This is a genomic window from Paractinoplanes rishiriensis (assembly GCF_016862375.1).
GTDB lineage: Bacteria > Actinomycetota > Actinomycetes > Mycobacteriales > Micromonosporaceae > Actinoplanes > Actinoplanes rishiriensis.
This window is the reverse complement of sequence record NZ_BOMV01000069.1, coordinates 1-55,378: the sequence shown is the minus strand read 5'-3', so window position 1 is coordinate 55,378 and position 55,378 is coordinate 1. Positions and strand designations below refer to the sequence as shown.

The following is a 55,378-nucleotide window of genomic DNA, read 5'->3' as shown; positions in this document are numbered from 1 at the left end:
TCGCCGGGGCGCGTCTGTCCGTGGACCCTGCCGGACCGGTGCGATGCGGCGCTGCCGGCCCGACAGGGAGCTAGATGGGTTTAGCTTCGACCCTGCTCCGCGGGGTGCGGGGCGTCAAGTGATGTCGATCAGTAATCGGGTAGTCACGTTTTGCGCATGCTGACTCGCTGCCGATCACGTGGAACACTTCGTTCATGGCGCCGCAACGCGCGACCCTGCTGCAGGTCGCCCAGCGGGCCGGCGTGTCCCGCAGCACGGCCTCCTTCGTCCTGGCAGGACGCCACCTGGACATGAGGATCTCCGAAGACGCCCGGCAACGGGTGCTCCGGGCGGCCCAGGAGCTGGACTACCGGCCCAACCTGATGGCCCGCAGCCTGCGCACCAAGGTCACCCGGACGATCGCGCTGCTCTCCGACACGATCGCCTCGGACCCGTACGCCGGCGGCGCCATCCACGGCAGCCTCGCCGCGGCCGTGGCCCGCGGGCACCTGCTGTTCATCGGCGAGACCGAGGGCGACCCGGTCGTCGAGGAGAAGCTGATCTCGGACTTCCTGGACCGGCAGGTCGACGCGTTCCTCTACGCGAGCATGTTCACCAGGTACGTGCGACTGCCCAAGCTGCTGCGCGGCCGCCCGGTGGTGCTGCTCAACTGCCTCACCCGTGCGGCCAAGCCGGCCCAGCACGCGGTGGTCCCGGACGAGTTGGCGGCCGGCTTCAGCGCGGCGCGCACGCTGCTCGAGGCCGGTCACCGCCAGGGCATCCACCTGGTCGGCAACACCGGCGGCGGGGTCTTCGCCAGCCGCGAGCGCCTGGCCGGCATCAGGGAGGGGCTGGGCGAGGCCGGGGTACGCCTGGCGGGTGTCATCGACTGCGACTGGTGGCCCGACTCGGCGTACGAGGCGGTCCGCCGCGCCCTGGCCGAGGGGCTCGTCCCCAAGGCCCTGATCTGCCTGAACGACCGGGTGGCGCTGGGCACCTATCAGGCCCTGCGCGAGGCCGGCCGGGTCATTCCCCGGGATGTCTCGGTGCTGTCCTTCGACGACTCCGAGCTGGCCGCCTGGCTGCGCCCGCCGCTGACCAGCATCTCGCTGCCGCACTACCAGCTCGGCTGGGAGGCGGTCGAGAAGCTGCTGGGCCCGCCCAGCGACCCTGTGGTCACCCGCCTGCCGATGCCGGTGCGGCTGCGCGCATCGATCGCCAAGCCTGCCGTCGAATAACGTCGTACCCCCGTGGTTACCTTGTTGCCTTGACTTCCTCCCCACGCCTAAAGGCGTGGGATTCCAACCTTCGCGGGTTGGGGTTCCTGTTTCACGGCCGACTGCGAAAGGGCGGGCCCTTGCCGTCTGACATCAGCTCCACAGGCATTGCCCGGTGTGCGGGCTACGGCTCGACCAGCCGCAATGATGTTCTTGGCGGCGTTGTGGTCCCGGTCGTGCCGAGTGCCGCATCCGGGACACGTCCAGTGAGATGTCCCGAGAGAGACCGCGGCGAGCAGGTGCCCGCACGCCGAGCAAGTTTTGGAGCTGGGCAGCCAGCGGTCCACGACGACCAGGGTGCGTCCGGCGTGCTCGGCCTTGTATTCGAGCTGGCGACGGAACTCGCCCCACCCGCAGTCCGAGCTGGCTTGGGCGAGTCGCCGCTGGTAGCGGGCGAGGTTGCGGGCCTGGCGTTCCAGGTGCCGTGGGTTGACGATCCGCTGTCCGGTGGACAGGACGGCGAAGTTCTCGACGGACGCGGACTGCCGGCCGGTGCGGGACTTGAACCGCGGGTACCGGGCGCGTCCGGCGAAGAAGGTCGCGAAAGAGGCGTGCTGGTGGCGCAGCGTCCGCTGCAACGGGACCGACGACACCTCGGACAAAAACGCCAGCTCGACGGTCTGCTTCCACGCGGTCAGCGCCGCGTCGGTCTGCTTGTACGACGTCGCGGCCTGCGCGGGGGTCGGGTAGGCCCGACACTTGTATGCCGTCCGCACACCCGAAAATCTTACCGAGGGCCACGCGATGTGTAAGCACGACATTCACGCTTGTCCGCCATCCCTCCCCACGGCTGAAGCCGGGGGCTTCCCGGCGGGCCTTCGGTGAGTACGCCGGCCCCTTCCCCAGCGGCGCGCCGCCCGGCGTATCGATTGGTGCGCAACCCCCCGGCGGCCCGCCCCGCGCTGCTCAACGACCCGTTGCAGGGTCACGTGGTCGCCCACACCGACGGCCCGCTGCTGGTGGTCGGCGGCCCCGGCACCGGCAAGACCACGGTCCTGGTCGAGTCCGTTGCCGCCCGGATAGCCGAGGGCGTCGACCCGGAACGCATCCTGGTGCTCACGTTCGGCCGCCGGGGCGCCCTGGCTCTGCGCGACCGCATCGAGGCCCGCGTCGCCGGCGACCCCGGCCGCATCGTCCACGAGCCCCTGGTGCGCACCTTCCACGCGTACGCCTTCGCCCTGCTCCGCCGGGCCGCCGCCGAACGCGGCGAGCCCTCACCCCGCCTGCTCACCGGCCCCGAGCAGGATCTGATCATCCGCGAGCTCCTCGAGGTGGTCGGCGACCCCGACGCCCCCGACGAGATCGGCTGGCCCGAGGGCCTGCGCCCCGCCCTGCCCACCAAGGCGTTCGCCCAGCAGCTCCGCGACCTCATGCAACGAGCCGCCGAACGCGGCGTGACCCCCGCCGAGCTGGCCCGCCTCGGCGAACGCCTGGGCCGCGACGACTGGCCCGCGGCGGCCCGCTTCCTGCGCCAATACGTCGCCGTCCTGGCCCTGCGCGACGTGACCACCAGGGGCTCGGCGGCCTACGACCCGGCCGAGTTGGTCCGCGCCGCCACCGGCCTGCTCTCCGACGACCCCGAGCTGCTGGCAGCCGAACGCAACCGTCTCGCCCACGTCTACGTCGACGAACTGGCCGACACCGACCCCGCCCAGATTGAGCTCCTGTCCCTGGTGGCAGGCGGTGGCAAACCGTTGGTGGCGTTCGCCGACCCCGACTCCTCCGTCTTCGGCTTCCGCGGCGCCGACCCGTCCGCGGTCCCCGACTTCCCGCTGAAGTTCCGCACCGCTTCGGGCGCCGTAGCCGAATCCATCACCCTCCACACCAACTACCGAGCGGCCCCACCCCTGCTCACCGCAACGTCCCGAGTGGCCCGCCGCATGCGGGGCCCCGTGACCCACCGCCCCATGCACCCACCCACCCCCACCACGCCCGACGACGCCCCACCCCCGCCCGCCGCATCCGCACCCCATTCCGCCGAGGGTGACGGGGCCGTCGTGCGGACATTTCGGTCGGGGACCGCGGAGACCGCATATGTGGCGCACGCTCTCCGGGAAGCGCACCTGCTGCACGGGGTGCCGTGGTCACGGATGGCGGTGGTGCTGCGTTCCACCTCCTTGCAGCTGCCATCCATGCAGCGCGCTCTGGCCGCCGCGGGCGTGCCGACCGTGACGCACGCCGAAGATCTGCCGCTGCACCTTCAGCCGGCGGTGGCGCCGTTCCTGCTTTTGCTGCGGTGTGCGCTCGACCCCGACGCGCTGGACGAGGAGGCGGCGGTCGCGCTGCTGCATTCGTCGCTCGGTGGGGCCGACCCGCTGGCCGAGCGGCGGTTGCGGCAGGGGCTTCGGGCTCTCGCGCTGGCGGCGGGTGACCGGCGGCCGTCGGGGGAGTTGCTGGTCGACGCGGTTCGTGATCCGGCGGGTCTCGACCTGGTGGAGCGGCGGTGGGCAGTTCCGGCGCAGACCGTGGCGCGGCTGCTGGCAACCGCGCGGGCGGCCGCGGCGGCGCCTGGTGCCACGGCCGAGCAGGTGTTGTGGACGGTCTGGCGGGAGAGCGGCCTGGCCGAACGGTGGTATGCGATGAGCACCCGGTCCGGGCCCACCGACGATCCCGACGTGGGGCGGGCGCGGCAGTGGCGGGCCGAGGCGGCCGATCGTGACCTGGATTCCATGGTGGTGCTGTTCGACGCGGCGGCGCGCTTCGTGGACCGGCTGCCGGGCGCGCGCACCGAGGTCTTCCTCGACCACGTCCTGGGCCAGGACCTGCCGGCCGACTCGATCGCGCCGAGCGCCGACCGGGGCGAGGCGGTACGGCTGCTCACCGCGCACGCCGCCAAGGGCCTCGAGTGGGACGTGGTGGTGCTGGCCGGGGTCCAGGAGGGCATCTGGCCCGACCTGCGCCTGCGCGGCAGCCTGCTCGGTTCCGAACGCCTGGTCGACGTGCTCGCCGGCCGCGCCGCCTCGGGCCCGGCCGCGGTGGTCGGCGAGACCTCCGCGCTGCTCGACGAGGAACGCCGCCTGTTCTACGTGGCCACCACCCGAGCCCGCCGCAAACTCGTGGTCACCGCCGTGGCCTCGGCCGGCGTCGGCGGCACTGACGGCGAGGAACAGCCCAGTCGCTTCCTCACCGAACTCGCCCACACCATCCCCGGCCCCTCCACCGGCCCCGACGCACCACCCCCCGACCCGGAAACCCCACCCGACCCTTGGGACACCGGCCCACCCGGCCCATCCGACGGCCCCACCGGTCCACCCGCCGACCCCGACAGCCCCACCGGTCCACCCGACGGCCCCACCGGGGCCAAGTCCGGAAAACCTGATGAATCGGAACCTGGGGAGGTTGTCGACGAGGCCGAGATCGACGAGCCCGGGGACGATCAGGCTGCGGCCGATCCGGGCGCGGGGGAGCCGGCCGGCCATGACGAGGAGCTGATCGTCGGGCGGGCGCCCCGGGCACTCACGCTCGCCGCGCTGGTGGCCGAGCTTCGTGCCGTCGTGGTGGGGGTCAACGAGACGCCCGGCCGGCGGCGCGCCGCGGCCGCTGAGCTCGCCCGGCTGGCGGTGGCCGGCGTGCCCGGCGCTCATCCGGACGAGTGGTGGGGGCTTCGGCCGCTCTCCGACGACCGGCCGCTGGTCGACGAGGGGGAGGCCGTCAAGGTCACACCCTCCTCGATGGAGAGTGCGTTGCGGTGCAGTCTTCGCTGGCTGCTGGAGCGGCACGGGGGCGCCGCACCGCCGGGGCCCGCGCAGGGGGTCGGCAACCTGGTGCACGCCGCCGCCATGCTCGCCGAGGATGCCAACGCCGATCGGGAGAAGCTGGTCGAGTATGTGTCCGCCCGTTTTGACGCCATCGAGCTGGCTGCTCGCTGGCTCGCCGGGCCGGAGCAGGAGCGGGCTCAGGGCATGGTGGACAAGCTGCTGCGCTGGCTGGCCGTCAACCCGCGGCGGCTGCTGGCCATCGAGCACGAGTTCACCGTGCGGCTCGAGGATGAGCGGCGGCCGATTCAGCTCACCGGGCGGGTGGACCGGCTCGAGATCGACGACGAGGGGCGGCTCGTGGTGATCGACCTCAAGACCGGCAAGACGACCGCGGTGGCGGCCGCCGATCTGGATGAGCATGCCCAGCTGGCCGGTTATCAGGCCGCGGTGGAGGCCGGCGCCTTCCGGGACTACGGTGCCGAGAGCGGCGGCGCGGCTCTGGTGCAGCTCGGGCCCGGCAAGGAGGCCCGGGAGCAGATGCAGGTGGCGCTCGCCGAGGCGACCGATCCGCAATGGGCGTACGCCATGGTGAAGCGCACCGCCGAGACGATGGCCGCCGCCACCTTTTCGGCCGTGGCCAACAGCCGGTGCCGGGTCTGCCCGGTGCGGACCAGCTGCCCGATCTCGGGCAAGGGGCGACAGGTAGTAGAAGTAACGCAGTGACACAGCCCAGCCTCTTCGCCGACGAACCGGCGGCGCCGCGCCGCCGTGCCGACTCGGGACCGCGCTTCACGCCGGCCGAGCTGGCCCGGTTGTTGCGCCTTCATCCGCCCACGCCGGAGCAGGTGGCGATCATCTCGGCGCCGGTGGAGCCGCTGCTGGTGGTGGCCGGCGCGGGATCGGGCAAGACCGAGACGATGGCGTCCCGGGTGGTCTGGCTGGTCGCGAACGGGTATGCGCACCCGGACGAGATCCTCGGCCTAACGTTCACCCGGAAGGCCGCGGGAGAGTTGGCGCACCGGGTGCGTACCCGGCTCGGGCAGTTGGTCCGGCGCCTCGGGCGGGACGACGCCTTCGCCGGCGAGGCCACCATCTCCACCTATCACTCGTACGCGGCCCGGGTCGTCACCGAGCACGGCCTGCGCGCCGGCTACGAACCGTCCGCCCGGCTGCTCACCGAGGCCGCCCGCTGGCAGATCGTCGACTCGCTGGTCCGCTCGTACACCGGCGAAATGACGGGTCTGAACCGGGCGCCCGGCACCGTCACCGACGACGTGCTGGCCCTCGCCGCCGAACTCGCCGAGCACCTGGTCACCCCGGACGCGCTGGCCGCCTGGACCGGACGGTTCTTCGCCGAGGTGCAGGAACTGCCGGGCCGGGTCTACAAGGACGTGGCCGACATGCTGCAGAGGCAGCGCCAGCGGCTCACCCTGCTGCCCCTGGTGCGGCTCTACGACCAGCGCAAACTCGACCTCGAGGCGATGGATTTCGGCGACCAGATGGCCCGCGCGGCGCGGGTGGCCCGGGACCACCCGGAGGTCGGCGAGATCGAGCGTGGCCGGTTCAAGATCGTCCTGCTGGACGAATACCAGGACACCAGCCACGCCCAGGTGACCATGCTGAACGCGCTGTTCGGCGGCGGGCACCCGGTCACCGCGGTGGGCGACCCCTGCCAGTCGATCTATGGCTGGCGCGGGGCTTCGGCCGGCACGCTCGACCGGTTCCCGGCCGAGTTCACCGGGCCGCGCGGCGCCGACGCCTGGGTGCTCAACCTGACCCGCAGCTGGCGCAACCGGCCCGAGATCCTCCAGGTGGCCAACGAATTGTCCGGTCCGCTGCGGGCCGCCGGCGCCCGGGTGGCCGAGTTGGTTCCGGCCCGCCGGGTGGCCGGCAGCGTGGGCGGCCGCACGGTGACCTGCGCCCTGCTGCCCACCTTCGCGGACGAGGCCGGGTGGATCGCCGACTCGATGCTGACCGCCTGGCGGATCGCGGCCGGCCTGCCCGACACTCCCGCCGAGCAGATCCCGCTCGAGAAACGGCCGACCAGCGCCGTTCTGGTGCGGGTGCGCAGCCAGATCCCGGCGATCGAGGAGGCGTTGCGGGCTCGCGGCCTGCCGGTCGAGGTGGTCGGCCTGGGCGGCCTCCTGGACACCCCGGAGGTACGCGACGTCGTCTGCACGCTGCGGGTGCTGGCCGACCCGACCGACGGCGCCTCGCTGCTGCGCCTGCTCACCGGTGCCCGCTGGCGGATCGGCCCGCGCGACCTGGTGGCCCTGCACCGCCGGGCCCGCGGACTGGCCGCGGCCCGGGCCGCGGTGTCTGGCGGCCGCGACCCCGAGGAGGTGGTGGGCGACCGCCTCGACGACGCCACCCTGGTCGAGGCGATGGCCGACCTGGGCGCACCGCAGCAGTACTCGGCCGAGGGCTATCTGCGCCTGCGCGCGTACAGCCGCGAATTGAGCGCCCTCCGGCAGCGCCTCGACCAGCCCCTGCCCGACCTGGTCGCGGACATCGAACGCACCACCGGCCTGGACGTCGAGGTGGCGGTGCGCGGCTGGCATGCCGGCGACGCCGGGCTGGCCCGCGGTCACCTGGACGCACTCGGCGACGTGGCGGCGCGCTATGCGGCCGAGACCGACGGCAGCACCCTGGCCGGCTTTCTCGCCTTCCTGGCCGCCGCCGAGGAGGAGGAACGCGGCCTCGAACCGGGCCAGGTCGACGTCGTCGAGGGCGCGGTGCAGATCCTGACCGCGCACGCCGCCAAGGGCCTGGAGTGGGACGTGGTCTCGGTGGCCGGTCTCTGCAAGGGCGTCTGGCCCGGTGTCATCCGCGGGTCCGACCACTACCTGATGGGCATCGGCGTGCTGCCGTTCCCGCTGCGCGGCGACGCCGACGGCCTGCCCCGGTTCGACCTGTCCGAGGCGGTGGACCAGAAGGACGCGGTGGCCGCGCTGTCCGCGTTCACCCGGGCCTGGCGGGAGCACGACGAACGCGAGGAACGCCGGCTCGCCTACGTGGCCGTGACCCGGCCCCGGCGGCTGCTGCTGGCCTCGGGTTACTGGTGGGGCGACGGCGTGAAGCGGCCGCGCGGCGCCTCGGTCTTCCTCGACGAGATCCGGGCCACCTGCGCGGAGGGCGCCGGCGTGGTCGACGTGTGGACGCCCGAGCCGGCGCCGGACGCCACCAACCCGTCGGCCGAGGCGGTGGTGACCGCCGAGTGGCCGTCCGACCCGCTGGGCCTGCGCCGCCCGGCGATGGCGGCGGCCGCCGACCTGATCCGGCGGATGATCGCCGACCCGGACGCGTCGGCCGCCGAGGCGTTCGCCGATCTCGCTGCCCGCAATCCCGAAGTGGCCGCCCGGGCGGGGCTGGCGGCCGACTTGATTGGCATACCGCAAGAAGAGGCGGATGTCGCAGATCCGGATATAGCGCGCTGGCGTCGCGAGGCCGGCCTGTTGCTCGCGGAACGGGACGAACGGTCCCGGCGGGACGGCCCGCTCGAGGTGGCACTGCCCGCCCATCTGTCGGTTTCTCAGCTGGTGGTACTCCGGCGCGACCCGCAGGCGCTGGCCCGCTCGCTGCGCCGCCCGCTGCCGCCGCGGCCGGCCCCGTACGCCCGCCGGGGCACCGCGTTCCACGCCTGGCTGGAGCAGCGGTTCGGCTCGGCCCGGCTGATCGACATCGACGAGCTGCCCGGTGCCGCGGACGACGACGCGGCCGTCGACGAGGAGCTGACCGCCCTGCAGGAGGCCTTCCTGACCGGGGAGTGGGCCGACCGTACTCCGATCGAGGTGGAGGTGCCGTTCGCGACCTCGGTGGGCGGCGTGGTGATCCGGGGGCGGATGGATGCCGTCTTCGCCGAGCCGGGCAACCGGTTCGACGTGATCGACTGGAAGACCGGCCGCCGTCCCACCGGTGCCGCCGCCGAGGCCGCCGCGGTGCAGCTGGCCGCCTACCGGGTCGCCTGGGCGTCGCTGGCCGGCGTTCCGGTGAACCGGGTCCGGGCCGGTTTTCACTACGTCAAAGACCAGGTCACCGTACGCCCGGCCGACCTGCTCGACGAGTCCGAACTGGCCGCCCTGGTGGAGGCGGTTCCGCTACTCGCCGGTCACCCCGGCGGCGGCCAGCAGGTGCAGTAACGCCGTCGCGTACGTCTCCTCGGCGGAGGCCGCGGCGAACACCCGTTCCTCGCCCAGCAGGTCGATCCGCACCTCGAACCCGGTCGTCCCGCGCCGCAGCTCGCGGAACGTGCCGCCGAGCAGTTCCCGCAGCTGGTCCTCGCGGGGCAGCCAGACGGTTTCGTCGATCTCCACGTCGTCCAGCGCCCACTCGGTGGTGCCGTTGAAACCGATCACCCGGCCCTCCGGCACCGTGTGCACCTCGACGGTCATGTTGCTGAGGACAAAGACCTCTTCGTCGAGGTCACGGTCGGGGATGGCGAACCGGTCACCGAGCGCCGGCTTCCACGCCAGCCCGGCCGTTTTCAACCGCTGCGCAAGTTGTACGTCGATCACCGGCAAGCCACCTTTCCCGTGCTACGCTCCGAGCGTTGTCAGTTTGGTTCCCAAGTACTTAGGAGCGCCTGTGGGGAAGTCTGCCCAGGCGCTCTTTGTCGTAACCCGGGTTGCTCCGGTACGGGCGATCAGTACGGCGACACGAGACCCGGGAAATTCGGGTCTTACCACCTCGCTCCCGTCCATAATGGTCGGGAGCGATCGACCGTCGAGGAGACGATGATGGTTACCGGCGTTGTGAAGTGGTTCAACGCGGACAAGGGCTTCGGGTTCATCACCCCCGACGACGGCGGCGCCGACGTCTTTGCCCACTTCTCCGCTATCCAGATGTCGGGCTACCGCAGCCTGGACGAGAATCAGCGAGTCGAGTTCGAGGTGACGCAGGGCCAGAAGGGCCCGCAGGCCGCGAACATCCGCGCGATCTGATCTCGGACCAACCCGCGGTCTGAACAACTCGGCGCCGCATCCCAGGCCGGGGTGCGGCGCCGACGTGCGCCAACGGTCAGACAGCTGCGGCCTCCGGTAGCGGCGCCGTGCCACCCAGGTGTGCGGGCAGCCACCAGCGGTCGTCCGGGCCGGCGGGCTGGTCCGGGTATGCCTGTTGCGCGGCGTCCAGCAGGCCGCTGAGCCGTTCCTTGAGGGTTGCCGAGATGGCGTCGGGGGAGACGCCCTTGGGGATCTCGATCGCCTCGCCGACCTTGATCAGCACCGGGACGTGCCGCTTGGTCAGCTCCTTGGGGCGGCCCTTGGTCCACAACCGGTGCGGACCCCACACCACCATCGGGATGAGCGGCACCTTGCCGGTGCGGGCCAGCCGGACGGCACCCGACTTGAGTTCCTTGACCGTGAACGACTCGCTGATCGTCGCCTCGGGGAAGACGCCGACCACCTCGCCGTCCTTGAGCGCCGTGGTGGCCTCGCGGAACGAGGCGGCACCGGCGTCCCGGTCGACCGGGATGTGCCGCATGCCGCGCATCAGCGGGCCGCTGATGCGATGGTCGAAGACCGCCTTCTTGGCCATGAAGCGCACCAGTCGCTTGGCCGGCTGGGCCGCCAGCCCGCAGAAGATGAAGTCCAGGTAGCTCACGTGGTTACTCGCCAGCACCGCGCCGCCCTCGCGCGGGATGTGCTCGGCGCCGTCGACCTCGATCTTGAGATCGAGCACGCGGAACATCGTCTTGGCTAAGGCGATGACCGGGGGATACACGAGTTCCATGGAGAGACGGTAGCCGAACTCACTGAAGATCGGCTGGGTTGGGGTGCAACCTGATCGCCGTGGGTGGCGTCTTATAGATGACCGCTGTCGCACGCCGACGCCTCGGCCCGGGAGGACTGCCATGAGCAACAAGCCCGCCCGCCGGGAGTTGGGGTTCGTGCTCGCGGTCGCCTGCGCCGGCTTGGTCGCCGTCCTGGTGGTCGCGTTCGCACCATGGTATCCGGCCGAGCACGCTCCGTCCGCCGGCAGCGGAATCGAGCAGCAGATCGTCCGACTTATCGGCGGCGGCGACGGGAGCACCACACTGACTCGGTGAACCTTCCAACCGCCCCGCCCGCCACCCTCGAGACGTCTGAAGGCGATCCCCACAGCTTCGTGGTGTTCACTGGGATTCATGGCCGAGCCGACCCCGGAGACCTTCGCCTGGCAGCAGCCGGGTCGGCGGTTCGCGTCCGGCATGGTCACGGCCCCGGGCGTACCCCCGCAGGATCCGCCACCCACCGACCTGCCGGAGCCGCCCCCGCCGGATGGACCACGACGGCGCCGGCGGCAGATGTTCGTCTTTGCCGGCGTCGCCGGCGCCATCCTCGCGATCGGTCTGACCATTGTGCTCGTCATGGTGCTCAGTGGCGAGGGCGACCCGTTCCGCCGGAAGGCCTCGGCACCCACCGACGTGCGCCCGCCGCTGGCACAGGCGTGCCCGGCGCCGACCGGCTCGCCGAGCGCCGGGCCCACCCAGGCACCCAGTGCGCCGCCGCCGGCAACCGGCGAGCGCACCACCGACCAGGACGCCGGTATCTCCTATAAGTCGTACGGGGCGCCATGGGTGCCTTGGAACGAGGTGTGGCGAGCCGGGACGCTCGAGGTGCCCTACCGGGTCGGCCAGCACTTCATCACCGAACGCTATGGCGGCGGCAACTACCACGCGTCAATCCTGTCGGCCGCGGTGCCGGCCGCGGACAACGACGCGGTGGTGCTCGATCTGGAGTGCGTGGGCCGGCAGGTGGCGGCCGACGTGCGCGCCGAGTATTACCCGCAGCCCAACACCCTGGAGCCGATCCGGGACGGGTTGACCAGGCTGGGCGGCCTGCCGGCCTACGTGAGTGAGTTCCGGCTGCGCTTCAACGAGCCGGGGCTGACCGCCACCGAGGAGTTGTCCGCGGTGGCGGTCATCGACGTCGGCAAACCGACCGCCGCCATCCTGTACGTGTCGATCCCCGGCACCCACAAGCAGTTCGACTACGTGGTGGACGACGTGCTCAAGTCGGTACGCCCGCTCTAGGAACCGAGCAGGCCCCAGCGGCGGCGCAGCGCGTTGTCGGCCGTGTTGAACAGCACATCGATCAGGATGCCGATGATCAGCACCACGATGATGTAGCAGATCACCAGGCTGGAGTCGCTCAGGTCGCGGGCCTGCTGCATGCGGACCCCGATGGACAATGCGCCCGGCACGATGACCAGCAGTTCGCCGGCCATCAGGCTGCGCCAGGAGAACGCCCAGCCCTGCTTGAGCCCGGAGATGAAGGACGGCAGCGAGGCCGGCAGGATCAGGTGCCGGTACTTCGCGATGCCCTTCATGCCCAGCACCTGGCCGACCCGCAGCCAGGTCCGCGGCACGTAGTCGATGCCGCTGATCAGACCGTTCGCCACCGACGGCGCGGCGCCGATGATGACCACGAACATGATCGCGCTCTCGCTGATCTGGAACAGCAGGATGGCCAGCGGGAACCACATGATCGACGGCATCGTCTGCAGGCCGGTGATCAGCGACCCGATCGCGGCCCGCAGCGGGGCGAACCGGGAGACCGCGGCGCCGACCACGGTGCCGATCGCGACCGCCAGCAGGAAGCCGGTGATCGCCCGGGTCAGGGTGAGCCAGACGCCGCTCCAGAAGTCGGCCGTGGTGAGCACGTCGCCCAGGTCGGCGAACACCGTCCCCGGACCGGGCAGCACGAACTCCGGCTTCCACTCCGCCCAGACCACGGCCTGCCAGGCGATCACCACGATCGCCACGGCCAGCAGCTTGGGCCAGGCACTGCGCCAGATCCGCGGTCCGAGGGGAGGCTTGCCGGTCGTGGGCCCCAGTTCCAGCGCGTCCAGGCCGGTGACCTGGGCGGTCTTCTCGGATGCCGGGGACACCTCTCTAATGACCATGGCGGGCCACCTCCGCGCGGAGCCGGTCAGTGATCTCGGCGGCCTGCGCGGCCACCTCGGGGGAGTCGATCCGCCGCGGCCGCTCGTGGTCGACCGGGAACTCCTCGATGACCCGGCCGGGCCGGCTGCTGAGCAGCACCACCCGGTCGCCGAGCCGGACCGCCTCGCGGACGTTGTGGGTCACGAACAGCACGGTCAGCTCCTGCTCGCGCCAGATCCGCTCCAGCTCGTCGTGCAGGATGTCCCGGGTCATCGCGTCCAGCGCACCGAACGGCTCGTCCATCAGCAGGATGTCCGCGTCCTGTGCCAGCGCCCGGGCCAGCGCGACCCGCTGCCGCATGCCGCCGGAGAGCTCGTGCGGCCGCTTGTCGGCGAAGCCGCCCAGCCGCACGATCTCCAGCAGTTCGCCGGCCCGCTTGCGGCGCTCGGCCCGGCCGACGCCGGCCAGCCGCAGCGGCAGTTCCACGTTGCCGGTGACCGACAGCCAGGGGTAGAGCGCGGCCTCCTGGAACATCAGCGACACGTGCCGGCCGCCGATGTCCAGGGTGCCGCCGGAGATCGCGTCGAGCCCGGCGACCAGCGAGAGCAGCGTGCTCTTGCCGCAGCCGGAGGCACCCAGCAGGCAGACGAACTCACCCTGCCGGACGGTCAGCGAGACGCGGTCGAGGGCGAGCAGGGTGCTGTTGCCCGTTCCGTACTGCTTGGATACTTCCCGGATCTCGACGAGGTTCATGGCTTCCCCCTCAGGCCGCGGCGTCGCTCACCTCGGGCTGACCGGCCGCCTTGAGCAGCTCGTTCAGCGGGCCGAGGTGGTAGATGCCCTTGAGGTCCACGGGCTTGAGCAGGCCGACGTCCTGCGCGTGCTGGGCGCTGGTGAACAGCGAGGACGCGATCGGGTCGGCGGTGTAGGTGAGGTTCTGGAACGCGGTGGAGAGCACCTCGGGCTTGAGCGGCTTGCCGCTGAGCGCCTCGATCTGGGCGTTGGCCGCGGTCTGTGCCTCGGCGTTGCTGTTCTTGACGAAGTCCAGCGACTTGAGGTGGCCCTGGAGCAGCTTCTTGACCGTCTCCGGGTGCTCGGTGAGGAACTTCTGCGAGACGATCAGGTGGGTGGTGACGAACTGGCCGCCCGGCCACAGGTCCTTCTCGTTGAGCAGCACCTTGCCGCCGGCGTCGAGTTGGAGCCGGCTGAAGAACGGCTCCGGCACCCAGGCGCCGTCGATCGCGCCCTGGCTGAACGCCTGCAGCGCGGTCGCGTTGTCCTGCGGGAGCACCGAGACGTCGCCGCCGCCCTGCTGGTCGGCGTTGAGACCGTTCTGCTTGAGCCAGGCCCGCAGCGCCACGTCCTGGGTGTTGCCCAGCTGTGGCGTGGCGATCTTCTTACCCTTGAGGTCGGCCACCGCGTTGATGCCCGGCTTTACCACCAGGCCGGCACCGGCCGAGGTGCTCCCCGCGATGATCTTGAGGCCCTCGCCCTTGGACTGGGCCCAGCCGTTGATCGCCGGGTTCGGGCCGATGTACGTAGCGTCGATCGCGTCGGAGAACAGCGCCTCGATCGCCGCCGGGCCCGCGTTGAACGTCTTGGCGTCCAGCTTGGTGGTGCCGAGGGACTCCTGGAGGAAGCCCTTGCTGACGCCGATCAGGGCCGGCGCGTGCGTGATGTTCGGGAAGTAGCCGAGCCGGATCGTCGCGGCCTCGGTGGTGGCACCGCCGCCAGCGGCGGGTTCGTCGTCGGAGCCGCAGGCGGTCAGCGAGGTGGCGGCCAGGACGGCCGTCGCGGCCAGGACCAGGGCACGTATGGGGCGGGAGCTCATGCTCACTCCTATTTCCTTCTAGTTCGTAATCGGGGTGGACAGCTCGGCCAGGGTCTTGTGGTCGACGACGCCCTCGATGGCCTCCTCGACCGCGACCCACACGTCGCGGAGCCCCGTCGCGGCGCCGTGATAGGTCGTGGTGGCGGTGGGCAGGCCACGCACCGTGGTCAGGGCGCCCCCGACGGCCCGGACCACATCACCGACGGTGATCGTTTCGGCGGGCCGGGCCAGTGCGTAACCTCCGTCGACGCCGCGGTGGCTGTGCAGGAGCCCGGCTCGGCGCAGGTCGAGCAGGATCCCCTGGAGAAAGCTGAGCGGGATGTCCTGGGCTGCGGCCAGCTCGGCCGCCTTGACCAGGCCGGGTTGCCCGGCCGTGATGGCGAGCATGGCTCGGACGGCATAGTCGGTGCGCGCCGAGACGTACACGATCCACTCCCCCTGACCGGTTCCAAACCCTGCTTTCTCTATCTGATGCATGGGAATACTGGATGAGGTGGGATTGCCGCGTCAAGCCCCAACCGGATGGCGGGACCCGAACCGGTGAGGGGGCGGCCCGGCTCGCGTAGATCGACACAGAGGTCGAAATTGGCGGACTGCCAGTTGGTGACCTGCAGTGGCGACGATGAACACGGAGCGCGCTAATGTCAGTCCGTGGCGCGCAGAAGCAAGATCCCCGCAACGAAGTATCCGGTCGAACGATTCACCCTGGAGAACGGGCTGCGAGTGGTTCTCACGCCCGATCGCAGTGCACCCGTCGTCGGGGTGGCTGTCGTCTATGACGTCGGCATCCGCTCGGAGCCCGAGGGTCGGACCGGCTTCGCCCACCTCTTCGAGCACCTCATGTTCCAGGGCTCGGAAAATCTGGAGAAGCTGGCTCATTTCCGGCACGTGCAGGGTGCCGGTGGCACCTTCAACGGCTCCACGCATCTCGACTACACCGACTACTTCGAGGTCCTGCCGGCCGGCGCCCTGGAGCGGGCGCTGTTCCTCGAGGCCGACCGCATGCGCGGCCCCCGGCTCACCGAGGAAAATCTGCTCAACCAGATCGACGTGGTGAAGGAAGAGATCCGCGTCAATGTGTTGAACCGTCCGTACGGCGGGTTCCCGTGGCTGAAACTGCCGCCGGTGATGTTCTCCACGTTCGCCAACGCGCACGACGGTTACGGTTCGTTCGGCGATCTGGACAGCGCCACGGTCGAGGACGCGCAGGCGTTCTTCGACCGCTACTACGCGGCCGGGAACGCCACCCTGTCGGTGGCCGGCGACTTCGACGTGGCCCAGGCGACCGCCATGATCAAGCGGCATTTCGGCGACGTGGCCGCGCGGCCCGCTCCGGAACTGCCCGATTTTGATGAGCCCGACATCGACGGCGAACGGCGCGACGTCTACACCGACCGGCTCGCCCCGCTGCCCGGCGTGGCCTGCGCCTGGCGGGTGCCGGACCCGATCGGCGGCTTCGCCGAATACCTGCCGTACGTGGTGCTGGCCGAGGTGCTCACCGACGGCGAGGCGTCCCGGCTGGTCGAGCGGCTGGTGCAACGCGACCGCGCGGTGACCAGCATCGGTGGTTACATCGGCTTCATGGGCGACGAGTTCCAGGTCCGCAACCCCACCGCGCTGCTGCTCCAGGCGCACATGCCGCCCGGCGGCGACGCCGAAAAGGTGCTGCGCACCGTCGACGAGGAACTGGACCGCCTGGTGCAGGACGGCCTGGCGCCCGGCGAGCTGGCGCGCACCCAGGCCCGGATCGCCACCCACCTGCTGCGGGAGACCGACGCGGTGCTCGGCCGGGCGCTGCCGATGGCCGTGCTCGAGCTCCAGCGCGGCAACCCCGAACTGCTCAACGAATTGCCCAAGCTGGTGGGCGAGGTCACCGAGGCGCAGATCGTCACCGCTGCCGCTGCCCTGCGACCCGATCGCCGCGCCACCGTCGAGGTCCTTCCCGGAGCCGCCGCATGAGCCACAAGACCCTGCCGGATCTGATCCCGGACGCCAAGCTGAAGCTGCCCCGCCAGGCCGAGCGCACCCTGCCCAGCGGCCTCACCGTGATCGCCATCCGGCGGGCCGCGGTGCCGCTGGTCGAGCTGCGGCTGCGCGTCCCGTTCAACAAGACCCCGCTGCCCCGGGCCACCCTGCTGTCCCAGGCGCTGTTCACCGGCACCAGCACGATGTCCAGCATCGACATCGCGGCCGAGCTCCAGGCGGTCGGCGGCGGCCTGTCCGCGGGTCTCGACCCGGACCGGCTGCTGGTCACCGGCAACTCGCTGGCCAGCGGGCTGGACCGGATGCTGGAGATCCTGGCCGCGGTGCTGACCGATCCGGCGTACCCGAACGAGGAGGTCGCCACCGAGCGCGAGCGCCTCATCGACCACCTCCAGGTGGCACAGACCCAGCCGGCTCACCTGGCTCGCACCGCGCTGCTCAAGCGGATGTACGGCAAGCACCCGTACGCGGTGCAGACCCCCGAGCCCGACCAGGTCCGCGCGGTACGCCCGGCCCAGCTGCGCGGGCTGCACGCCGACCGGGTCCGCCCGGACGGCGCCGTGCTCGTGCTGGTCGGCGACATCAACGTGGAAAAGGCGATCGACGCCGCCGAAAAGGCGCTCGGCAGCTGGACCGGCCCGGGCCGGGACGAGACCCCGCCGCCGGTGCCGCCGCTGGAGCCCGGCGCGCTGCTGCTGGTCGACCGGCCCGGCGCGGTGCAGTCGTCGCTGCGGATGGCGCTGCCCGCGCTCACCCGGACCGACCCGCAGTACGCCGCTCTCCAACTGGCCAACCTGGTCTTCGGCGGATACTTCTCGTCCCGCTGGGTCGAGAACATGCGCGAGGACAAGGGCTACACGTACGGCCCGCACACCTCGATCGAGCACTTCCTGGCCGGCTCGGCGCTGCTGGTCTCGGCCGAGGTGGCCACCGAGGTGACCGGCCCGTCCCTGCTCGAGACCCTCTACGAGCTGGGCCGCATCGCCAGCCTCCCGCCCGGCGAGGACGAGCTCGAGCAGGCCCGCCGGTACGCGCTGGGCACCCTGCGCCTGGGCATGTCCACCCAGGCCGGGCTCGCCGGGCTGGCCAGCCTGTACGGCAGCTTCGGCCTGCGCCTGGACTACCTGCGGGAGCACTCGGCCGCGCTGGCCACCGCCACCCGCGACGAGGTGGCCGAGGTGGCGGCCCGGTTCCTGGCGCCGTCCCAGGCGGTCACCGTCGTGCTGGGCGACGCGGACAAGGTCGCGGCACCGCTGGCGGCCCTGACCACGATCGAGCGCGGCACGGCGTGAGCATCCCCGAGCCCGGCGTTCCGCCCCTGGCCCGCAGCACGCTCGACCGCTCCGCGCTGCGCCGCCGGGACGCCGCCTGGCTCGATGAGGCCTGGTCGCGCGGCCTGGTGCTGGTCGTCGACCTGGCCAAGGGCGGCCGCGCGCTGGTCGTCGACCGGCCGGACGACGGGGTCGGGCTCGTGTTGCTGCCGTCGGCCGAGGCGCCCGAGGCCGAGCACTGGTTCCTGGGCGTCGACGTCGACGGCACCCCGCTGTGGACGATGAACGCGCCGCTGCCGGCCGTCGACGGCGCCCGGGCGGTGACCCTGCGAGACGTGGGGCACCTGCTCGACGACCGGGACGCCGGGGTCTTCACGGCCGCCGCGGCGCTCGGCAACTGGCATCTGAGCCACGGCTTCTCGCCCCGGTCCGGACTGTCCACCGTCGCGGTCGAGGGCGGCTGGGCCCGCTCCGACCCGGACGGCACCATGATGTGGCCGCGCACCGACCCCGCGATGATCGTGCTGGTGCACGACGGCGTGGCCGGTCCGGAGGGCCGCTGCCTGCTCGGCCACAACGCCGCCTGGGGCACCGCACCGGACGGCGTGCGCCGGTTCTCCTGCCTGGCCGGCTACGTCGAGCCGGGCGAGTCGGCCGAGGCCGCGGTGCTGCGCGAGGTGGGCGAGGAGGTCGGCCTCCCGCTCACCGCGCTCACCTACGCGGGCAGCCAGTCCTGGCCGTTCCCCGGTTCGCTGATGCTCGGCTTCCACGCGCTGGCCGACCCGGCGCTGGCGCTGCGCCTCGACCCGGAGGAGATCGACGAGGCGCACTGGTTCACCCGGGACGACGTCGCCAAGATGATCGCCGGTGACTTCGTGCACCCGGAGACCGGTGTCCGGATGAGTCTGCCGATGCGATCCTCTATCGCGTTTTATCTCATAGACAGTTGGTTGGGCGGTTTCGGGCGGTAAGGTATTCAACTTTGTCTAAGCAGAACACTTTTCTGCCGGCCCGAGTAACCATTTTGAGCCTCTGCTGCGTCTCGGAGTTACAGAGATCGAGAGGTGGGATCGATGACGCAGGTGGAAGCGCCCGTGTGGGCCCCCATGACGGACGACGAACGCGTCCAGTTCGACCGGGACGGATTCCTCGTCGTGCGCGGGGTGCTCTCGGACAGCGAGATCGAGATCGCCCGCACCGCGATCCTCGGCGCCTTCGAGCGGGCCGGCCGGCCCGGCGGTCACGGACTGACCGGCACCGGTTCGCTGCACCAGCTGTCCGCCGTGACGACGCTGCCCGAGCTCGCCTTCCTGCTCGACCACCCGATCGCCTTCAAGTACATCTGGTCGCTGCTCGGCTGGAACGTGCACGTCTACCACTCGCACATCGACGTCCACCCGCAGATCCACGAGAAGCAGAAGGACTGGTGGCACTGGCACCAGGACGGCGGCCGGCAAAATCGCGAGCTGGAGACCGACCCGCGCCCGGCGATGTCGGTCAAACTGGCCTACTGGCTGTCCGACGTGAGCGAGACCGGCCGGGGCAACTTCACCGTGCTGCCCGGCAGCCACAAGACCAACTGGCTGCCCGGACCGCCCAGCCGCGGCGTGCCGTGGCCACCGCCCGAGGGCGCCCTGCAGATCACCGCGAGCCCCGGCGACCTGGTCGTCTTCGACCGCCGCCTGTGGCACGCCCGCTCCGACAACTACTCGCCGGTGACCCGGGTCGGCGCGTTCTTCGGCTACACCTGGCGCTGGATCGCCGGCCGCGACGACGTCGCCGGCCTGCCCGGCCGCCCGGAGTGGTCCGGCTTCAACCCGGTGCAGCGGCAGTTGCTCGGCGGCGCCGGTGACGGCTCCGGCGACCACGCCTGGGGCCACTACCCCGAGACCACCCCGCTGTACGGCGCGCTCAAGGAGCGCGGCCTGCTCGACTCCAGCATTCCGGCTCTCATCCCGTAGCACCCCGGCTAAAGTCCGGATGTGCGACAAACCAGTACATTAGACAAAGCGGCGACCGCGGCTGGCAGGCTCATCCTCGAGGCACTCGGGGACGGTAGCCCGGCGCGGTCGCTGGCTCGTCTCAGTGACTCGCCGCGCGCCGTCCGGCTGCTGCGCGAGCTGTTCACCGTGGCGGTCCGCCGCAGCTTCGTGGCCCGCGAGCCGCGCGACATCACCCGCTACGTGCGCGACCTGCTCGAGTACCAGCTGCTGCCGGCCGGCGGCGAGCTGGCCCGGGAGACCGAGGCGACGATCCGGGCCGCGATCGGTGAGCCCGAGTTGGCGGCCGGCCTTCCCGACCTGCGCCGCTTCGAGCTGGTCTGCTACGTCCTCGGCGACCTGGCCCGGCCGCCGGGCGTGCCGCCGGCCGAGCTGCTGGCCCTGGTCGACCAGGCGGAGAAGCGGGTGGCCCGGTTCGACCGGCCGCGCAACCGGGTGATCGGGCGGCGGTCGATGTGAAGAAGCGCCGCCGCCGGAACGCGGCCGCCGACCAGGAACCCGCGGCCGCAAACGGGGACGCTGCTGAGACCCCGCCGGAGGAGGCGCCGCATCTCTCCGGCCACCTCCCGGCCGAGGCGATCCACGGCTCGGGGCAGATCCGCACCGAGGCGGGCCGCTACCTGCGGCTCACCGCTCGCGACGAAACGCCGGCCCGGTTCGGGGCGCCGCCCGGTGGGGTGGACGACGCGGCACGCCGGGTGTGGCGTATCGCTTTCGGACTGCTGGTGCGGAAGCGCTTCGAGCCCGACAGCCCGCTGGCCGAAATCAGCCGGACCGTGGTGGCCGCGGTGCACGAGCACTCGGTGGCCGGCCTTCCGCCGCTCGACGCCGAAATGCTGGTGCGCGACGCGCTCGGCGAGCCGGTCCCGCTGGCCGACATCGACGCGAGCGTGCTGGTCGCCGTACACCTGCTGCTTTTTGCTTCGCTGGCGGACGAACTCGCGCTCGGCGACGGCGAGTTGGACGCGATCATCGCGGAGGCCGAGGAAGAAGCGGCGGCTGCCGCCCTGGTGTGAGATCAGGTTGCGAGCGCGGCGAGATGCGCCTTGACCTGGACGATCGTCGGGTTGGTCAGGGCCGATCCATCGTCGAACCGCAGCGTCGGCACGGTCCGGTTGCCGCCGTTCACACCCTCGACGAACAGGGCCGATTCCTCGTCCCGCTCGATGTCCACCACGTCATAGGCGATGCCCTCGCGGTCAAGCTGCGACTTGAGGCGGTGGCAATAGCCGCACCAGGACGTCGAGTACATGGTCAACATCGGTCAGGGGTCCTTCCGCCGGGTCACATGGCACTACGCCTTACGAGATAACGTCGGACCCAGGTGCCATGATTCCCTACCGTGCGGACTGATGCGGTGCTGGCCGGGCTCGACCCCGAGCAGCGGACGGCGGTGACCGCACCGGCCGGACCGGTGTGCATCCTGGCCGGCGCGGGCACCGGCAAGACCCGGGCGATCACCCACCGCATCGCCTACCGCACGCTCACCGGCGAGGTCAGCCCCCGGCACGTGCTGGCGGTGACGTTCACGGCGCGGGCCGCGGCCGAGATGCGCGCCCGGCTCACCGCGCTCGGCGCCACCGGGGTGCAGGCGCGCACGTTCCACGCCGCGGCGCTGCGCCAGGTGCGGTACTTCGCGCCCCGGCTGCTCGACGGCCGCCAGATGCCCGAGTTGCTGGAGAGCAAGGCCCGGGTGGTCGGGCTGGCCGCGGCCCGGGCTGGTGTGCGCGCCGACCGCACCGGCGCGCGCGACCTGGCCAGCGAGATCGAGTGGGCGAAATCGTCGCTGGTCGAGCCCGGCGAATACCCGGTGGCCGCGGCCAAGGCGCTGCGCGAGCCGCCGTTCGAGCCGGCCTTGGTGGCCGAGGTCTTCGCCGCGTACGAGACTCTCAAGCGCCGCCAGGGCGTGATCGACTTCGAGGACATGCTGCGCGCCGCGGTCTGGGGCATCGACGAGCACCCCGACGTGGCCGAGCAGATCCGCGCGCAGTACCGGCACTTCGTCGTCGACGAGTACCAGGACGTCAACCCGCTCCAGCAGCGCCTGCTGGACGCCTGGCTGGGCGGCCGGGACGACATCACCGTGGTCGGCGACGCCAGCCAGACGATCTACTCGTTCACCGGCGCCACCTCGTCGTACCTCATCGACTTTCCCCGGCAGCGCCGCGAGGCCGTGGTGATCCGCCTGGTCCGCGACTACCGCTCCACCCCGCAGGTGGTCGGGCTGGCCAACGCGGTGATCCGGCAGGCCCGGGGCAGCGAGGCCCGGCTGCGGCTGGAACTGGTCGGGCAGCGCCCGCCCGGCGCCGAGCCCGAGCTCAAGATCTTTCCGGACGAGGCGGCCGAGGCGGCCGCGGTGGCCCGGCGTTGCCGCGAGCTGATCGCGACCGGCACCCCGGCCAGCGAGATCGCCGTCCTGTTCCGGATCAACGCGCAGTCCGAGACCTACGAGGAGGCGCTTGCCGCGGCCGAGGTGCCGTACGTGGTGCGCGGCGCCGAGCGGTTCTTCGAGCGCACCGAGATCCGGCAGGCGATGATCGCGCTGCGCGCCGCGGTGCGCTCCACGCCCGGCGAGACCCCGCTGGTGCAGGCCGTGGTCGACGGGCTCGCCGCCACCGGCTGGTCGCGCGAGCAGCCGCCGTCCGGTGGCGCGGCCCGCGAACAGTGGGAGGCGCTGGCCGCGCTGGTCGGACTCGCCGAGGAATACGCCCGCGAGCCCGCGCTGGTGCCGATCGGCGACGGCGGCCGGGTTCAGCGGGACGTGTCGCTGTCGGCCTTCAACGACGAACTGGCCCGCCGGGCCGAGCAGCAGCACGCGCCGACGGTCGAGGGTGTGACGCTCGCCTCACTGCACTCGGCCAAGGGCCTGGAGTGGGACGCGGTCTTCCTGGTCGGGCTCGCCGACGGGACCCTGCCGACCACGTACGCGAAAACCCCGGACCAGCTCGAGGAGGAGCGCCGCCTGCTCTACGTCGGGGTCACCCGGGCCCGGCAGTGGCTGTGGCTCTCGTACGGCCAGATGCGGTCGGCCAGTGGCCGGGCGCGCCGGCCCTGCCGCTTCCTGCCCCAGTTGGAGCGCCACTCGCCGACTGAGCGGGCCAGTGACCGGAGTCGGAAACCCGACCGGCGGCGCCCGCAGGTCACGTCCTGCCGGATCTGCGGTGCCACCCTGCTGGCCGGCGCCGACCGCAAGCTGGGCCGCTGCCCGACCTGCCCGTCCGACCTCGACGAGGACCTGCACGCCCGCCTCCTGGAATGGCGTTCGCGCACCGCCGCGGGGCTGAAAGTGCCTGCGTACGTGGTATTCACCGACGCCACTCTGCTGGCCATGGCGGAGCGCCGCCCGGCCACGCCGGCCGACCTCCTGGCGATTGCCGGGATCGGCCCGCGCAAGCTCGGCCAGTACGGCGAAGCGGTCGTCGCTCTGGTGAGCGGCGCCACACCCGATGAGCTCGCCGGAAAAATCTTTGAAAACTAGTCCGTTAATTCGTTTGCCCTGCCGCGTAGGGCAGGCATAGCCTCATTGCACACCCAGGCGAGCGGCCTGCTTGCTGGGGTTAAACACTTCGAGTGCTAGGCGATGGAGGAGGTGGCAACGATGGAGATTTACACGATGAAGCGACCGTCTGCGCCGCTGACCCCTGCCTGCGCTCCGTCCGCCCTCACGCTGGTTCCCGCCGCCGCTCCGGTGGCAGTCCCGGCCGTGGAGCGGGCTCTGATCTCGGCCCAGGCAGTCCGGCCGGTAGCCATCCTGGCTGCCGAACTGGCTCGGGTTTCGTGGGCGCACCAGGTCCAGGTCCAGGCCGAGCTGGCCCAGGCCCTGACGCTTACCAACGGGATCAATGGCACCACCGGGTTCAACGGCACCAGTGTCTCCACGAAGCGCTACGCGGATGGTGGCAGCGGTGTCCCGCCTCGAGGAAGGCCGGTCTGACAAACTCAGACCTCCGGCTCACCTCGAGGCCGCGGAACCCAGAAATGGGATCCGCGGCCTTAATTTTTTGCCGGCTCACCGGCCGGGTGCACGACCTGTACGGCGATCCAGAAGATCGATGAGAAGAGAGAGGTGACCGGGCTTTATGAGTCTGGCGCTGGCCCCGATCGACGTGAGCGTCGAGTTCGAGGCAAACCTGCCCTGTCGGAAGTTCGACCCGGACCTGTGGTTCTCGGACTCCCCGGCCCAGCTGGAACTGGCGAAGTCGCTTTGCGGGGACTGCCCGCTGCGCGTCGAGTGCCTGGCCGGCGCGGTCGAGCGGAACGAGCCCTGGGGTGTCTGGGGCGGCGAGATCTTCGAGCGCGGTGCCGTGGTTCCGCGCAAGCGGCCGCGGGGGCGTCCGCGCAAGGTCGACGTGGCGCGCGACGCCGAGTTGGCCGTCGAGGTCGAGGAGCGGCTCGCCGCTAACGGTCTCGACTCCCGCAGTTCGGTCCGCCTGGCGGCCTGAGAAGTGACCACCGTCCCGTCCGACATCCGAAACCGAAAGCCGAGTATCGATATGACCAGCAACGGAGCCACGAAAATGAGACTCATCCAAGAAGCGTTGTCCCGGGCGCGAATGCGTCGGCCTCAGCGTGACTACACACCTGAGGCGCACCGTCCCGCTCGCCAGGTAGCCATGCAGGCCCACCACCGGGCCTCCCGCGAACTCGGCGGTGTGCGGTACTGAACAACTTCCTTGAACAAGGGCCCGTCCGCGGCAGCGGACGGGCCCTCCGTCTGTCTATTCCCGGCCGCTCAGAAAGGTGGCGGCCGCGGCGGCCAGCCGGCCCGGGTCGTCGACCTGGCACAACTCGCGGGCCGAGTGCATGGACAGCAGCGGGATGCCGACGTCGAGGGTGGGGATGCCCAGCCGGGTCGCGGTGATCGGGCCGATCGTGGTGCCGCACGGGATCGCGTTGTTCGAGACGAACTCCTGGAACGGGACGTCCGCGGCGGCGCAGACGCGGGCCCACAGCGCGGTGCCGAGCCCGTCGGTGGCGTACCGCTGGTTGACGTTGACCTTGAGCAGTGGTCCGCCGCCGACCAGCGGGCGGTGGGTGGGGTCGTGCCGTTCCGGCCGGTTCGGGTGTACGCCGTGCCCCGCGTCCGCGGACAGGCACCACGACCCGGCGAGGGCACGGGCCAGGTCACCGCGGTCGTTGCCGCCCAGCCCGGCGGTGACCCGGTCCAGCACGTCGGCGAGCATCGGGCCGGCCGCGCCCGAGCGGGTCTCGGAGCCGACCTCCTCGTGGTCGAACGCGGCCAGCACCGCGATCGCGGCGGTGGGCTCGGCGGCCAGCAGCGCGAGCAGCCCGGCGTGCACCGACGAGAGATTGTCCAGCCGGGGGGCGGCGAACAGCGCGTTGTCGGCGCCGAACCGGGCCGGCGCTGCGGCGTCGACCGTGACGATGTCGAAGCCCAGCACGTCGCCGGCCTCGAACCCGGCGATCCGGGCCAGGTGGGTGAGGATGTCCGGGCCGGACACCCCGAAGATCGGCTGGACGTCGCGCTGCTTGTCCGGCGCGAACGACTGGTTGACCTCGCGGTCCAGGTGAATGGCCAGGTGCGGGATGCGCGCGAACGGTCCGGTCCGCACCAGGTGGACGCCGCCGTCGCGGTGCACGAGCCGGCCCGCGAACTCCAGTTCCCGGTCGAACCAGGTGGACAAAATCGGGCCGCCGTAGATCTCGACCATCGCCTGGCGCCAGTTGTGCGAGGTGGCCGCGGGCTGCGGCTTGAGCCGGAAGGTCGGCGAGTCGGTGTGCGCGCCGACGATCCGGAACGGGGTGCCGGGGCCGGCGGTGTCCGGGATCGCGAGGGCGATCACCGCGCCGTCGCGGACCACGACCAGCCGGGCACCCGGGACGATCGACTCGCGCCAGTCGGCGGTCTCGTCCAGCGCGGTGTAGCCGGCCTCGCCCAGGCGGCGGGCCACCTCGGCCACCGCGTGGTAGGGACTCGGCGCCGCCGAGATGAAGCCGGCCAGGTCGTCGATGTGCGCGGAGGCGTCCATCCGCTCATCGAATCATGGCCGCGCCGGACTGGATCACTCGGCCGGTGCGAACCCGGGCAGCCATTTCTCGACGATCTCCCGGTACGGTGCCTCGGACTCGAGCTGGCAGAGCACCCCGATCGAGCCCAGCGTCACCCGATGGATCAGCAGGTAGGAGGGCGGGAGGTTGAGCTTCCGGCTGAGCTGGTACGCGGGGGAGCGTGGACTGGCCAGCCGGGTCGCCTCGCCGCGCAGCCAGGCCCGGGTGAACCGGAACTTCGCCACCGCCAGCGGTTCGATCATGGGCCGCAGGAAGGTGAGCACCGCCTCGGCGTCGATCTCGTCGTCCGGCTTGATGAAGCCCTCCTCGCGCAGCCCGTCGGCGACCGCCTCGGCGTCGCCGGCCAGCGCCAGCCGGACCAGCCGCCCGATCGGCTCCGGGTGGCCGCCGGGCAACCGGGCCACCGCACCGAAGTCGATCACCCCGAGCCGGCCGTCCGGCAGGATCCGGAAGTTGCCCGGGTGTGGGTCGGCGTGCAGCAGCCCGGCCCGGGCCGGCGCCGAGAAGTGCAGGGTGGCCATCAGGCGGCCGGCCTCGTCGCGTTCCTCGGGCGTGCCGTCGGTGATCACCTTGGCCAGCGGGGTGCCCTCGACCCACTCGGTGACCAGCACCCGCGGGGACGAGGCGATCACCCGGGGCACGTGGATCTCGGGGTCGCCGGCGAACGCGGCCGCGAACGCCTCCTGGGTCTCCGCCTCCATGGCGTAGTCCAGTTCCTCGGTGATCCGTGCCCGCAGTTCGGCCAGCAGCGGCTTGATGTCCATCCCCGGCTGGATGATCTTGAACATGCCGGCCAGCAGGGAGAGCTGCTTGAGGTCGGCCAGCAGGGCGTCGCCCGCACCCGGGTATTGGACCTTGACGGCCACCTCGACGGTCTTGGGTTTGGCGTTCCGGCGGGCCGGCGGCAGTTTCCAGACCGCGCGGTGCACCTGGCCGATGCTGGCCGCGGCGGCCGGGCTGTCGTCGAACTCGGCGAACTGGTCCCGCCAGTCCTCGCCCAACTGCTCGGCGAGCACCCGGTGCAGGCTGGCCGCGGGCATCGGCGGGGCCGCCTCCTGGAGCTTGGTCAGCGCCTGCCGGTACGGCCCGGCCATCTCCTCGGGCAGCGCCGCCTCGAAGACCGAGAGCGCCTGCCCGAACTTCATGGCGCCGCCCTTGAGCTGGCCCAGCACGCTGAACAGTTGCTCGGCGGTGCGCCGCTGGATGTCCTCGGAGATGACCTCGGTGGCGATCCCGACGGCACGCTTGCCCAGCCCGAGCGCCGTGCGCCCGGCGAACCCCAGGGGAAGCGCGGCCAGTTTCGCGGTACGGGACGCGGCCCGGCGCGGTATGTCGCTCACCAGATCATTGTGACCGACGGATCGCCGGTCATCCCCCAGGTGGCGTCGTCTTCGTCCAGCAATAAGCCGCAAAGTCCGATCATCAACCGCTGCCCACGCGTGCCGATTTTCCAGGCCGATGGCCGCACGGGCACTCCGGATGTGGCGGCCACGTCCGCCGGCGCACCCGCCCGGGTGCCGTGATCTCGACCGTCGCGCCTGTCGTTTCCGGTTTACCGCCGTCCAGAAACGTCAGCACCTCGGCCACCACGTAACCGGTCGCCGCCAGCAGTGTCGCCACCGCGCACGGTTCCGCCCCGCCGAGCCGGGCCGGCGGACCCGGCCACTCCGCGTCCCGTTCCCGGCGGTGCAGGTCGAGGCAATGCAGACACGGCGCTCCCGCCGGACCCACCAACGGCCCGATCACCACCGCGGCGTCCCGGATCGTGACGGCCAGATGCGGCTGCTCCCGGGCCGCGTGCGCGGCCGCCAGCAGGTTGGCCGGCTCGTCCGGGTCGAGCTGCACGACCAGGCTCGCGGCGCCGCGGCGTACGCCCGAAGTGATCTCCGGCGCGGCGCGTGACATGACCTCGATGATCGCCTCCCGCCGGGGCCGATTGACGTCGGTGCCGCGCAGCGGACCGCCGGCCAGCTCGTCGCGACCCACGAGACCCGGAAGATCGGGCCGCACATGTCCGACGCCCGCCTCGGCGAGTGCCACCGCGATGCCCGCGCCGAGCCGGCCGCGCCCGACGATCACCACCTGGGACGTGGCCCGGCGTCGCAGCCGGTGAGCGGGTGAGGTGCGCGAGCCGCGAAGTGCGATGGCCGCCGCCTCGCCGACCAGTCGTTCGCGGGCGCCGGGCGGGATGGTGCGGGGGAGCAGCGCGGTGGCCGGCAGCGCGAGGCCGGCGCTGAGCAGGGTGCCGACCAGGGCCCGGCAGTCGTCCGCCGAAACGCCCAGCTCGGCCGCTCCGAGCAGCACCAACCGCTCGGTGCGATGGCCGTCGAGCAGGTCGAGGACCCGGGCGGTGCGCGGGTCGGGCAGCCGCAGCACTAGGGCGCGGGCCGGGTCGGAGCCGAGTTGCAGCTCACCCGGGCCACGCCAGGCGCGGGGCAGGCCGGGAATCAGGATGGGGCGGTTCACGATGACAGGTTGTCACCGGAGCGATGCGGAGTGGATTAGTTGTCCACAGGCGAACGGAGCCCATGAAGCGGGTTGTCCACAGCTATGCGGGAGTTATCCACAGGCTGCTCCCGTTATCCACACTCACTCAACGTGTCGACTCGAACACGGTTATGGGTGGAGGCCGGAAAGCGCCGGGGAGGGCGAACTGCCCTCCCCGGTTCGCGTGAATCAGGCCTTGGCCTTGCCGAGGATCCGGTTCACGGTGGTGCCGCACACCGGGCACTTGCCCTTTGCCATGTTCATGCCGGTCTTCGAGACCTCGACGGTCCCCTGGAAGTCGCGCTTCTCCTTGCACTTCACGCAGTAGCCGTTGTACGTGTTGTCGGCCACGGTTCCTCCTCGTCATGTCGTCGGCCGGGTGGGCCCGATGCCTGTTCGCGGCGGCAGGCCGCGAGCTGTGTTCTGGCGCTGGACCGCTCCGCGACCACGTGGATGTGGCCTCCCGCATGGGGCGGTCAGGTCACTACCCAGGTCAGGCGTGTTCCATGTCAGCGCAGCGTCGACGGTGTCGCCGACGACGTGAGTGTGCCGGGAGAAATCGCCCTTTTCGCGAAGTTACCCTTAAACACGCCGGGAATTACCGGCAAAGTGGTTGAAAACGGACGTTGCCCACGTTCTTGGCAGCTTCTCGTGGTGCGCTAGGTTGGCGCGCTGCAGTCGATGTTGCGGCTGTGGAAAATTTTTTCGGTTATACCGGGACGAAGCGCACAAATCTGGCAGGCGTAGTCGGCGGTACTCTTGCGGTGACATGGGTCTCACCGATTAGCGTCTCAACGTGAACCCGAATCTGGGCCGCGCGAGCCGGTAATGGCCCGGACGCGCAAGCCTGTCGTCGAAGTGCGGCGCAGCCAGCGCCGGCGTCGCACGGTGTCCGCATATCGGGATGGCGAACGCGTGGTCGTGCTCATCCCCGACCGTTTCTCCCGGGCCGAGGAAACCGAGTGGGTCGAGCGCATGCTCGCCCGCCTGGCCGCCCGCGAGGAACGCATCCGTCGCACCGACGACGAGCTGCTGGCCCGGGCCCGGCGCCTGACCACCCGCTACCTGCCCGACCACGCCTCCGACGTGGTCCCGGCGAGCGTCCGCTGGGTGACCAACCAGAACGGCCGCTGGGGCTCCTGCACCCCCGACGACGGCACGATCCGCATCTCCCACCGCATCCAGGAGATGCCCGACTGGGTGATCGACTACGTGCTCCTGCACGAGCTGGCCCACCTGGTGGTCCCGAGCCACAACGCCCGCTTCTGGGACCTGGTCAGCCGCTATCCCAAGGCCGAGCGCGCGCGAGGCTACCTCGAAGGCATCTCGGCTGCGACCGGCCTCGTGCTGGCCGACGACTGACGGTCACGCTTTCCTGAGAAAGTACGGGCGAGGCCAGGTCACCGGTGCTCCGGGCGGCCTGGGTGCCGTCCCCAGCCCGTGCCGCCCGCATCCGGGCTGAGCTGCAACGCGGGCAGGCCGACCCCGCCGCCGCCGTCGGCTCGGCCGCATATGAGCGGCAACGCCGACCGCCGTGCCATCCGGCGCGGAGTGAGTGGGGTGGGGGTCGTAGGGTTGGCGAGTGGTTCGGCGGGTTGTGGTGGCGTTGTTGGTGCCGGTGGGGTGGAGTCCGCCCGGGGTGGCGCTTGGGGACTGGCGGGCCGCGCTTGCCGAGGATGTCGTCGACCTGCTGGCTCGGCTGGCTCAGGCCGAGGCGGCTATTGCGGCTACGGCCGCTGATCTGAAGCTGGCCGAGGAGATTGCCTGGCCGGGGATGCGGATCTACGAGGTGCCGACCGCTACCTATCTGCCGGTGCTCGCGGCCGCGGCCGCGGACGGGTTTGAGCAGGCGGCGGTGCTTGCGGCGGATGCGGCTGACGTGCCGGGGATGATTCTTGGCAAGCTTTTGCAGCCGCTTGACGGCCGGCCGGTCGCGGTGGCCGCGGGCGGGCGGGGGAACGGGCTGCTGGGCGTGGCCGCGGGGTTGCCGGCGCCGTCCTGGCTGGCCGACCACGACCTGGACAGTGCCTCGGCGTCGCTGCTGCGCAAGACCGCGCCCAGCCCGGGCGACGTCACGTCGACGGCCGAGTGGCGGCGGCTGCGCGGGCCGGCCGAGTTGGCCTCGCTGGACATGGGGCTCGAAGGCTGGGACAACACGCGGGCACTGCTCGGCGGCTGATCAGCCGGTGGCCAGCCGGTAGAGCCAGGTCGCCGTGTGTCACGGGACTGGTCGGTTCCCGTACCTCCAAAGAAGCGGAACCGACCACCTCCCGTCACTTTTCGTCGTCTTCGCCCTTTTCGAGGCCACCTTCTTCTAGTTTGTCCAGTTCGCTGATGTCCCAGTCCAGGCTGCTCTGGGCGAACGCCTGCGGATTGGCGAAGTCTTCGTCCGTCGGCAGCAGGTCGGGGTGGCCCCAGAGCGCGTCGCGGCCCTGGATGCCCCGGTGGTCGGTCACGGCCTGCCACAGCGCCACGGCCTCGCGGAGGCGGCGGGGACGGAGTTCGAGGCCGACCAGTGCGGCGAAGGTCTGCTCGGCGGGACCACCCGCGGCGCGGCGGCGGCGGAAGGCCTCGGCCAGCGCGGCCACGCTGGGGAGACGGTCGCCGGCGGCGTGGTCGACCACGTGGCCCACCCAGCCCTCGATCAGGGCCAGCGCCGTTTCCAGACGGGCCAGGCTCGCCTTCTGCTGCGGGGTGTCCTCGGGCGTGAAGATGCCCTCGAGGGCCATGGCCTGCATCGACTCGGGGTCGCTCGGGTCGACGCGGCTCATCGCCTCCTCGATGGCCTCGCGGTTGACCGTGATGCCGTTCGCGTAGGTCTCCACCGCGGTGAGCACGTGCGCGCGCAGCCACGGGACGTGGCCGAACAGGCGCTGGTGGGCGGCCTCGCGCAGGGCCACGTAGAGGCGGACCTGATCCTCGGGGAGCTCCAGGCCCTCGCCGTAGGCCTTGATGTTGGCCGGGACCAGGGCGGCCGTGCCGGTGGGGCCCAGCGGCAGGCCGATGTCGCCGGCCGAGAGCACCTCGGCCGCGAGCTGGCCCAGCGCCTGGCCCAACTGGCCGCCGAAGAGCGCGCCGCCGAGCGTGGCGACCATCGACTGCATGGGACCGAGCTGGGCCTTGGCCTCCTCGGGGACCAGGTCACCCATGGCGCCCACCATGCGGCCCGCGATCGGGTCGCACAGCTTTTTCCACACGTCGAGGGTGTTGTAGATCCACTCGTTGCGATTCCAGGCGGCGGCCACCCGGATGCCGCTGGGCAGCGCGGAGGCGGGGTCGAGCCACAGGTCGGCGAGGCGCAGGGCCTCCTCGACGTGGTGGCGTTCATACATGGTCACCGACGGGTCGCCGGTCGCGGACAGCTGGCTGGCCGCGACCTGCCGGGCCAGGTCCCAGTTGACAGGGCCACTGCCGGGGCCGGCGAACATCTGCTGCAGCTGCGCCATAAACTGCTGCATCTGCTGCGGGTCGGAGGGGTCGGGCGGCTGGGCGCCCGGCAGGGAGAAGCCGAACGGGATATCAGGCACGTCTTAACCGTACGCGCGAATCGCACCCGGTGGACGGATGGCGGTGTCAGCTCAGAGAGAACTCAGACTCAGGCGATAGTCTCACGCGCATGAGACGTCGCGGTGTCACGGTAATCCTCGGCGCCCTGCTCACCGCTCTGCTGGCAGTCGGTGTCATGGCGGCGCCGCTGCCGTACGTCGTGCTGAAGCCGGGTCCGACGGTGAACACTCTCGGTTCCAGCAACGGCACCGAGGTGATCCAGGTGACGGATACGAAGACCACGACGTCGGCCGGGCAGCTCCGGCTCACCACGGTCAACGTGCAGTCGCAGGTCGAGCTGGTCTGGGCGATCAGCAGCTGGTTCAGTGACAGGGAAGCCGTGGTTCCGCGTGCGCTGATCTATCCGCCGGACCAGACCGAAAAGCAGGTCGAGCAGCAGAACGCGCAGGAATGGACCGATTCGCAGGAGAGCGCGGTAACGGTGGCCCTGGTCAAGCTGGGCTACCCCGTGCAGACATATGTCAAGAAGCTCAGTGACGGCAGCGCCGCGACCGGGCTGCTGGCGGCGGATGACGTGATCACCGCGGTGGACGGCACCGCGATCACGTCCCCCGGCAAGCTGACCGAGCTGGTCCGGGCCAAGCCGGCCGGCACCACGTTCACGGTGGCGTACACCCGGGCTGGCAAGGCCGGCAGCGCCAAGATCACCACCAAGGCCGCGGACGGCGACAACACGCCGCGGCTGGGCATCGAGATCGACACCAAGCAGCCGCACCCGTTCGAAGTCAAGATCGATCTCGACAAGATCGGCGGGCCGAGCGCGGGCCTCATGTTCACCCTCGGGATCATGGACAAGCTGATGCCCGAGGACCTCACCGGCGGCAAGATCATCGCGGGCACCGGCACGATCGACGACGCCGGCAAGGTCGGCCCGATCGGTGGCATCCCGCAGAAGCTCGTCGGTGCCAAATCGGCCGGCGCAAAACTCTTCCTCGTCCCGAAGGACAACTGTGCCGAGGCGGTGAAGAACGCGGTGCCGGGCCTGACGATGGCCGAGGTGGCCACGGTGGACGACGCCCTCACCGCGCTCAAGACCTTCACTGCTGGTGGCACCCCGAAGCCGTGCTCGGCGTCGTGACAGATGTCGTAATGTGAGACACCGGCCGGCCCGAATGAAGTGTGGAGACCACGTTGGTCATGCGAAATAGTCCTCTTCCAAGGATGAGCCGACGCGGTCGCGTGACCGTCGGCGTCCTGGTCGGGGTCTTCCTTCTTTTCACGCTGCTCGGCTGGGGCATCGACGCGTACACCGACTATCTGTGGTTCCAAGAGGTCGACAAGGTCAGCGTCTTCTCCGGCAAGCTGCTCACCCGGTTGCTGCTGTTCGTGATCGTCGGTACGGCGGTCGCTCTGATCATCGCGGGCAACCTCTATCTCGCCTACCGGCTGCGCCCGCTGCTGCGGCCGCACTCCGCCGAACAGGCCACCCTCGAGCGCTACCGGATGGTCCTGGCCCCGCGCCTGGGCACCTGGATCACGGTGGTCTGCCTGGTCATCGGCTTCTTCGCCGGACTGTCCGCACAGGGCCGCTGGCAGGAGTGGCTGCTCTTCCAGAACTCGCAGAAATTCGGCGAGGTCGACCCCGAGTTCAAGGTGGACATCGGGTTCTACATCTTCGACTACCCGCTGTGGCGCTACGTGCTCGGTGTGGCCTTCACCGCGGTGGTGCTCTCGGTGCTCGGCGCGCTCGCGGTCCACTACATTTTTGGCGGCGTACGCCTCCAGGGCGTCGGCGACCGCATGACGACCGCCGCGCGGGCCCACCTCACCTCGCTGGTGGCGCTCTTCGTTCTGCTCAAGGCGGTGGCGTACGTGCTCGACCGGCGTGCCCTGCTGCTCGAGCAGCACGTGTCGCCGGGCCTGTACGGCGCCGGCTACACCGATGTGAACGCACTGCTGCCGGCCAAGGAGATCCTCGCGTACATCTCGGTCGTGGTGGCGATCGCGATCATCGTGTTCTCCAACGCGGGCATGCGCAACCTGGTCTGGCCCGGTGTGTCGCTGGCCCTGCTGGCGATCTCGGCGGTGGCGATCGGCGGCATCTACCCGCTCGCCGTGCAGAACTTCTCGGTCAAGCCCAGCCTGGCCGACAAGGAGGCGCCGTACATCCAGCGGTCGATCGAGTCGACCAGAGCGGCGTTCGGGCTGACGAACACGGAGATAGCCCAGTACCGGGCGAACAACGTGACCCCGCCGGCCACACTGGCCGAGGACACCAGCGCGCAGAACGCCCGGCTGGTCGACCCGCAGCTGGTGTCGCAGGCGTTCACGCAGTCGCAGCAGTCCCGTGGCTTCTACGACTTCGGCCAGAAGCTCGACGTCGACCGGTACACGATCAACAGCCGGACCGCGGATTACGTGGTCGGCGCCCGGGAGATCAACGACGACAAGCTGAGCCCGCAGCAGCGCAACTGGATCAACCGGCACACCGTCTACACGCACGGGTACGGCCTGGTCGCGGCGCCGGCCAACCAGGTGGTCTGCGGCGGTCTGCCGTACTTCGTCTCCGGCTTCCTCGGCGAGGACCGGCCGCCGGGCTGTTCCGCGGCCACCGAGGAGATCGCGGTGCAGCAGCCGCGCATCTACTACGGCGAACAGTCCACCGAGTACGCGATCGTCGGCCAGGAGAACGAAAACTCGCACGTCGAGTTCGACCGGCCGCAGGAGGACAACGCCGAAGCCGAGGAACTGCTGTACACGTACACCGGTCAGGGCGGCGTGCCGATCGGCTCGTTCTTCCGCCGGCTGGTCTTCGCCATCAAGAACACCGAGAGCAACTTCGTACTCTCCGATCGGGTAAACAGCAAGTCCAAGCTCATGTACATCCGGGACCCGCGCTCCCGGGTGGAAAAGGTGGCACCGTTCCTGACCATGGACGGCGACCCGTACCCGGCCGCGGTGGACGGGCGGATCGTCTGGATCCTGGACGGCTACACCACGGCCAAGACCTACCCGTACGCGCAAAAGATCAACCTGGCCAACGAGACCCGCGACGAGCTCACCGGGCAGGGGCAGTTCGCGCTGGCCCGGGACGACGTCAACTACATGCGGAACTCGGTCAAGGCCACGGTCGACGCGTACGACGGCACGGTCAAGCTCTACGAGTTCGACACCAAGGACCCGGTCCTCAAGGCGTGGAACCAGGCCTTCGGCGGCGACCTGATCACCCCGAAGGCGGAGACGCCGGCGGCGCTCGAGGATCATTTCCGCTACCCGCAGGACCTGTTCAAGGTGCAGCGCAACCTGCTCACCAAGTTCCACGTCACCGACCCGCGGGCGTTCTTCACCGGCCAGGACTTCTGGCAGGTGCCGAACGCTCCGGACGCGCCGCAGAGCAACGTGAAGCAGCCGCCGTTCTACCTGAACGTGCAACTGCCCGAGCAGGAGCAGACCAGGTTCCAGCTGACCGCGGGCGTGACACCGCTCAACCGGGAAAACCTGGCGGCGCTGGTGTCCGGCTCGTACGTCGACAATGAACCGAAGCTCCAGGTGCTGACCCTGCCGGACCAGACAGCCATCCCCGGGCCGGTCCAGGTCCACCAGCGGATGACCAACAACGCCGGCATCCGGCAGCAGCTCAGCCTGCTCTCGACCAGCAACAGTCAGGCCCAGGTGCTGTACGGCAACCTGATCTCACTGCCGGTCAAGGACGGGATCCTGTACGTCGAGCCGGTCTACGTGAAGACCGGCAACCAGGACAACGCGGCCCCGCTGCTGCAGAAAATCCTGATGTCGTACGGCGACGGCGGCAGCTACGTGGTGCTGGCCGACAACCTCCGGCAGGGCCTACAGGACCTCGTCAACCAGGGCAAGAACTCCGGTAATCAGAGTCAGACCGGTAATCAGGGGCAGACCGGCAACCAGGGCAACACCGGCACCCAGCCGCCACCGCCCAACCTGCCTACCCAACTGGCCCAGGCCGCGGCCGAACTGGACCAGGCCATCACGAACGTCCGCACCGCACAGCAGTCCGGTGACTTCGCCAAGTACGGCGAGGCGCTGGCCGCCCTGGACGCCGCGATGACCAAATACCAGAACGCGCAGCGCGCCTCCAACTCGGCCACCACGCCGACACCCGCACCGTCCGGTTCGGCCCCGCCCTCGGCGCCGGCCGCAGCCAACCCGTCAGCCACCCCGAGCGGCGGCTGACAACGTGACGCGCGTGACCCGGGGGCCGTTTTGCAGGCGGCCTCCGGGTTGCGCTAGTGTTAACGAGCCGACGCGGGGTGGAGCAGCTCGGTAGCTCGCTGGGCTCATAACCCAGAGGTCGCAGGTTCAAATCCTGTCCCCGCTACGAGGTGGAGGGGGCTATGTCCGCAGAAAGCGCGGACGTAGCCCCCTCTTCGCATGTCTGCTCCGGGGGCCGAGCCCCCGGAAACCCCCACGGGGCGAGGGGTGCGCTACTCGGCAGGGGTGCGCTACTCGGCAGGGGTGCGCTACTCGGCACGGGTGCGCTACTCGGCACGGGTGCGCTACTCGGCACGGGTGCGCTACTCGGCAGGGGTGCGCTACTGACCTGATCTCAACAAGATCTGGATAGGTATTTGTATTCGAAGTGGGTCAGGTGCAGTGCAGCGGCGACGATATCGCCGATCCGACGAGCCGCGTTCGGCTTGCCATCGCAGGCCGTGTAGGAGCCGGTTGTAGGCGCAGTTGGCGGGCGCAGCTGGTGTCATGCGGATGCCCGGGCATCGCGGCGGAGGTCCAGATCGGTAGCCCGTCCGGGCGCATGACGGCTTGAATGTTCGCGCCGAAGTCCCGGTGCTTTCCGGAGTACCAGGCGTCGATGGTTTCGCCTTTGACGCTGATGGTCGTCTCGGTCAGCCGGTCGCAGTCGAACAGCTTGCGGTCGAGGATGACGTACGACCGGCCGTCGTCGGCGACTCTGCGTAGCGCGGTGTGCAGGTTCTGGGCCTGAGCGGGGAGCACGGCGACGCCTTCATCGCGGTAGCGGTAGTGGGCCTGGAGATGCCGAAACCGGCGCCCAGCAGGGTCAGATCCTCCGCTTTGCGGAACCAGATGAGCACGAGAAGTGCCTGGTAGAAGCAGGTCAAGGCTCGGGTGTCCCGCCGGGTTCCCTTGGTTCGGCGTTCGGCGGCGAGCAGCCGGCCGAGGTACTGCGCGAGTTCCTGGGTACTGGGCCTGGGGGCGCTACTGGGCCTGGGGGCGCTACTGGGCTTCGCCACGGACTCGGGGGGCGAACATTCCTGCGGTGCGGCCGGGCGGCCGTAAAAGTGGTTGCGGTGGGGGTGGGGCGGAACTAGGTTTCGGGCGTTGTTGCGCTTGAGGGGATGGGCCGTTGTACCGCTGCTGACGGTTTGAGTGAAGGTCCCGCATGGGTGGGCCGGGTGGTGGGCCGTGGTGACGCGCGGGCTGCTGGTCGGCGTTTTTGCCGTGCGCGGAATTCAACGTCGCAGCAGAACGGCTTTATTGGTGAGCGAAAACGAATTCGTACGACTCTTTGATGTGGCCTGGTCCTTTCGTGCTTTGACCGGGGATACCTCGGTTCGGTTTGTTCGGCGGATGCCGGTTCGGGTCAGTCGGGTGCTGGCGCTCGGGCATGGTCCCGCGGCTGTCTCGCATCCCGTTGGCGGGCGGTGGGCCAATACGGCCGCTGAGCGACGCCGCCGGCGGATGGCCGGATGGCTCAAGCAGGGCAGTTGTCGCGGCGGTCGCGGGCCGTTCCGGCGCGGAACTCGTCGACACTGATCCGCCGATGCTCATCCACTTGATACCGATCCACTTTGATTCGGGGGCCGGGGTGCCATGCTGGGCAGCCCGGCCGCCCGATGGCGGGAGATTGCGCTGATGACTGATTCCGGGCTTCCTCGACTGCTTCGACCGCGTGCGCTGCGGGCCGGAGATCTTGTCGTTATCGCGGCGCTGTCCGGGCCGCTTCCGGCCGAGTATGAACGCAACGTCGAACTGGCCGCCGGCGTGCTCGAGGGAATGGGATTTCGTGTTCGCCGGGCACCGCTGCTCGAGGTCGGGCGCGGACGTTGGTGGGGCGCGGGTACGCCGGCGGAGATCGCCGAGGAGCTCAACGGGCTGCTGCGCGATCCTGAGGTGCGCGCGATCGTCGGGAACGACGGCGGCCAGAATGCGCTCGGCTATCTCGACCTCATCGACGTCGAGGCGATCCGGGCCGACCCCAAGCCGATCCTCGGCTACAGCGACATCTCGCTGTTGCATCTGGTGCTCTACGCGCGCACGGGCCTGGTCGGGTTCCACGCCGACATGGCCACCCCGGGCTTCGGCGGGCACTGGCAGGATGCGCCGGCGGCCCGGCGAGCGGAGCTCGAGCAGCTCTATGCCAAGCTGCTGACCAGCACCGAGGCGATCGGCGCACTGCCGGGCGGCTCGTCGTGGGAATGCTGGCGTGCCGGGCATGCCGAAGGGCGGCTGGTCGGCGCGGTGATCAATCGCATCGTGCTGGCGCAGGCGACCCGCTTCGCGTTGCCGATCGAGTGGTTCGACGGTGCGGTGCTGTTCTGGGAGGAGATCGGCGGCCACGCCTCGCACGTGTGGAGCTATCTGCAGGTCATGCGCCACAGCGGGATCCTCGATCGCATCGCCGGCATGGTGGTGGGAGTCCCGCGCGCGATCGATGGACTCGGGGCGCCGACCCTGTCCGAGATTGTGCTCGATGTCCTCGGCGACCGTGACATCCCGGTCCTCGGCAACGTCGATTTCGGGCATGCCGGCCCCAACCTGCCGATGCCGGTCGGCGTCCGCGTCGAACTCGATGCCCAGCAGCGGAGATTGTCGCTGCTCGAACCGGCGGTCCAGCGCGGATTGGCCGGGTGATGATGTTTCCCCATCACCCGCGAAATTTCTCGGGTGCAATGCCGCCGTTGTGTCGATCGAGACCCGGTGCCGATCGTCAGGCTGGCAACGGAACGTCTAGCACGGAGGAAAACGCGATGCGCTACGTCATGATCCTGACCGGGGACGAGACGCACTGGTTTGACGAGGAGCAGGGTGCCGCCCTGATGGAGGAGGTCACCGCCTGGTGGGAGAAGTGGGCGGCGGCCGGGAAGCTCGTCGAGGGCGGGGCCGAGCTGCAGCACTCGAAGACGGCCAAGACGGTGGGGCCGGGGGCGGACGGGAAGCCGACCGTGACCGACGGGCCGTACCTGGAACTCAAGGAAGTCGTCGGCGGCTTCATCCTGATGGAGGCCGATGACATCGACGACGCGGTGGCGGTCGCCGCGGGGTGGCCCGGCATCAGGCTGGGGGATCGGGTCGAGGTGCGGCCGCTGCTGGAGCGGTAGCCTCGGCCAGCCGCCGGGCCAGGAGGTCGCGTTCGGCGGGGTTGGTGGCCAGGGCCAGGGCGCGGCGGGTCGCCTCGACCGACTCCGCGGTGCGGCCCAGGCGGCGCAGCAGGTCGGCGCGGGTGGCGTGCCAGAGACGGTAGCCGTCCAGCCGCTCGGCCAACGCGTCCACCTCGGCCAGGGCGGTGGCCGGGCCGTCGACGAAACCGGTGGCCACTGCCCGGCCGAGCAGGACGACCGGGGTGGGGCGCAGCACGAGCAGGTGGTCGTAGAGGCGCCGCACCGCCGGCCAGTCGGTGTCCGGATAGGCCGGTGCCAGCGCGTGCTGCGCCGCTATCGCGGCTTCCAGCTGATAGGGACCGGGGCGATCACGTCCGGCGGCGCGGGCCAGGCGGGTCAGTGCGGCATGGATGAGCGTACGGTCCCAGACGGCGCGATCCTGGTCCTCGAGCAGAACGAGACCGCCGGCGTCGTCCAGCCGGGCCGCACTGCGCGACTCGTGCAGTTCGAGCAGTGCGGCCAGGCCGGCGGCCTCCGGTTCGGCCGGCATCAGGCCGGCCAGCTGACGGGCCAGGTCGACGGCCTCGTGCGCGAGGTCGCGGGTGGGCGCCAGGAATCCCTCGTTGTAGATCAGGTAGATGACCGCCAACACGGCCCGCAGCCGCGCCGGGTATTCCTCCGGCGGCGGCTCCTCGAAACGCACGCCGCGCTCCCGGAGCTGCCGCTTGGCCCGCACCAGCCGCTGCGCCATGGTGGCCGGCGGCAGCAGAAAGGCGGCGGCGATCGCCTCGGCCGGCAGCCCCGCCACGGCGTTGAGGGTGAGCGCCATCTGCGCCGGCTCCGGCAGCGCCGGATGGCAGCAGGCGAACAGCAGCGCCAGCCGGTCGTCCCCGGTGGGGTCCTCGGGCGGCGTGGCGGCCAGCACGGCCAGCTTCTCCCGCCCGGTGGCCTCCCGCCGGATCCGGTCGAGCGCCTTGCGCCAGGCGGTGGTGACCAGCCAGCCCGCCGGATTGCCGGGCACCCCCTCGGCCGGCCACCGTCGGAGAGCCTCGGCGACGGCATCCTGGAGCGCCTCCTCGGCCCGGTCGAGATCGTTCAACCGCCGGGCCAGCACGCCGCGCATCGCCGGGGCGTGCGCGCGCCAGGCTTGATCGAGGGCGTCGGCGCTCACCTGGCGGATCCTACTGTGATGCCTGATTCCGCTGGTCAGACCGCGGTTGCCGGGCCGCCCGACAGCACCGGTGGGCGACGGGGTATCCTTGTTCTACCGACGCGGGGTGGAGCAGCTCGGTAGCTCGCTGGGCTCATAACCCAGAGGTCGCAGGTTCAAATCCTGTCCCCGCTACTGGACGAAGGCCCTCGAACCGGACAGGTTCGAGGGCCTTTTCCGTACCTAAACGGACACGCGGGTCGATCATGGTAGTAAAAGTGGTAGTAAACCGCGGTCGTTCAGGCCGCTTGCTGTAGCGCAGTGCGAATCGCGCCAGCAACCACGTCCGCGACCTCCCGGTCATGGCCGGTGGTCTTGTCCGTGTAGATGGTGTCGGTCACGGTCTCGTTGGCGTGGCCCACTCGATCGGCCAGGATTTTGCGGTTCACACCCAGCACCCGAGCGAGGGTGATATAGACGTGCCGCATGTCGTGCAGCTCGATCGGCGGGAGTCCGGCCTGGTCAACCAGCCAGTTGAAGCGGCGGGTGAAGGTGTCCGGGTGTGGGAGGCGCCCGTCCGGCCAGACGAACAGCTTGCCGGTGTGGTGGTAGCCCTCGCCGAACTCCTCACGCTCGCGGGTGAGCATCTCCAGGTGGAGATCCAGCACTTCGAGCGTGAAGTCGTCCAGAGAGATGGTCCGCCAGCCAGCCTCGCTCTTGCCGTCGGAGTCGACAGCAACACCGTTGACCACGACCCGGGTGTCACGGACATGAAGGAGCTTCTCTTCCCGGTCCAGTCGGTACTCGTCGACACCGGCCAGCTCCGAGCGGCGCATGCCGGTCGTCGCCTCCAGCACCCACATGGCGGCGAATCGGTCCTTCATCGCGAAGGCCAGGAAACGTGTGAGCTGGTCGAGGGTCCATGGCATCTGGCGTTGCCTGTTCCTGCGCCCGTTCGGATCGCGGGGCAGCTTGGCGTCTGTTGTGGCGTTGCTGACCGCGTAGCCCCAGCCGATCGCGTCCACCCAAACGAGTGACAACATGTCGTGGATGTTCTTAATCGACTTGCGGGCGAGACCGGGCGGCTGCGGTGTCGGGACTCGGCCGCGCCGGAACTTCGTTAGGGCGGCCTTGGCGGCGTAGATGGTGACCTCGCACGCCTTGGCGATTTCTGCCGAGGTGGGTCCTTGGCCGTCGCGGAGGTGCGCGTTCTCCTTCCAATAGTGGTACATCGCCGTGATGTTGTCCGGCTTGCGCCGGCCCTCCTCGCTCAACCGCTTGTAGAAGGCGTTGAGGACGAGAACGTCTGCGTCCCGGAATCGGTGATGACCGATCATCGGGCAGACGTACGCCTCGTAGTTGACCGTCCAGTTCGCGTACGTGGAGGGCTTGACCACGGGCTTGATGGTCTCCAGCCACAGCAGCATGACCTCGTCGACCGTTGCTGTGGCGGGCTGGAGCCGTTTGACGACCTCGCCGGTGGCGATTTTGGCCTTCAGCAGCATTGCGGCGTCGAACGCCTCCCATTCGCTGCCGAAGCCGCCGCGGTTGTGCCTTTCTCGCTTCTTGGTGAGCGTGTCCGGCTCGCCGTAGAGCGTGAACGACCACTTGTTCCGCCGCTGGTAGATGGTGAGGCCCTTGACCTTGGGGACTGGGCCTCGATCGTTCTTGCCGGCGCCGTCTGCGGCGTCCTGGGTTTTCCGGCGTGCCATTCACTTCCTTCCTATCGCGGTGGTTGCAGCGGAACCGGCTCGTCCTGGCCGGTGATCAGGGGGCGGATCTTGGCGGTGATGACGTACACGCGTCCGCCGAGGCGCTTGATGGGAAGCTCTCCGGCTGCGGCGTAGCGGTACGCGGAGGATCGTTCGAGGCCGAGGATCTTGGCGGCCAGGGGAACGGAGATGAGCGCGGGAAGCTGATCGAGATCAGCCGGCTCGTTCGTCACGAAGGGGTCTCCTCGTGGTCGGGCATGAGCAACGGCCCGCTCGTGGCGGGCCAGGGCAAGGGCGGCGGCCCGCTACTTGGTGAAGCGAGGACAGCCGCAACTGGACAGGCCGCACCCGCCGCGGCCGGAGCCGGCCATCAGATGCAGGAACGGCGCGTGCCCGCACTCGGGGCGGCGGCAGTAGCCGGCGGTGTTCTTGCGGCCTTTGGCGTTGGCGACCAAGACGCCGGGGCTGTAGAGCTTGACCGCGCCGAACTGCCCTGCGCCGATGTACTCGGCGACACGCAACGCCTCGATGGGGGACGCGAACGGCCCCCAGTTAATGCCACGCGTTCCGTCCCGCCAGCGGTGCGTCAGCGCGTACCAGTCGCGCAGATCCAGCTCGTCGGCGACGGTTTTGATGATGGCCCTGGCGAGCGCCTCGGCGCTGGCGTAGCTGTCGTCCTCCAGCAGCCGGACGACAGCGTCGACTTCCGGTCCGCGGGGGGTGAGCTTCACGCGGTGCGCAGCTCGCGGACGCGGAACCGGGCCTCCCAGTCCGGGTGCTTGTCGATCAGCATGCGGACGTACCGGGAGCGGTAGTGGTCGTTGAGGCGGATCGGCTCGACCGAGCTGGTGCCGGTGAGCCAGCGCATCGCTTCCCACAGCATGCCGATGCTGACGGCGGGGTGGCCGAGGTCGAACCATTCGCCGGCCATGCGCTCTAGCCGGGCGAACACCTCGGGGTGCTCGGCGTGGTAGCGCTCGAAACGGTGCTGAATGGTGTCGGCGCGGGTGGGCAGTACGGTGGCAGTCAAAGGGATCTCCTTCGAGGAATGGATAGCTCGCCGCCGCTGCGATCAGATGCCCGCGGGAGGTTCCTCCACCACGGCGCAGCGAGCGACAGGACAAATACGTGATGGCCGCCCACCGGGGGCGCCGTGTCACGCGTCATCCCTGGTGGCAGCCATCGTCAGGTGCGGGATGCCGCCCGCACGACCTACACCCAGGTTTGCTGGGGGTAGGTTTCGGCCTACTTGCTGATCTTGATGGGGGTGTTGAAGGCGATCTCGGCGGTGCTGACCTTTTCGCCCAGGTCGCGTAGGGCGCGGGCGATGTGGTTGGGCAGGTGCCGTGCTGCGTGGATGTCGGGTTCGATCTTGCGTTCGGCTTCTTCCTTGGTCAGCGATGCGACCCAGCCGTTGTCCATCCGGCGGATGCCGGACATGAACAGCATCGCCATTTCCGCGGTGAGCGTGACCGTGACGGTCGCGTCCGCTCGGACGTAGTCGTCCACGTAAACCTCCTTGTTGGCGGCCATCGTCAGGCCAAGGACGCCACCCCTGGCGACCCACGCCACGGTCCTGCCGGGGCGGGGTTTCGGCTCATGGAGGCGGTGACGGGGCGGCGCGGTCGACCATCGCGTCCAGGGCGCGCTGCCAGGTCACGCCGTAGCGGCCGTTCTGCCCCTCCCACCGGCCGATCTCCCGGTCGGCGAGGAACACGGTGTGGACGTTGAAGCCGTCCCGGTCGCGGGTGATCGCGATGCCCTGATCGGGGTTGGTGCTGGGGTCGGACCCGATGCGGGTGAACGCGACCACGCGGTGCGGGCCGATGCTGTGCGGGATCTGCATGGGGTTCTCCTCTTTGGTCAGGTCGCTACGTGGGGAAGGGTTCGCCGAGCTGCCAGCGCCACTCGTTGGGCCAGCCGAACCGGCCCGGCTGCGGCGAGCCGTGCCGCTCGTGCGGGCGGAAACAGACAGCGCACGTGCCGGCCGGCTGCCCGCGTTGCGGGTGGTGCTCGCGCAGGTAGGTGTGGCTCGTCTCGGCGGCCGGCGACCACGCGGTGTACTCCAGGGCTTCGACCAGCTCGGCTTTGGTCATCCGTGACCAGCCCGGCACGCCGAACCGGCGGGCCGCGTCGCGCAGTACCGGCTTGCCGAAGCCGGCCGGGTCGGTGACCTCGTCGATGGGGTAGCTCATCGCGTCAGCGCCTCGACCAGCGCGACGTCAGCGGGCGGTAGCTGCTCGGTGATCCCGGCCAGCTCGCAGTGGATGAGGTCTTGCAGGTAGCCGGTCTCGATGTCGCCTTCGGTGCGGCCGAGTTCGACGGCCCACACCCCGTTGGAAGCGATCTCGGCGGGGCCGGGGTTGACCACGACCCGCAGCCCCACGAACCGCCATTCGCCGTCCCGGAAGGCGTCGAGGTCTGCAGGGCCGTACTCGTCGTAGTCCGACGGGTGCGCGTCACGATCGGGCAGGATCCGCACGCCGAGAATCACGCCATCGGGAAGCACGGCCTCCGGTGTCGTCTGCCCATTGCTGATCTGCTCGGCGAGCGTGCGCACGCCAGCATCGACCACGTCGGTATTCATAGGGATCCGTTCTGTGTCGGCAGCCATCGTCAGCGCCGGAATGCCAGTCCGGCGGACCGAGCCCGACCCCCTGGAGCCGGACGCGGTTTCGGCTCAACAGGTGGTGCGAAAGGGCTACTGCGCGGCGGCGAGGCGCTGCCGGGCACTGGTGACGTAGACCGGCAGGTCGTACTCAGGGACGTACGCCCGCCCACCGGGCCATTCCCAAATGCCGTTGGCCGGTGCCGGGTCGTCGCCGGTGACGCGGATGTGCTCGACCATCGCGGTGACGGCGTTGTCCCAGTCCTGCCACGGCTCGGGATACCGGCGGGAGACGGCGACCATGGCGTCATACAGATGGCGCTGGTCCGTGGTCATCTGGTCGTAGATGCCCAACAGCCGGATGCGGGCGTCGGCCTGCGGGGTGACGCCGTACTGGCTCACGCCGATGTGCTGCACGTGATCCTGCTCGTCGAGGTAGAGGAACACCAGCGGCCCGTACTGGCCGGGATGGGCGGTGTTCCAGGGCTCGCCTTCGGCCTTCGGGTTAGTGGTCTGCCGGACGAACCGCTGCTGACCTTTCTTCGCGCCCTTGGTCGCGGTCTCGACCCAGTACCGGATCTTGCAGCGCAGGGTCCGCCCGTACGGGTAGTCGTCGACCAGGTAGGCGCTGTCCTTGCTGGTGTGCCCGGCCAGCACCCGCACCCGCTCAATCGAGTCGCTCAAAACTGTCCTCCCAAAATTCTTGGCAGCCTCGTCAGGCGTGGAATGCCAGTCCACGCGACCCCCGCAGGGGTTTCGGCCGGCATTTACTGCACCTGGTCGAGGTGGGCCAGCAGATCCGACAGCCGCTCCCACGCCACCTCGCCCAGGTCGGCGCTGCGCTCGTCGCGGTGCCGGAAGTCGCCGGTTTCCTCGGCCACCTCGCCCAACTTGGCCAGCTCCGCGGCAGCGGTCTGCTCGAACTGCCGCGCGGCGTTCAGCGCCCGCAGCAGGTCCGGCGTCACCGTGTTCGCGGCCAGCGGCGTCAACCGGGGATCGCCGAGCGGCCGGGCGGTCAGCACGTACGGCTCCGACAGCAGCCCGCCGGGGTAGACCAGGATCACGACGTCGCCCATCGCGATCGTCTCGGGCGCATAAACCTGACCGCTGGCCTCGGTCCCGGTGTTGGTGCCGTTGTTCGTGACCGCGACCGCCTCGGCGCTGGTGGTGACCGTGACGGGAGTGTCGGTGCCCTTCCCGCACGGGTCGATGTACGCGCCCGGCCCGACGCGCCCGGTGAACTCGGTGAACCGGCCGGGGTCGGTGTTCGGGCGTCCGGTGTTGTCCCACACCTGGACCCGGTGCGGATAGCAGCGGTTGTGCACGCCCGTGCCGGTCACCCGGAACACGTGCGCGCTGCGGTGCGTGATGCCGTACGTCGTCCGGTCGTAGTCGCTGCCCGGCAGCATGCCGATCAAGACGGTGGACATAGTCATCCCTTGGCTCGATGGATCAGGGGGAAATGCCTGCACCGGGTCATGAACCCGCGCCGCCCAGGTCAGCGTGCAGACGGCGACGTCAGAGCGCGGCTTCGAGCAGGCGAGTGACGTGGTAGCTGGCCCGCTTGAACGCCTCGGGGTGATCGACCGCCTCGTGTGCGGCCTGCTCGCGGGCGACCGCGGCGTGCGCGTCGAAGCCGCTGTCGTCCTCGCCGGTCGCGTCGAACTCGTCGCCCATGGCGTGCTGGGCGATGACGAACGCCGCGGTGTCCTGGTGTCCCGCGATGGCCAGAACGGTGGCGATGCCGTCCAGCTCGGAGCACGTGAAGGAGGAGAACACGTCTCCGGTGTCGATGCCGTCGAGCAGTCTCGCCAACTCGTCAACGGCGGTGATCAGGACAGGAACACGCGATGCGTCCATACGGACTCCTTGATTCGAGGGAAAATGCGTTGCGTACCTGCACCGGGTCTTGAACCCGCGCCGCCCGAGTCGGTGTGCAGGCGTTCGGCTATTTCTCGTCGCCGAACACGTAGATGCCGCCGCTCACGGCGTCCAGGTCCCAGCGGTCGGACTCCCTGAACAGCGCCTCGGCGGCCCGAGTCCAATCGATGTGCCCGGTCGGCCACGGCGCGGAGACCTGCGTCCATTCGCCGACCATTTCGGCGTACTGCTTGGCGTAGTCCGCCCGGTCAGCGAAACGCCCTTTGTAGCTGCTCTCGAAGACGGCAACGCTGTCCGGCCCGAACGGCAGATCGGTCCGATGACGCAGGTATTCGACGAAGGCGGTGACATCGTTGTTGTTGTGAAACTCGATGCCGTCGAGAGCGCGGCTGGCCAGGTACACCTCACCGTCGGTGGCGGTGTGCCCGAGCAGGCAGCGGCGCAGATCGTCCGGGTCGAGCCCGATCGTCACGGTGACGTGCTTGCCCGGCATCATGCATAGACTCGCGGCTTCTTCGGCGCTGTCGCCGTCAGTCCACACGCCGGTGTGCTCGCCCGCCAGCTCGCACATCAGGCAAGCGATCCAGTAATCGGTCATCAGTCCTCTCCCATTAATCGCACTGGTCACCCGGTATGCCGCATCGGCATTCCGCTTCCACCGGGCGCTGCTTGCGTCGGTTGGCGATGTATCCCAGGGCGTCCAGCGGCGACGGGAAACGCCGGTCGTAGACGCTGATCGGCAGCCCGGCGGCGATGTCGGTGGTGGTGATCCGCCACCGGCCCCGCGGTGTCCGCGCGACCTCGACCAGGCACACGTCACCGTGTGCGCCTTCCCATGCGCGGACCTTGTCGGCATCCGTGACGCAGTACGGCTGATCGGTGATGTCGTATCCGTCCTTGCAGAATTGCAGCCGGTACGGCATCGCTGGTCTATCAAGAATCGCGTTGGCGATACTCATTCGCTCACCTCGCAAAGGGCAGCCGTCATCAGGCGTGGAATGCCAATCCACGCGACCCCGCAACGGGGTTTCGGCAGTTCAGATCGCGAGGACCAGCTGTCCGGGGATCGGCGCGGACAGTTCACGCGCCCACTCCACTAACTCGGCCATCCGGCGGCGCTCGATCTCCGCCCACGCCAGTGCGGCGGCGTGCTCGAAGTCGGTCCAGTAGCCGGACACGGCGGTCTCCGCCTGCCAGTAGCCCGCCTCGCCGTCGGCGCACACGTCCCAGAACAGGGCATCGGTGTACGCGTCGTCGGCCAGCTCGGCCACGTCGTCATCGGCGTCAACCTGCCGCGCCCGGTCGCGGATGTGCCCGGTCCAGTCGCTGCGACCCCACGAGTCCCAGTCCTCGGACTCCAGCTCAGACTCCAGCTCGGACAGGTCGGACTCGTCGTACACCGACTCCTCCCGCAGGGCCACGATCGCGTCGTACAGCCCTTCCGGGATCAGCTCGCCGATCCGCACGAGCAGCACTTCAAACCCGAAATCGGCGGTCAAAGTGATCACGTGATTGGCGAAGTCGCGGCGCAGCGACCGGGCGTTGCTGCGGTAGTACGTCGACCCGGTGTAGTCACCCCACCCGGTCCCGTCGATCTCCAAGTACCGCACGTCATCGGCGGCCGGACGCTGCCCGGCGTCTTCCCGGATCATGTCCAGCGCACCCAACCGCACCGAGTCCCGACCCACCGGTGCCTCCGCCGGAATCCACACGGATCCCTGCAACTGCTGGCCACGCCACACGTAGACGCTTAGCCGCAGAGACTGCTCGGTGAGCAGCTCAGCGGTGTTGCGCATCGGCTCGTCGTCGTCCATCGACTCTCCCGCTCTGCATAGAACTACATATTGATTACGGTTTCAGGGATGGGGGTCTGCAAAGACTCCGGCCACGGTGAGACCGGGGACACAGTCCACCCCGCGCCGGCAAGGATCCGGCGATCTTGCATAGAATTAAACGTTCACGCAAGTGGGATCCAGCGGCAGTGCCCGCGACCGATCGTGAGTCTGCGCCGCCCCGTCACCCGAAGGTGACCAGCGATGTCGCGGGCCAGGTCATTGATGGGGGTGGCAGCCGGATCCGTCACACGGAAGACCCGAAGATGGTCTTCCCGCATCCGGGGGCGACCCCGAAATTAGCGGCGCGTTCCTCGGAGCCCCGGCCCCCAGCTACGGGGGCGGCTGTCGCTTCCGGTTCCTCGCACTGCCTCGCACTCCAGGTCCCGGCGTAGGGGTGCCTGTAGCGGCAGCGCGGAGTATCAACCGCTTCCACTATGGAATTGATCAACGAACAACTCACCCGTGCAGGTTCCGTCAAGTCCCCGCACGCCGAACCTCTCCCCAGCCTCGCGGCCACGCTGGGATGCCGTCCTGCTCTCGTGCTGGTGGTGCTGTGTTGCGTGCCCGAATCGCTTCGGTCGCGATTGCATCGTGTGAACGCCTGACTTGGCAGCCGGTCAGTTTGCCTGTCCGCTCCGCTCGCACCCGGATTTACAGCGTAGGTGCTCACTGCCGTGCATTGCGTTTCGTTCGATGCGAGGAACCGTAGTGCATTCGGTTCGCTATTCGCAACCCCGTGAATCGGGTCTGTCGCTATCTCCGCTGTGTTGCTCGGTTGCGGTGATGGCGAGAACGCTAGGCCATCGTATTGCCATTGTCAAATGCGCTGGTCAATGGCGCTAATGCGCTGCGCAGGCCATTACATAATCGCGTTCACATGCGCCCTGAGCTGCGCAAACGTGGTGCTGCGCTGCGATTCATTGCGGCGGCGGAAGGGTAGGTATGGGGTATGACCCCTCGCCTTTCTTTTGCAACACCGCCATGTCGTAGCAGCTCCCATTCTGCCACGGTTTCCAAGTCGTTCCGGGCGGCCTTGCTTGGCGTCGATACCCTGAAACCAGCTGCCGATTCGATTGGGATGACCGTAGGTGAGTACTGTGGACTGGGGAAGCGTGCCGGACTGGCTTAGCGGGGCGGGAACCGTCTCGGCCGTCTGCGTAGCTCTCGGAATCAGCCTTAACGAGGGTCGACTTCGACGTCAGCGCGAGCGGGATGATCAAATGGGTCAAGCGAGGCTGATTGTTATAACCGAGCCCGTCCTTGATAAGAGCTCAGAGCCGGACGAGCGGTCGATATACGTCAAGGTCATCAACTACAGCGACCGACCTGTGCTGGATATCCACGTCGGGATCGCGCTCGCGTGGGGCGAGGACACGGACGATGCCGATCCGCTCGAAGGAGCGCAGGCCGGTCGCATCCTGATCCAGCTCCTCGGCCCGGGAGAGGAGCGGGAGTTCGAGTTCGCCGTCCCCGACGGAAAGGGTGATCTTCACACGGGCGAGCCCAACGTTTGGTTCCTCGATGCGCACGGCCGGCGCTGGAAGAGGGATGCGACGCTGAACGAGCCCCAGCGCGTGCTCAACCGGATAGAGCCGTACTTACTCGGGATGGATCCTGAGTTCCGCGAGGCCGTCGCGCGTAAGGCTGGACCCGATCGCTGGTGGTCTCGGCAGTGGCGTCGAAGCCGCTGATTCTCGCGTCTGTGACGAACTTCGGCACCGCTGCCGGACTTCGACCTGTTTCAGCTAGTCCACCAACGGCTTACCGGCCAATCCGGTGCATCAGGCCCGGTCCAGCGCGTTGGCGGGTACGTCCGGATGATGCGCCGACCGTCAGATTCGAATTCTTCGAAGGCCACTGGGTCCGGTGCCGGCGGCACAGACACACGCTGAGTGAAGTGCCGCGCCGGTCGCTCAAACGCCCATCGCGCGGACGCCCCAAGGATCTCCCGGTTTAGTTCCGCAGCCTCGACGTGCGTGAGTTCCCACGGAGGGGCAGGACGGAGGTCATGCCGGAACATCGCCAGGATTGCGTGGGGTGCCAGGGGGAACACGACAACACCGACGGATGCGAACCCGCCACGTTCGCTGCGGCGGTGGTCAGGCCCTCCGATCGGCACGACAGGCTCGTCGCATGTGATAAGGATCGGCGGCGCAGTGAAGATCTGCCAGTTTCGGTCGAGGAACTGCCGACCAACGTCATAGGCTGACATCGCCGAACGGGCGGCGACGGCCGCCTGCTGCTCCGAAACCCGCACCTTCCCAGCGTTGAGCTCGTCGATCATCCGCCTAGCGGCGGCGACACCGGCGTCGTCCGTCGGCCGGCCCCGCTTGTTGAGCAGGCGCCGGAGACCATCGTCAGTGATTTCGCCGAATTGGAGGCGGAACAGCTCGTTCGTGAGCTGCGCCTGGGTCTGCCGGTACGCGTGCCCGCGTGTGGCCTGGAAGCCAAGAAACCAAGCGAATTCCGCAGCCTGCTCCGGATCGAGCCGTGCCGACCCTGACTCGATCATTCGGTCGATCGCCGTCTTGCCCGACCCCTCGACTTCACCGAGCATCACTTCCATCAGCAGCGGTGGAACCTCCTCGGGGTCGACGTCGGGAGACTCCAGACGGTAGTAGTCAGTCTCCCTGGCCGCCTTGGCTGGCGACGTCGTGTAGCTATACTGGTCGTCTACTCTGGTCACGCGGATGTTGCCGCGTTCGGACCACCTGCTCAGATAGGAATTCGGGACCAGGTGGTGCTTGCGAGGGGCCGAATTTTGCGCCGCCCGCCGAGCCCGTTCCAGCAGCGCCAAGTATCCAGGCGGCATTTTCTGCGGCGCCCGACGTTTAGACATGCCGGAACCGTACCAAGCGGGCCAGCCCAATTGCGCGGCACTTTCTTGGGCCTCCATCGCGAGACGGCGAGAGTCTCCAACCACCACTCCAACATGACCTCGAACAGGTGTTCTATCGTGGTCAAGTGGTCGGAATCAACCAGCAGCGCGAGCTATCACGGGCGCGCACGACGTACATCGCTGCGGCGCGCGACTGGCGCTCGGCCTTGGCCGCCTACATCACGCAGCCGCCGCCCCTGGAGAGCCGTGCGGGCCGGGACTTGCCGGTGTGGAGCCGCGATGACGTGCAGTTGATGCTGGCGCTGCATGACGCGCTGAGGCGGCTGGTGGACGCGAGGCGGACCTACGACCGGATGCGCTCGCGAGGTGGTGCCGGCGAGGGGGGTCGCAGATGACCGTGACCGTGGTCACCGCCAGGAGTCTTTGCAGACTGCCGATCCAGGACCGTAATAATAAGTAGAACTGCTTTACTGCATTGCGGGTTGCCGCTTCGCCAGTAGCCGAAGCCGTAGCTGCTCACGGGATTTTCAACGGCAAGTGATCGCCGTCACCGATCGCAGCTTTTGCAAACCGGCGATCCAGGACCGTAATAATAGTGTAGACGTTTTACCGCTACGGTGAACTGGCCCCGTCAGGGGCCATGATGCTGCGATGTCGGCAAGCCAGTGGGCCTTGGAGGGGCCAATGACCGTATCGGCAATCCTGATGCATGTCATCTTCTCTGCCGGTGCAGAAAGCCGGTTAGGGTGCGCCGTCGTTCGTGGTGAGTGCATCGCGGGACGGCTGCGCTGAGTTGCGTATTACTGCGTTACGGCTGATACGGCATCGCTGGTACGGCCCCATCAGGGGCCGGCGACCGGCATCGCGGTATCAGCATTCTTGGTTTTGGCTCCGGGTCGGCAGCGTCCGCGCACACGTCGTCGGAGCCTTCTTTCGTATGGGCGGTACGCATGTCTGGCTGGGAAGGATCCGATCGCCGTGCGCGGTTACCGGCCAACTGGCCGGCCATCCGGCGGCGCATCCTGCGCCGTGACGCGCACCGCTGCACCGCGCGCACCGTGTACGACGAGCGGTGCTCTGAGCCTGCTACCGACGTAGACCACATTGAGCCCGGTGATGACCATCGAGACGCCAACCTTCGATCGGTCTGCGAGTGGCATCACCGGCGGAAATCGGGACGCGAAGGGGCGGCAGCGCGCGCCGCGGTATGGCGGCGCAACCAAAGCAAGTATCGGCGCTCCGAGGCACACCCCGGCCTCGTCTGAAGCGCCACGGGACGGTGCCGCCGGCTCACCCGCCGGCGCCCTCCCGCCGGTCCCGCTCGACTCGCCCTCGGGCGGGACCGCAGACTTCTCACCCGCTTGGAGGCACGCGATGAACGACGATCAACAGACGCCCCAGCGGCGCAGCGCATGGGCCGCGATTTGGGCGGCCTGGCTCGCCATCGCCGCGGTCGCGTTCGCGGTGTTGGAAACGATCGCCTTGGCGCGGCGGCAGCGCGGCGACACGTTGAGCGAGAACATCCGCGTGTGGCTGGGAACCGACAAGCGGTCGAAGACCTGGGGCGCGCTCGGCTTCGTTGTCGCCCTGGTCGGCTTCGTCGTCTGGTTCATCCCGCACATCGTCTTCAACATCTGGTAGCCGGCTGGGCGGGATCCCGTTGCGGATGACCGCCCGGCACGCCGCCCCGGATCGAAGGGAGGTGACGTGATGGCTCGCGGTCCCGTGCCAAACCGCAGCGAGGATCTAGCCCGGCCGCGGGAGCGTAAGGGCAAGGACATCGTCACGGTCACCAAGGGCGTGGCCCGGCCGTCGTGGATCCCCGATCCGGACCCCGGGTGGCATCCGATTGCTCGGCAGCTCTGGGACGCCCTCGCGGTGTCCGGCCAGTCGGACTTCTACCAGCAGTCCGATTGGGCTCTGGCGTTCTCGCTGTGCGATGACCTGTCGCACTACAAGAACTCGCCGAAGCGTTCGGGGCAGATGCTGCAAACGATCTACGCAGCGATGGAGCGGCTGCTGGTCGCCGAGGGCGACCGGCGTCGGGTCCGTATCGAGCTGGACGAACCGCAGGATACCGGCGAGTCGGCCGCGGTGCTGGCTATCGCGGACTACCGCAAGGAGCTGGGCCTGGACGCCTAACCGTTCGGTGAGGGAGGTGTCCGCCCTTGGTCGCGACGGCGCTGACCGCCGACGAGATCGACCTTCTGGCACCGACTTTCATCGGGCCGACCTGGCAACGCAACCCGGACGGCTCCTGGCGGCTACCGCAGCTGACCCTGGGCTGGCAGATCGCCGGCTGGTGCGCCGAATACCTGCTCGCTGACGACGGTGGCCCGTGGCGGTTCACCCGCGAACAGCTGCGCTTCATCCTGTGGTGGTACGCCGTCGATGCCACCGGCCGGTTCGTCTACCGCAAGGGTGTCTTGCAGCGGCTCAAGGGCTGGGGCAAGGACCCGCTGATCGCGGTGCTCTGCCTGGTCGAGCTGGTCGGCCCCAGCCGCTTCTCCCACCTCGACACCGTCACCGGCGAGCCGGTCGGGATACCGCATCCGCAGGCGTGGGTGCAGGTCGCCGCGGTGTCGAAGGACCAGACCCGCAACACCATGACCCTGTTCCCGGGGTTGATGTCGGACAGGTTCCGCACGACGCACGGGATCAAGGAGGGCGCGGAGATCATCCGCGCCAACCGGGGCCGGCAACGCCTCGAAGCGGTCACCAGCTCGTACCGGGCCCTAGAAGGCGGCCGGTCCACGTTCGTCGCGCTCAACGAGACCCATCACTGGATCCGCGGCAATAACGGCGACCGGATGTACGAGACGGTCGACGGCAACGCCACCAAGAAGGACTCCCGCTACCTGGCGATCACGAACGCCTATCTGCCCGGCGAGGACTCCGTGGCGGAGCGGATGCGCGAGGCGTACGAGAAGATCGCCGAAGGCCGGGCGGTCGACGTTGGGGTGCTGTACGACTCGATCGAGGCGCACCCGAAGACACCGCTGACCCCGCAGGCGTTGCGGATCGTGCTGCCGAAGATCCGCGGCGATGCGGTCTGGCTGCGGGTCGAGACGATCATCCAGAGCGTTTTGGACATCACGCTGTCGCCGGCCCGTTCGCGGCGGATGTGGCTCAACCAGATCGTCGCCGATGAGGACGCGCTGTACGGCCCGGAGAACTGGGTGCCCCTGGAAGTCGAGGGCGCCACGCTGAAGCCGGGCGACGAGATCACTGTGGGGTTCGACGGCGGTAAGACCGACGACGCCACCGCGCTGGTCGCGATCCGGGTAGCCGATCAGGTCGCGTTCGTGCTCGGTGCGTGGGAACGCCCGGACGGCCCGGCCGGTGACGGCTGGGAAGTCGACCGGCAGGCTGTGGACAACGCTGTGCATGACGCGTTTCGGGTGTTCACCGTGCAGGGCTTCTACGCCGACGTCGCCCTGTGGGAGTCCTACATCGCGGACTGGGCCGCCGCCTACGGCGAGGGCCTGGTCGTCAAGGCGGAGGGCCGTAACCCGATCGCGTGGGACATGCGCCAGAGCTTGCAACGGGTGACCCGGGCGCACGAGCGGCTGATGCGGTCGATCTTCGACGGCAAGCTCGGCCACGACGGCGACCGGGCACTGCGCCGGCATGTGCTCAACGCGCGGCGGCGCAGCAACAACTACGGCGTGTCCTTCGGCAAGGAGTCGCGGGAGTCGCCGCGCAAGGTCGACCTGTATGCGGCGTTGATGCTCGCGCACGAAGCTCTGTATGACCTGCGTACCCGCGGCAAGAAGACCCAGAAGCGGACCGGCCGCGGCTACTTCCTATGACTTGGTTGTTGCGCAGTGGAAGACTGCCAGAAGCAGAAGCATCGTCGCCCCTGCCGCGCCGCCGCCGGTGAGAATGGCTTGCTGCGGGTTCTCTCCACCCGTGTAGGAGATTACGCCGGCTGAAGCGCCCGTGAAGATGCTCAGCAGCGACATGAGAGCCAGCCAGATTGCCCGAGTCGCAACGTTCACGGCAGAGTTCCTTCCGTCGCAATATCCGCTGGAGGCGCGTCGGCCGCCAACGCTTACACGTAGGTCTGCGGTGGCCGTGATCGCTCAGTGA

Annotated in this window: 57 protein-coding genes and 2 tRNA genes; 28 read left to right on the top strand and 31 right to left on the bottom strand. The window is 69.6% G+C overall.

What is annotated here, in order from left to right:
* Window positions 1-194: 194 nt before the first annotated feature.
* Window positions 195-1,217 carry a LacI family DNA-binding transcriptional regulator gene (locus tag Ari01nite_RS32265; RefSeq protein WP_203786015.1) on the top strand — a complete coding sequence of 341 codons (1,023 nt, stop codon included), beginning with the start codon at window positions 195-197 and terminating at the stop codon, window positions 1,215-1,217.
* Window positions 1,218-1,264: 47 nt separating this feature from the next.
* Here the strand turns inward: Ari01nite_RS32265 and Ari01nite_RS32260 are convergent, their stop codons facing one another.
* Window positions 1,265-1,972, bottom strand: coding sequence for an RNA-guided endonuclease InsQ/TnpB family protein (locus Ari01nite_RS32260; protein WP_203786014.1), 708 nt, complete (start codon window positions 1,970-1,972; stop codon window positions 1,265-1,267).
* Window positions 1,973-2,125: 153 nt separating this feature from the next.
* Here Ari01nite_RS32260 and Ari01nite_RS32255 point away from each other — a divergent pair, with 153 nt between their 5' ends.
* Window positions 2,126-5,677 (top strand): ATP-dependent helicase, encoded by a 3,552-nt coding sequence (locus tag Ari01nite_RS32255; protein ID WP_438872255.1) that lies wholly within the window; start codon window positions 2,126-2,128, stop codon window positions 5,675-5,677.
* Complete coding sequence (locus Ari01nite_RS32250) at window positions 5,674-9,093, top strand: ATP-dependent helicase (protein WP_203786012.1); 3,420 nt, start codon at window positions 5,674-5,676, stop codon at window positions 9,091-9,093. The genes Ari01nite_RS32255 and Ari01nite_RS32250 overlap by 4 nt, the downstream gene beginning before the upstream one ends.
* On the opposite strand, the gene Ari01nite_RS32245 is transcribed toward Ari01nite_RS32250, so the two are convergent.
* The gene (locus Ari01nite_RS32245) at window positions 9,052-9,468 is read right to left on the bottom strand and encodes a pilus assembly protein CpaE (protein ID WP_203786011.1); all 417 of its coding nucleotides are present in this window, start codon (window positions 9,466-9,468) and stop codon (window positions 9,052-9,054) included. The two genes, Ari01nite_RS32250 and Ari01nite_RS32245, sit on opposite strands and share 42 nt — an antisense overlap.
* A gap of 222 nt (window positions 9,469-9,690) precedes the next feature.
* On the opposite strand from Ari01nite_RS32245, the gene cspE reads away from it, so the two are divergent.
* Window positions 9,691-9,894, top strand: a complete 204-nt coding sequence (cspE, locus tag Ari01nite_RS32240) for a transcription antiterminator/RNA stability regulator CspE (RefSeq protein WP_203724754.1) — start codon at window positions 9,691-9,693, stop codon at window positions 9,892-9,894.
* Between the two features lie 76 nt (window positions 9,895-9,970).
* Here cspE and Ari01nite_RS32235 read toward each other — a convergent pair whose 3' ends face one another.
* Window positions 9,971-10,684 (bottom strand): lysophospholipid acyltransferase family protein, encoded by a 714-nt coding sequence (locus Ari01nite_RS32235; RefSeq protein ID WP_203786010.1) that lies wholly within the window; start codon window positions 10,682-10,684, stop codon window positions 9,971-9,973.
* 121 nt (window positions 10,685-10,805) lie between these two features.
* On the opposite strand from Ari01nite_RS32235, the gene Ari01nite_RS32230 reads away from it, so the two are divergent.
* Window positions 10,806-11,000 carry a hypothetical protein gene (locus tag Ari01nite_RS32230; RefSeq protein WP_203786009.1) on the top strand — a complete coding sequence of 65 codons (195 nt, stop codon included), beginning with the start codon at window positions 10,806-10,808 and terminating at the stop codon, window positions 10,998-11,000.
* A gap of 78 nt (window positions 11,001-11,078) precedes the next feature.
* Complete coding sequence (locus Ari01nite_RS32225; RefSeq protein WP_203786008.1) at window positions 11,079-11,966, top strand: hypothetical protein; 888 nt, start codon at window positions 11,079-11,081, stop codon at window positions 11,964-11,966.
* On the opposite strand, the gene Ari01nite_RS32220 is transcribed toward Ari01nite_RS32225, so the two are convergent.
* Genes Ari01nite_RS32220 through Ari01nite_RS32205 form a run of 4 tightly spaced genes read right to left on the bottom strand, consistent with a single transcriptional unit; the run spans window position 11,963 to window position 15,075 of the window.
* Complete coding sequence (locus tag Ari01nite_RS32220) at window positions 11,963-12,838, bottom strand: ABC transporter permease (RefSeq protein WP_203786007.1); 876 nt, start codon at window positions 12,836-12,838, stop codon at window positions 11,963-11,965. The genes Ari01nite_RS32225 and Ari01nite_RS32220 overlap by 4 nt on opposite strands.
* Window positions 12,828-13,571: an ABC transporter ATP-binding protein gene (locus tag Ari01nite_RS32215; RefSeq protein ID WP_203786006.1), complete on the bottom strand. Its 744-nt coding sequence runs from the start codon at window positions 13,569-13,571 to the stop codon at window positions 12,828-12,830. Before Ari01nite_RS32215 ends, Ari01nite_RS32220 begins: the two co-directional genes overlap by 11 nt.
* A 10-nt stretch (window positions 13,572-13,581) precedes the next feature.
* Window positions 13,582-14,649 (bottom strand): ABC transporter substrate-binding protein, encoded by a 1,068-nt coding sequence (locus Ari01nite_RS32210; protein ID WP_203786005.1) that lies wholly within the window; start codon window positions 14,647-14,649, stop codon window positions 13,582-13,584.
* An 18-nt stretch (window positions 14,650-14,667) separates the two neighbouring features.
* Window positions 14,668-15,075, bottom strand: a complete 408-nt coding sequence (locus Ari01nite_RS32205) for an RrF2 family transcriptional regulator (protein WP_203786004.1) — start codon at window positions 15,073-15,075, stop codon at window positions 14,668-14,670.
* Between the two features lie 225 nt (window positions 15,076-15,300).
* Here Ari01nite_RS32205 and Ari01nite_RS32200 point away from each other — a divergent pair, with 225 nt between their 5' ends.
* From Ari01nite_RS32200 to Ari01nite_RS32175, 6 genes are all read left to right on the top strand, one after another.
* Entirely contained in the window at window positions 15,301-16,608 is a 1,308-nt protein-coding gene (locus Ari01nite_RS32200; RefSeq protein ID WP_203786003.1) for a M16 family metallopeptidase, read from the top strand.
* On the top strand, window positions 16,605-17,924 hold the full coding sequence (locus Ari01nite_RS32195; RefSeq protein ID WP_203786002.1) for a M16 family metallopeptidase: 1,320 nt from the start codon (window positions 16,605-16,607) through the stop codon (window positions 17,922-17,924). Before Ari01nite_RS32200 ends, Ari01nite_RS32195 begins: the two co-directional genes overlap by 4 nt.
* The gene (gene nudC, locus Ari01nite_RS32190; RefSeq protein WP_203786001.1) at window positions 17,921-18,874 is read left to right on the top strand and encodes an NAD(+) diphosphatase; all 954 of its coding nucleotides are present in this window, start codon (window positions 17,921-17,923) and stop codon (window positions 18,872-18,874) included. Before Ari01nite_RS32195 ends, nudC begins: the two co-directional genes overlap by 4 nt.
* Before the next feature lie 102 nt (window positions 18,875-18,976).
* Window positions 18,977-19,864, top strand: a complete 888-nt coding sequence (locus tag Ari01nite_RS32185; protein WP_203786000.1) for a phytanoyl-CoA dioxygenase family protein — start codon at window positions 18,977-18,979, stop codon at window positions 19,862-19,864.
* Window positions 19,865-19,885: 21 nt separating this feature from the next.
* Complete coding sequence (locus tag Ari01nite_RS32180) at window positions 19,886-20,362, top strand: hypothetical protein (RefSeq protein ID WP_203785999.1); 477 nt, start codon at window positions 19,886-19,888, stop codon at window positions 20,360-20,362.
* Complete coding sequence (locus tag Ari01nite_RS32175) at window positions 20,359-20,919, top strand: hypothetical protein (protein ID WP_203785998.1); 561 nt, start codon at window positions 20,359-20,361, stop codon at window positions 20,917-20,919. The genes Ari01nite_RS32180 and Ari01nite_RS32175 overlap by 4 nt, the downstream gene beginning before the upstream one ends.
* 2 nt (window positions 20,920-20,921) lie before the next feature.
* Here the strand turns inward: Ari01nite_RS32175 and Ari01nite_RS32170 are convergent, their stop codons facing one another.
* Window positions 20,922-21,164, bottom strand: coding sequence for a mycoredoxin (locus tag Ari01nite_RS32170; RefSeq protein ID WP_203785997.1), 243 nt, complete (start codon window positions 21,162-21,164; stop codon window positions 20,922-20,924).
* Between the two features lie 81 nt (window positions 21,165-21,245).
* Here Ari01nite_RS32170 and Ari01nite_RS32165 point away from each other — a divergent pair, with 81 nt between their 5' ends.
* From Ari01nite_RS32165 to Ari01nite_RS32155, 3 genes are all read left to right on the top strand, one after another.
* Window positions 21,246-23,381 carry an ATP-dependent DNA helicase UvrD2 gene (locus Ari01nite_RS32165; protein ID WP_203785996.1) on the top strand — a complete coding sequence of 712 codons (2,136 nt, stop codon included), beginning with the start codon at window positions 21,246-21,248 and terminating at the stop codon, window positions 23,379-23,381.
* A 120-nt stretch (window positions 23,382-23,501) separates the two neighbouring features.
* Entirely contained in the window at window positions 23,502-23,837 is a 336-nt protein-coding gene (locus Ari01nite_RS32160) for a hypothetical protein (protein ID WP_203785995.1), read from the top strand.
* 145 nt (window positions 23,838-23,982) lie between these two features.
* Window positions 23,983-24,345, top strand: coding sequence for a WhiB family transcriptional regulator (locus tag Ari01nite_RS32155; RefSeq protein ID WP_203785994.1), 363 nt, complete (start codon window positions 23,983-23,985; stop codon window positions 24,343-24,345).
* 276 nt (window positions 24,346-24,621) lie between these two features.
* Here the strand turns inward: Ari01nite_RS32155 and Ari01nite_RS32150 are convergent, their stop codons facing one another.
* The 4 genes from Ari01nite_RS32150 to Ari01nite_RS32135 all read right to left on the bottom strand — a co-directional run bounded on the left by Ari01nite_RS32150 (window position 24,622) and on the right by Ari01nite_RS32135 (window position 28,771).
* Window positions 24,622-25,893, bottom strand: a complete 1,272-nt coding sequence (locus tag Ari01nite_RS32150; protein WP_203785993.1) for a M18 family aminopeptidase — start codon at window positions 25,891-25,893, stop codon at window positions 24,622-24,624.
* A gap of 33 nt (window positions 25,894-25,926) precedes the next feature.
* Window positions 25,927-27,273 (bottom strand): ABC1 kinase family protein, encoded by a 1,347-nt coding sequence (locus tag Ari01nite_RS32145; RefSeq protein WP_203785992.1) that lies wholly within the window; start codon window positions 27,271-27,273, stop codon window positions 25,927-25,929.
* 82 nt (window positions 27,274-27,355) lie between these two features.
* Entirely contained in the window at window positions 27,356-28,399 is a 1,044-nt protein-coding gene (locus Ari01nite_RS32140; protein ID WP_203785991.1) for a TOMM precursor leader peptide-binding protein, read from the bottom strand.
* A gap of 210 nt (window positions 28,400-28,609) precedes the next feature.
* Window positions 28,610-28,771, bottom strand: a complete 162-nt coding sequence (locus Ari01nite_RS32135) for a DUF5679 domain-containing protein (RefSeq protein ID WP_015625326.1) — start codon at window positions 28,769-28,771, stop codon at window positions 28,610-28,612.
* 477 nt (window positions 28,772-29,248) lie between these two features.
* Here Ari01nite_RS32135 and Ari01nite_RS32130 point away from each other — a divergent pair, with 477 nt between their 5' ends.
* Together Ari01nite_RS32130 and Ari01nite_RS32125 are read left to right on the top strand one after the other, a co-directional pair.
* A complete protein-coding gene (locus Ari01nite_RS32130) occupies window positions 29,249-29,782 on the top strand; it encodes a M48 metallopeptidase family protein (protein WP_203785990.1) in 534 nt (177 codons plus the stop codon).
* 220 nt (window positions 29,783-30,002) lie between these two features.
* A complete protein-coding gene (locus Ari01nite_RS32125) occupies window positions 30,003-30,599 on the top strand; it encodes a hypothetical protein (RefSeq protein ID WP_203785989.1) in 597 nt (198 codons plus the stop codon).
* 94 nt (window positions 30,600-30,693) lie between these two features.
* Here the strand turns inward: Ari01nite_RS32125 and Ari01nite_RS32120 are convergent, their stop codons facing one another.
* Window positions 30,694-31,947: a zinc-dependent metalloprotease gene (locus Ari01nite_RS32120; protein ID WP_203785988.1), complete on the bottom strand. Its 1,254-nt coding sequence runs from the start codon at window positions 31,945-31,947 to the stop codon at window positions 30,694-30,696.
* A gap of 89 nt (window positions 31,948-32,036) precedes the next feature.
* On the opposite strand from Ari01nite_RS32120, the gene Ari01nite_RS32115 reads away from it, so the two are divergent.
* The 3 genes from Ari01nite_RS32115 (at window position 32,037) to Ari01nite_RS32105 (ending at window position 36,281) form a co-directional block, all read left to right on the top strand.
* A complete protein-coding gene (locus Ari01nite_RS32115; protein ID WP_203785987.1) occupies window positions 32,037-33,065 on the top strand; it encodes a YlbL family protein in 1,029 nt (342 codons plus the stop codon).
* Window positions 33,066-33,148: 83 nt separating this feature from the next.
* A complete protein-coding gene (locus Ari01nite_RS32110) occupies window positions 33,149-36,136 on the top strand; it encodes a UPF0182 family membrane protein (protein ID WP_203785986.1) in 2,988 nt (995 codons plus the stop codon).
* Between the two features lie 71 nt (window positions 36,137-36,207).
* A tRNA-Met gene (locus Ari01nite_RS32105) sits at window positions 36,208-36,281 on the top strand.
* 266 nt (window positions 36,282-36,547) lie between these two features.
* On the opposite strand, the gene Ari01nite_RS50250 is transcribed toward Ari01nite_RS32105, so the two are convergent.
* Window positions 36,548-36,916: a transposase family protein gene (locus Ari01nite_RS50250; protein WP_239163216.1), complete on the bottom strand. Its 369-nt coding sequence runs from the start codon at window positions 36,914-36,916 to the stop codon at window positions 36,548-36,550.
* Between the two features lie 837 nt (window positions 36,917-37,753).
* On the opposite strand from Ari01nite_RS50250, the gene Ari01nite_RS32090 reads away from it, so the two are divergent.
* Window positions 37,754-38,794, top strand: coding sequence for a S66 peptidase family protein (locus tag Ari01nite_RS32090; RefSeq protein WP_203785984.1), 1,041 nt, complete (start codon window positions 37,754-37,756; stop codon window positions 38,792-38,794).
* A gap of 116 nt (window positions 38,795-38,910) precedes the next feature.
* A complete protein-coding gene (locus Ari01nite_RS32085; RefSeq protein ID WP_203785983.1) occupies window positions 38,911-39,261 on the top strand; it encodes a YciI family protein in 351 nt (116 codons plus the stop codon).
* On the opposite strand, the gene Ari01nite_RS32080 is transcribed toward Ari01nite_RS32085, so the two are convergent.
* On the bottom strand, window positions 39,215-40,432 hold the full coding sequence (locus tag Ari01nite_RS32080) for an RNA polymerase sigma factor (RefSeq protein ID WP_239163215.1): 1,218 nt from the start codon (window positions 40,430-40,432) through the stop codon (window positions 39,215-39,217). The genes Ari01nite_RS32085 and Ari01nite_RS32080 overlap by 47 nt on opposite strands.
* 100 nt (window positions 40,433-40,532) lie before the next feature.
* On the opposite strand from Ari01nite_RS32080, the gene Ari01nite_RS32075 reads away from it, so the two are divergent.
* A tRNA-Met gene (locus tag Ari01nite_RS32075) sits at window positions 40,533-40,606 on the top strand.
* Between the two features lie 104 nt (window positions 40,607-40,710).
* On the opposite strand, the gene Ari01nite_RS32070 is transcribed toward Ari01nite_RS32075, so the two are convergent.
* The 14 genes from Ari01nite_RS32070 to Ari01nite_RS32000 form a co-directional block, all read right to left on the bottom strand.
* On the bottom strand, window positions 40,711-42,123 hold the full coding sequence (locus Ari01nite_RS32070) for a site-specific integrase (protein ID WP_203785982.1): 1,413 nt from the start codon (window positions 42,121-42,123) through the stop codon (window positions 40,711-40,713).
* 11 nt (window positions 42,124-42,134) lie between these two features.
* A complete protein-coding gene (locus Ari01nite_RS32065; RefSeq protein ID WP_203785981.1) occupies window positions 42,135-42,356 on the bottom strand; it encodes a helix-turn-helix domain-containing protein in 222 nt (73 codons plus the stop codon).
* 72 nt (window positions 42,357-42,428) lie between these two features.
* Entirely contained in the window at window positions 42,429-42,854 is a 426-nt protein-coding gene (locus tag Ari01nite_RS32060) for a hypothetical protein (RefSeq protein ID WP_203785980.1), read from the bottom strand.
* A complete protein-coding gene (locus tag Ari01nite_RS32055) occupies window positions 42,851-43,153 on the bottom strand; it encodes a hypothetical protein (protein WP_203785979.1) in 303 nt (100 codons plus the stop codon). The genes Ari01nite_RS32060 and Ari01nite_RS32055 overlap by 4 nt, the downstream gene beginning before the upstream one ends.
* 215 nt (window positions 43,154-43,368) lie before the next feature.
* Window positions 43,369-43,632 (bottom strand): hypothetical protein, encoded by a 264-nt coding sequence (locus tag Ari01nite_RS32050; RefSeq protein ID WP_203785978.1) that lies wholly within the window; start codon window positions 43,630-43,632, stop codon window positions 43,369-43,371.
* Window positions 43,633-43,720: 88 nt separating this feature from the next.
* Window positions 43,721-43,969, bottom strand: coding sequence for a hypothetical protein (locus tag Ari01nite_RS32040; RefSeq protein ID WP_203785977.1), 249 nt, complete (start codon window positions 43,967-43,969; stop codon window positions 43,721-43,723).
* A 25-nt stretch (window positions 43,970-43,994) separates the two neighbouring features.
* Window positions 43,995-44,318, bottom strand: coding sequence for a hypothetical protein (locus Ari01nite_RS32035; RefSeq protein ID WP_203785976.1), 324 nt, complete (start codon window positions 44,316-44,318; stop codon window positions 43,995-43,997).
* The gene (locus Ari01nite_RS32030; protein WP_203785975.1) at window positions 44,315-44,710 is read right to left on the bottom strand and encodes a hypothetical protein; all 396 of its coding nucleotides are present in this window, start codon (window positions 44,708-44,710) and stop codon (window positions 44,315-44,317) included. The genes Ari01nite_RS32035 and Ari01nite_RS32030 overlap by 4 nt, the downstream gene beginning before the upstream one ends.
* 114 nt (window positions 44,711-44,824) lie before the next feature.
* Complete coding sequence (locus tag Ari01nite_RS32025; protein WP_203785974.1) at window positions 44,825-45,415, bottom strand: hypothetical protein; 591 nt, start codon at window positions 45,413-45,415, stop codon at window positions 44,825-44,827.
* Window positions 45,416-45,498: 83 nt separating this feature from the next.
* Entirely contained in the window at window positions 45,499-46,161 is a 663-nt protein-coding gene (locus Ari01nite_RS32020) for an SNARE domain-containing protein (protein WP_203785973.1), read from the bottom strand.
* Between the two features lie 88 nt (window positions 46,162-46,249).
* On the bottom strand, window positions 46,250-46,591 hold the full coding sequence (locus tag Ari01nite_RS32015) for a hypothetical protein (RefSeq protein WP_203785972.1): 342 nt from the start codon (window positions 46,589-46,591) through the stop codon (window positions 46,250-46,252).
* A gap of 88 nt (window positions 46,592-46,679) precedes the next feature.
* A complete protein-coding gene (locus tag Ari01nite_RS32010; protein WP_203785971.1) occupies window positions 46,680-47,210 on the bottom strand; it encodes a hypothetical protein in 531 nt (176 codons plus the stop codon).
* A gap of 13 nt (window positions 47,211-47,223) precedes the next feature.
* Window positions 47,224-47,535, bottom strand: a complete 312-nt coding sequence (locus Ari01nite_RS32005) for a hypothetical protein (RefSeq protein WP_203785970.1) — start codon at window positions 47,533-47,535, stop codon at window positions 47,224-47,226.
* A 114-nt stretch (window positions 47,536-47,649) separates the two neighbouring features.
* Window positions 47,650-48,426 (bottom strand): hypothetical protein, encoded by a 777-nt coding sequence (locus Ari01nite_RS32000; protein WP_203785969.1) that lies wholly within the window; start codon window positions 48,424-48,426, stop codon window positions 47,650-47,652.
* A gap of 1,109 nt (window positions 48,427-49,535) precedes the next feature.
* Here Ari01nite_RS32000 and Ari01nite_RS31995 point away from each other — a divergent pair.
* Complete coding sequence (locus Ari01nite_RS31995; protein ID WP_203785968.1) at window positions 49,536-50,138, top strand: hypothetical protein; 603 nt, start codon at window positions 49,536-49,538, stop codon at window positions 50,136-50,138.
* A 50-nt stretch (window positions 50,139-50,188) separates the two neighbouring features.
* Here Ari01nite_RS31995 and Ari01nite_RS31990 read toward each other — a convergent pair whose 3' ends face one another.
* Window positions 50,189-51,286, bottom strand: coding sequence for a DUF4238 domain-containing protein (locus tag Ari01nite_RS31990; protein ID WP_203785967.1), 1,098 nt, complete (start codon window positions 51,284-51,286; stop codon window positions 50,189-50,191).
* 125 nt (window positions 51,287-51,411) lie between these two features.
* On the opposite strand from Ari01nite_RS31990, the gene Ari01nite_RS31985 reads away from it, so the two are divergent.
* The 4 genes from Ari01nite_RS31985 (at window position 51,412) to Ari01nite_RS31970 (ending at window position 55,098) form a co-directional block, all read left to right on the top strand.
* Window positions 51,412-51,681 carry a hypothetical protein gene (locus tag Ari01nite_RS31985; protein WP_203785966.1) on the top strand — a complete coding sequence of 90 codons (270 nt, stop codon included), beginning with the start codon at window positions 51,412-51,414 and terminating at the stop codon, window positions 51,679-51,681.
* Window positions 51,682-52,660: 979 nt separating this feature from the next.
* Window positions 52,661-52,927 (top strand): hypothetical protein, encoded by a 267-nt coding sequence (locus Ari01nite_RS31980; RefSeq protein ID WP_203785965.1) that lies wholly within the window; start codon window positions 52,661-52,663, stop codon window positions 52,925-52,927.
* Window positions 52,928-52,996: 69 nt separating this feature from the next.
* Window positions 52,997-53,428, top strand: coding sequence for a phage terminase small subunit (locus Ari01nite_RS31975; protein WP_203785964.1), 432 nt, complete (start codon window positions 52,997-52,999; stop codon window positions 53,426-53,428).
* Window positions 53,429-53,454: 26 nt separating this feature from the next.
* Complete coding sequence (locus Ari01nite_RS31970) at window positions 53,455-55,098, top strand: terminase large subunit domain-containing protein (protein ID WP_203785963.1); 1,644 nt, start codon at window positions 53,455-53,457, stop codon at window positions 55,096-55,098.
* On the opposite strand, the gene Ari01nite_RS31965 is transcribed toward Ari01nite_RS31970, so the two are convergent.
* Window positions 55,093-55,287: a hypothetical protein gene (locus Ari01nite_RS31965; protein WP_203785962.1), complete on the bottom strand. Its 195-nt coding sequence runs from the start codon at window positions 55,285-55,287 to the stop codon at window positions 55,093-55,095. The genes Ari01nite_RS31970 and Ari01nite_RS31965 overlap by 6 nt on opposite strands.
* Window positions 55,288-55,378 lie beyond the last annotated feature (91 nt).

What these genes read in the sequence shown, in the direction of transcription:
- Ari01nite_RS32265 (WP_203786015.1), top strand. Translation starts at nt 195, where the DNA reads ATGGCGCCGCAACGCGCGACCCTGCTGCAGGTCGCCCAGCGGGCCGGC.
- cspE (WP_203724754.1), top strand. Translation starts at nt 9,691, where the DNA reads ATGGTTACCGGCGTTGTGAAGTGGTTCAACGCGGACAAGGGCTTCGGG.
- Ari01nite_RS32235 (WP_203786010.1), bottom strand. Translation starts at nt 10,684, where the DNA reads ATGGAACTCGTGTATCCCCCGGTCATCGCCTTAGCCAAGACGATGTTC.
- Ari01nite_RS32230 (WP_203786009.1), top strand. Translation starts at nt 10,806, where the DNA reads ATGAGCAACAAGCCCGCCCGCCGGGAGTTGGGGTTCGTGCTCGCGGTC.
- Ari01nite_RS32225 (WP_203786008.1), top strand. Translation starts at nt 11,079, where the DNA reads ATGGCCGAGCCGACCCCGGAGACCTTCGCCTGGCAGCAGCCGGGTCGG.
- Ari01nite_RS32220 (WP_203786007.1), bottom strand. Translation starts at nt 12,838, where the DNA reads ATGGTCATTAGAGAGGTGTCCCCGGCATCCGAGAAGACCGCCCAGGTC.
- Ari01nite_RS32215 (WP_203786006.1), bottom strand. Translation starts at nt 13,571, where the DNA reads ATGAACCTCGTCGAGATCCGGGAAGTATCCAAGCAGTACGGAACGGGC.
- Ari01nite_RS32210 (WP_203786005.1), bottom strand. Translation starts at nt 14,649, where the DNA reads ATGAGCTCCCGCCCCATACGTGCCCTGGTCCTGGCCGCGACGGCCGTC.
- Ari01nite_RS32195 (WP_203786002.1), top strand. Translation starts at nt 16,605, where the DNA reads ATGAGCCACAAGACCCTGCCGGATCTGATCCCGGACGCCAAGCTGAAG.
- Ari01nite_RS32185 (WP_203786000.1), top strand. Translation starts at nt 18,977, where the DNA reads ATGACGCAGGTGGAAGCGCCCGTGTGGGCCCCCATGACGGACGACGAA.
- Ari01nite_RS32170 (WP_203785997.1), bottom strand. Translation starts at nt 21,164, where the DNA reads ATGTTGACCATGTACTCGACGTCCTGGTGCGGCTATTGCCACCGCCTC.
- Ari01nite_RS32160 (WP_203785995.1), top strand. Translation starts at nt 23,502, where the DNA reads ATGGAGATTTACACGATGAAGCGACCGTCTGCGCCGCTGACCCCTGCC.
- Ari01nite_RS32155 (WP_203785994.1), top strand. Translation starts at nt 23,983, where the DNA reads ATGAGTCTGGCGCTGGCCCCGATCGACGTGAGCGTCGAGTTCGAGGCA.
- Ari01nite_RS32150 (WP_203785993.1), bottom strand. Translation starts at nt 25,893, where the DNA reads ATGGACGCCTCCGCGCACATCGACGACCTGGCCGGCTTCATCTCGGCG.
- Ari01nite_RS32130 (WP_203785990.1), top strand. Translation starts at nt 29,249, where the DNA reads ATGGCCCGGACGCGCAAGCCTGTCGTCGAAGTGCGGCGCAGCCAGCGC.
- Ari01nite_RS32115 (WP_203785987.1), top strand. Translation starts at nt 32,037, where the DNA reads ATGAGACGTCGCGGTGTCACGGTAATCCTCGGCGCCCTGCTCACCGCT.
- Ari01nite_RS32110 (WP_203785986.1), top strand. Translation starts at nt 33,149, where the DNA reads ATGAGCCGACGCGGTCGCGTGACCGTCGGCGTCCTGGTCGGGGTCTTC.
- Ari01nite_RS32090 (WP_203785984.1), top strand. Translation starts at nt 37,754, where the DNA reads ATGCTGGGCAGCCCGGCCGCCCGATGGCGGGAGATTGCGCTGATGACT.
- Ari01nite_RS32085 (WP_203785983.1), top strand. Translation starts at nt 38,911, where the DNA reads ATGCGCTACGTCATGATCCTGACCGGGGACGAGACGCACTGGTTTGAC.
- Ari01nite_RS32070 (WP_203785982.1), bottom strand. Translation starts at nt 42,123, where the DNA reads ATGGCACGCCGGAAAACCCAGGACGCCGCAGACGGCGCCGGCAAGAAC.
- Ari01nite_RS32040 (WP_203785977.1), bottom strand. Translation starts at nt 43,969, where the DNA reads ATGCAGATCCCGCACAGCATCGGCCCGCACCGCGTGGTCGCGTTCACC.
- Ari01nite_RS32035 (WP_203785976.1), bottom strand. Translation starts at nt 44,318, where the DNA reads ATGAGCTACCCCATCGACGAGGTCACCGACCCGGCCGGCTTCGGCAAG.
- Ari01nite_RS32030 (WP_203785975.1), bottom strand. Translation starts at nt 44,710, where the DNA reads ATGAATACCGACGTGGTCGATGCTGGCGTGCGCACGCTCGCCGAGCAG.
- Ari01nite_RS32020 (WP_203785973.1), bottom strand. Translation starts at nt 46,161, where the DNA reads ATGTCCACCGTCTTGATCGGCATGCTGCCGGGCAGCGACTACGACCGG.
- Ari01nite_RS32015 (WP_203785972.1), bottom strand. Translation starts at nt 46,591, where the DNA reads ATGGACGCATCGCGTGTTCCTGTCCTGATCACCGCCGTTGACGAGTTG.
- Ari01nite_RS32010 (WP_203785971.1), bottom strand. Translation starts at nt 47,210, where the DNA reads ATGACCGATTACTGGATCGCTTGCCTGATGTGCGAGCTGGCGGGCGAG.
- Ari01nite_RS32005 (WP_203785970.1), bottom strand. Translation starts at nt 47,535, where the DNA reads ATGCCGTACCGGCTGCAATTCTGCAAGGACGGATACGACATCACCGAT.
- Ari01nite_RS32000 (WP_203785969.1), bottom strand. Translation starts at nt 48,426, where the DNA reads ATGGACGACGACGAGCCGATGCGCAACACCGCTGAGCTGCTCACCGAG.
- Ari01nite_RS31990 (WP_203785967.1), bottom strand. Translation starts at nt 51,286, where the DNA reads ATGTCTAAACGTCGGGCGCCGCAGAAAATGCCGCCTGGATACTTGGCG.
- Ari01nite_RS31980 (WP_203785965.1), top strand. Translation starts at nt 52,661, where the DNA reads ATGAACGACGATCAACAGACGCCCCAGCGGCGCAGCGCATGGGCCGCG.
- Ari01nite_RS31975 (WP_203785964.1), top strand. Translation starts at nt 52,997, where the DNA reads ATGGCTCGCGGTCCCGTGCCAAACCGCAGCGAGGATCTAGCCCGGCCG.